The organism is Pyxidicoccus sp. M15 (genome assembly GCF_056858435.1).
The window spans coordinates 11732805-11790323 of sequence record NZ_CM166495.1 but is presented as its reverse complement, the minus strand read 5'-3'; the positions used below and the strand labels follow the sequence as shown (position 1 = coordinate 11790323).

Here is a 57519-nt window from a genome sequence, read left to right as displayed (position 1 = left end):
GGTGAGGAACGCGGGCGAGCTGGGGAACGGGTTGTCCTGGGGCACCTGGCCCTCGGGCGTCAGGCGCAGCAGCTTGCCGGCGGGGTCATTCACGTTCTGCGAGCGGTCCGGGTCGCGCGAGTCGCCCGTGCCCACGTAGAGCATGCCGTCCGGGCCGAAGTGGATGCGTCCGCCGTCATGGTAGGTGGCGGAGGCGATGCCGCCGAAGATGACCCGGTCGAAGGTGGCCGTGGCGTGGTCCTCGGAGAGCGTCCACCGCTCCACCCGGTTCTCGTCGCTGCCGCCGGCGTCGGTGGTGACGTACACGTAGAACTGGCGGTTGGAGGCGAAGTCCGGGTGCGCGGCGATGCCGAGCAGCCCGCCCTCGGCGGTGCGCGTCGTCCGGAGGGTGGCGACGGGGTTCGGCTGGAGGGCGCCGGCCTTGAGCAGGCGCACGCGGCCGGGGCGCTCGGTGACGAGCGCGTCGCCACCGGGGAGCCAGGCGATGCCCCAGGGCACCTCCAGTCCCTCCGCCACCACGTCCACGTCGAAGGGCACGGTGCCGTCGGCGCCCCAGCCGTCCTCCACCAGGATGCAGTCCTGCGGGGAGGCGGTGCCCTGGGCCTGGCTCTTCCGGCAGGCGGAGGCGAGGGAGGCGAGCACCACGAGGGAGGAGAGCAGCAGGCGGGAGGCGCGCATGGGGGATTGATGGCAGTCCGGGGACGGGGGCGCCAGCGTCACTTGAAGCCGGCGTCAGGAGCCTGACGGCCCCGTGCTCTAGCCGGGGAGGCATCGGTGCTGGAACCTTGGGCAAGGGAGCAAGCACCAGCCCCCGGTAGGGTGGGCCGACCACCCAGCGCGGGCCAGGACGCCCGGACGGTTTTCCAGGCCCTCTCGCTCGACTTTCTCCGTAGGCCGAGGCGCGGTGGAAGATGGCGATGGATGGCAGGGCCGACGCCAAGGACCTGCGCATCGCGGAGCTGGAAACGGCGAAGCGTGTGCCGCCGGTGCGCGTCGCCATGCAGACGAGACTCCGACGGGGCCGCGACCTGGCCCTCTTCTCGTGAAGCAGCAGCCGGTGGCCTGACGCCGACGGCAACCCTTCTCCCTCTCACTGCTGAGTCACCACCGGCCCGGCGCCGCCGAGCTGGACGTCAGACGTGTGTCGTTTCGTTCCCCGGCGGGCGGCATTCACAGGAGAGGTGTATGCGCGTGAAGCGAAGTTGGGCTGCTGCGTTGCTGCTGCTCTTGCCGGGCGCCGCTTGGACGCAGGAGAGCGACGAGCCTTCAGCCGAGCCAGACGCACGGCTCCCAACGCGTCAGTGGCACTCCCTGACGCGACTGGAGTCGACGACGTGGGCGTTGCTGCCTCAGGCGGGCGTAGGGCGTGACGAGGGGTTCGTGCAAATCGAGCCCACGCTCATCCTCGACGGAGGCCCGGAGCTTGGCGTCAACGTGGGGGCCCCGGTGCGGCTGAGGCTGTGGGGCGGCGCTGAGGGCGCGGGCCTCCTGCGGCGAGAGGACTGGGACACGCTCTCCGACTGGGGACAGCTCTTCCGTGGCCTGAAGTTCGGCTCGGACACCGCACCTCTGTCCGTGTGGTTCGGAGGGCTGGAGAACTACACCCTCCTGTCCGGCCATCTCGTCCGGCGCTACTCCAACCGGACGAACCCGGACTACCACCCGGCGGGAGGCTTCCTCCTCGGCACGCTGGGGCCCCTCTACATGGAAGCCTTCGCCTCGGATGTGCTGGGAGCGCGTCTCATGGGCGCGGAGCTCTCCCTGGACCTGGAGCATGTCTTCTTCGGCAAGCCTCGCGTCCCCGCCTGCTACACGCTGGCCCTGTCGGCGGTACATGACTGGGGGCGTGCCGGAGGACGTGCGCCATCGCTGACGCTTGCGCACCTCGACGCGATGGTCGCCTTCCTGGTGCGCCCGACGTACGAGGCATTCGTGTCCGCGGGTTTGGGAGGACGGCCCGGAGAAGGCGGCGCGTGGGGCGCGGTGGTGGGCTTTGGACTCGACGTGCTGACGTCCACGCTGGACATGAAGTTGCGGCTGGAGGGGCGTCGCCAGCACGGCGGCTTCCGGCAGGGCGTCTTCGGCCCCGAATATGAGCTGGCGCGCTTCCAGGCCGCGGGCGCGGACGGCATGCCGCTGGCGGATGCTCCCTTCCCGGACGGCCATTCCCTCTACGCCGAGGCGGACGTGGGTTGGGATGCCGTCAGCTACGGCGGGCGCCAGAAACACCTGAGCCTGTCGCTGGGAGTGGAGGCCTTCACCTGGGGCCGCCTCGACGTGGACGGGCGCGTCGCGGTGCAACTGTTCCGGCGCAACCTGGAGCTGGCCGCGAAGGGGCTGGGCGTGAGCCTGGGGAAGCCCGGGGCACGCTACCTGGGGGCAGCGGAAGTGAGGTGGCGATTCCTCGGTGGAAGGCTCTACGCCATGGGCACGGGCGGCACGCTCCTCTTCCCTGGTGCGGAAGGGACGCTGCGCCCGGCGGCCTTCGCCTCCGTGGGCCTGGGGGTGGACCATGCGCGCTGATGCCCTGGTGCTGAGCGTTGCGTTACTCACCACCGGATGCGCCTCGGTGTCGCTCGCACCGAGCCGAAGCGAGGAGCTGCGCTACATGCCGCGCGGTGCTTCGGGACCCGCGCTGACTCAACCGCCGCATGAGGAGCGCTCGAATCTCTGGGAGGCTTCGCCATCCTCCATCGCGGGAGATGCGCTCCAACGCAGGCTGACGCGTCGCAAAGCGACACAGGGCGGCGTGACGGAGGTGGCTTCGGGCGGAGTGGCGGGAGACGCTGCCGCGAGTGCCTCACAGGTACGGGACGCGGTGCTCGAAGCGGTAGTCGACGTGAAGGGCTCGATTGGCAGCGTCGCGAGCGCGCTCTCGAAGTTGGCCAGTAGCCCGCCCACGCGCCTGGGTAACCGAGGTCTGAGCGGCACCCATGGCGCCTTCACGCGCTACCTGGACCATGGCTCCAACCAACTGCCCTGGCTGCACAGCGCACTCGGTAGCACCAATGCGCTGGTAGCGGTTTCCGAGGAGGTTGGCGATCCGGGCATGGAGCTGGGCATCCTCCGGACGACGGGCCCTCGTCTCCAGTCGGCCATGTTCGGTTCCATGCTGCTCGCGGCGTGGCTCGACTTCCTCACCCTCGCCGACACCGTGCTCCGCGAGTGCTCCGCCTGCAGCGCCGAGCAACTCCTCATGGACCTGGAGCGCGTACAGAGGCGGATGGAGCCCACCCTGGCGGCGTTCTCCTTAGGAGACGCGAAGCAGGTGGAGGAAGCGGCCACTGCGATGCCCGAGTTGATGGGGCAACTCACCCGCGAGTTCGGTGCCATTCGCGACGGCGCACGCAGGGCCACCGAGCAGAACGGGAAGCTCATGGCGGCGGCGCAGGCGATGGAGATGCTCACCCTGGTTTCGACGCTGAAGATGTCGCTGCCTCGCCTGCCGCCCGCTGCTCCCGCGACGCTCGGCGTGGGCCTCATGATGGGCTCGGGTGGAGTGATGGCCGGCTCGCAGCTTGTCGTCTCCGCCGAGTGGGTGGAGCTGATTCGGCGGCTCGTGAAGGCGGGCGTTCTCTCCATTCCCGCCGCCAGCGCGGCCGTCCGCATTCACGGCGGGCAGGTGATGATGGCGCAGGCGAGCGGCGAGTTGCCGGAGGGCCTACGCGATGCGCTGGGCGACAGCCCTGAGGTGAGCGGCATGAAGGTGACGGGCAAAGCCGGGGCGGGCATGTCCGAGGCACCGAAGCATCACGTCCTGCCGGATGAGCACCGCACATGGTTCGAGGAGCGCGGGTTCAAGGGCGACATGGACATCGACACGTTCTGCGTTCGCTTGGAGCGGGCCCACCACGAGGCGATTCACGGAGGCGGCAACTGGCACCTGGGGCGTATGTGGCCCAACGAATGGAACCGGATGATCATGGATGCGCTACAGCAAGCCGAGCGCAGGGCTGGCCAGATGTTGACGCGAAACGAGATCCTCAACATCGTCGCATCTCGAATGAAGCGCTACGACATCCCGATGAAGTTCACTCAAGGGAGGAGGCGATGACCGACGGACGTTCCTGGCGGGGAGATTGGAAGGCACGCCTGTATGAGCGCGTCCGCGAACGCGGTTACGACTCGCTCACCGCATTTGCCGAGGCACGTCCTGCGGTCCCGCTGAACCAGCTCGCCGAGGAGCTTGGCAAGGACGACGTCGCTGGGGTGCAGGTGTTGGGCGGACTGCATGCTGAGGCAGAGCAGCGCAGGAAGGTCACACGTTTCGTGCGCGACGTGCTCGTGCGTGAGCTGTCGGAGGCCCTCCCAAATGGCTGGCCGGTCGTGCTGGACCGTGACGCCCGATTCGCGGTCGCCAAGGCGCTCGGCTGCTGGTACGCCGACACCCCTGATACTCACAAGGAGCGCGTCGACCGGGTTGGCGATGCGCTCTTCGCCAATCCGCCGCCCGCTGGCTGGCGCCCGCTCGGCCCCGACGACGAGCTCCTCCGGACGCTCTTGCCAGACGAAGAAGCCTGAGCGGCACCGGCAACCCCGCTCGCCGAAGAGCGGCGCTGCTCAGTGCCCCCATGGTAACCGTTCACCGGCTCGAGCAGCGCTCGCGGGCTGAAGCATTTCCGGAGTGGGCAAGAGCTGCCGCGGCAAGGGCCCGTGTCGGCTGTGCATCGCTGCCCCTGAATCGACTGGCTCGATGACGCCCCACGGCCCCGCGCTCGAAGCCCGGGGGGCCGGGGGGCGGGCAGGCGGGCGACCCTCCCGAGGCCGGCCCGCCCGTGGCCTCGTTGGTCCGCGCCGGGGCCGTGGGCACCTTGTGCGGACGGAGAAGCACCAACCACCACACACATTCCAGGGAGGCGACCCATGGCGCGCATCGCGTTCATCGTGGCCAATGACTTCGAGGACTCCGAGTTCCGCGTCCCCTATGAAGCCGTCAAGAAGGCGGGGCACGAGGCGGTCATCATCGGCGTGGAGGCGGGCAAGGAGCTCAAGGGCAAGAAGGGCAAGGAGACCCTCAAGGCCGAGAAGGCCGTGAAGCAGGTGTCCGCGAAGGACTTCGACGCGCTGGTGATTCCGGGCGGCTACTCGCCGGACCACCTGCGCATGGACATCGGCATGGTGGGCTTCGTGCGGGACTTCTTCCGCGCGGACAAGCCCATCGCGGCCGTGTGCCATGCGGGCTCGCTGCTGGTGGAGGCGGACGTCGTGGACGGGCGCACCGTCACCTCGTGGCCCTCCATCAAGACGGACCTGCTCAACGCGGGCGCGCGCTGGGTGGACCGCGAGGTGGTGGAGGACGGCGGCCTCATCACCTCCCGCAACCCCGGAGACCTGCCCGCCTTCAGCCAGGCGCTGCTGCGTCAGGTGTCCGGAGGCATCGCCCCGCGCCTGGAGTCGCCGCTCGCGCCCGAGGCCGTGTCGGACCAGCCGCCCACCGTGCACTGACGGACGGGGCGACTCTCCAGACATGAGACGGTGAGGCGCGCACGCGCGCTTCCGTTGTTGATGGACGTGGGGCCTGCCCCGGGGAACAGGGGGCCGGCCGTACGGGCCATGGACACCCATTCGCACTGCCGGCGCCCGGGCTCTTCCGGGCCGCCGGCTTTGTCGTTTCATGCGGGTGGGGAGGTAGCGGGATGCGGGCGAAGGCGTGGTGGGCGCTGGCGGTGGTGCTGGGCGGGTGTGGAGGGGCGCTGGAGCAGGACACGATTCCCCTGCATGCGGAGTCGCTGGGCACCGTGCGGCAGGCCGAGGTCTCCGGCGGCCCGGTGGCGTGGGTGCGCTTCGCCCGGGGCGAGGGACTGCAGCTCGGCTCGGCCGTCACGCAGGACCGGGACGGCCACGTGCTCACCACGGTGCTCTTCTCGGGAGGCGCGGACCTGGGGACGGGGCCGCTGGGCGTGGACGACCCGGAGGTGCCGGGCGTCGTGCTCGCGAAGCACGCTGTGGACGGGCGGCTGCTCTGGACGCGGGTGTTCCACGGGCGCAAGGGCGGGCTCTTGTCCGTGAATGCGCTGGGCACGGACCGGGAGCGGAACGTGCTGCTCGCGGGCTGGAGTGAAGCGGGCGCGGTGCTCAGCCCCGGTGAGCAAGCGGCGCCCGTGAGGGTGGAGGGTGCCTTCTTCATGAAGCTGGACCCCGCCGGGAGGACGCTCTGGACGAAGAGGCTGGCGGGGCATGGCGCCCTGCTGGCGAACGGGCTGGTGACGGACCGCGCGGGCAACGTGTTCATGTCCGGCTCGCTGTACGACGGGAGCCTGGACTTCGGCGGGCAGGTGCTGAGCGCCGTCGGGCTGCGGGCCTTCCTGGCGAAGTACGGGGCGGATGGGACGCTGAAGTGGCTGTACGCGGAAGGCGAGTCCTCGCAGGGCGGAGGCGTCGCGCTGGACGAGCAGGGTGATGCGTACTTCTGCGGCACGACGCCGGGGGAGTCCGCGGAGGACCCGAGCACGGGGACGCGGCCGGGGCTGCGGCGCCTGGGCTCGGAGACGGGGGCGGTGGTGTGGGCCCAGGTGCTGGAGGACGGGGACTGCTCGGGCATCGCGGTGCATGGCAACCGCGTGGTGATGACGGGGAGCTTCCTGGGGGCCTTCACGTTCGGTGGCAGGACGTATCGCGCGTCGGACACGCCGGGCGTGCTGGACGCGGATGCCTTCGTGGTGGCGTACACGCTGGCGGGTGAGGAGCGCTGGGCGCGCCACTTCGCGCGGGCGAGCACCGGCGTGGCGATGGACCTGGGGGACGGGGTGCTCGTCACCGGGCACTACGAGGGGGGTGACAGGGTGGGGAGCCGGGTGCTGCCGGGGTCGGCGGGCTCGCTGGACAACATCTTCGTGGCGAAGCTGGACCGCATCGACGGGGCGCTGCGGTGGGTGCGGGGCTTCCCCTCGACGGCGGCGCTGGCGCTGGACGTCTCCGTCACGCGCGAGGGCGAGGGCGTCCTCGTGGGCGCCTTCGGTGGGCCCACCGACTTCGGTGCGGGGCGGGTGGAGCCGGAGGGCGGCTATGACGCCTTCATCCTCCGGCTCGGGAAGTGAACCGACGCTCCCTCAGTGGTCCCCGTACCGCTTCTCACCCGCCTCCACGCGGGCGGCGAGCCGGTTGCCGCGCGGGGGCAGGGGGCACGTCGCGAAGCGGGTGAAGGCGCAGGGCGGGTTGTAGGCGCGGTTGAAGTCCAGCACCACGTGCCCGTCCTTCGGCGCGTCCGCGTAGAGGAAGCGGCCCGCGCCGTAGGTGGCGTCGCGGTTCGTCTCGTCCGCGAAGATGATGAAGAGCTTGTCGCCCTCCTCCACGGGCGTCAGCCGGTGCTCCTTGCCATTCACGGTGAAGACCAGCGTGCCCGGTACCTTCATCGCCTCCTCGGTGCCCAGCACGTTGGGCACCTGGATGGTGCGCGGCGTCTCCGAGGGCTCGAAGCGCGCGTCGATGCGCCACGCGGCACTCGCCGGGTACGTGGGGATGCCGTGGAACTGCTTGCGCGCGGGCGCCTCCTTGTCCTTCACGCGCACGCCCAGCTTGTCGCCACGCAGAATCACCTGGAGGCTCAGGCTGCCGAGCTTCAGCACGTCCGGAGCGCCCGTCTCGTCCGACTTGAGCGCGCCCCCGGTGAAGGGCTTCCCGCCGAGCGTGAACGAGACACCGGGCGCCGGCTGGAAGCTGGCGGTGTTCCCCTTGCGCGTGAAGGTGCCCAGCTTCGCGGGCGTGCCCTCCGGGAAGTCGAGGTCGCTCTCCGGCGCGGAGCCGGCGGTCTGCTCGCCCTCCTTCAGCCAGAACAGGCCCACCAGGGTGAGCCAGCCCTCCTCGGACTGGAGGCTCTTGAGGCGCCCCTCCTGCCAGGCGCGGGTGGACGCGGTGAGGTCGTCAGCGGCGGGCTTCGGGGAGGCGGTCATGGTCTTGTCGGCTGCGGGACGGGGCTGCGCGGGCGCGGCCTTCGTGGCCGGCGCGGCGTGGAGGGCGAGAGACAGGGCCAGGGCGAACGGCGTCATGTCGGGTGCCTCGGGAGGGGGAGCCTCACTGCGGCTCCGGTGGCCCCTGTCTAACAGGACGCCGGGCGCGGCGCAGGAGGTTGCGCGCGGGTGGGTCGCGCCACGCCCAGGCGGGTTTGCTGTTGCCACTCCGTTCTTTCCACTACAGTGCAAAGACTTTCTGACCGAGCACGAGTGGAGCGGGGGATGCGTCTCGAGGAACCGGAAGTCGATATCATTCTTGGAGGGCTGATCGCGGGTGCTCCCACCATCACAAACCTGCGGACGATTCTGTCCACGTATTGCCCGATGGCAATGATTGCCATGGTGCCCGAGGGGCCGTCGGTGTGGATGGATGCCCGGACGCTCGTGGTCTTCCTGGACCAGAAGCAGCCCAAGGTGCTCCTGCGCATTCTGCAAGACCTGGGTCGCACCAACGCGGACTTGAACGCCATCGCGCAGCGCTACGAGAAACAACTTGTCACGGCCCCTGCCGTGCAGATGCCCGAGCCATGGCAGGAACGTCTGCTCTGGCGGCGCAATGTCGTGCTGGACCGCGGACCGCTGCGTGACACCTTGAAGACGCTGTTGATGACCGACCGGCCGAACGTCCTGCTCGTCACGGGGCCTTCCCGCAGTGGCAAGACGCGAACGGCGGACCTGGTGCAGTACGTCGCCAGAGCCAAGAATCACCCGTATGTCTGTGTCCGCCAGACGAGCACCCTCGGTGTGGGGATGACCGTCGGGCAGATCCTCCTCCAGCTCGGCGCGGATGCGCCGGTGGCAGAGGACGTTGCCTCCCCCAACTCGCACTGGTTCCGGCAGCAGTGCAGCTACATCCTCCGGGCCGCGAAGGCGGCGATGCGGCAGCAGCAGGCCGAGCGTTGCTGGCTCGTGCTGGATGAAGTGGGCGCCGCGACGGAGCCCATCGTCGAGCTGTGCAATCACCTGATGCAGTTCGTGACGCCCACTGCCATGGGTATCCGGCTCGTGGTGCTCGGCTACCCGGATGCGACGGTACCGGCGGCCATCTCGGACGGCGCGGTCGAATGGGACCGGCTCCAGTACGGCATGGTCCGCGAGGCGGACATCCGTGACTACCTGCTCTGGATGCACCAGGATCTCGCGGGCAATCCCCTGACGAGCGAGGCCCTCGCGGAGCAACTCCAGTCGCTGCTCACGGGAGTCGACCAGCAGGGACAGGAATTCCTGTCCCGTGTCGGTCATTGGTTGGAGGAGCGCACGCGCGCGGCCCTGCGATGATTTCCAAACAGGCAGAGTACCTGAACAGGAAGAACCTCGCCGCGCTCCTCGCGGTGATGGACTCTGTGGCGCGCATCCGCATCGTCCAATCAGGGCGAGGAGCGGGACTCAGCTACTGGACCGGTGTCCTGCTCACTCCCACGCTCGCGCTGACGGCGGGCCACATACCGGAAGACCAGCGCGAGGTGACGCTGGACCTGTTCCCGGGGAGCGCACCGCCCGAGGCGATACATTCGTTCCGAGCCTGGCCCGAGGCGTTTGTCGGAGCGCCGGAGGCCCGGGAGAAGCTGGAGGAGATCAGCGATTCCTATCGGGACAGGGCCATGGTTCTCCTGCGGCTTGAGACTGCGGCGGAGGTGCGTCCCCCCCGGTTGGCAACGGCGAGTGCGGCGCGAAGTGCCCTTTCGGGCCGGGCCTTCGTCCTGTCGTGCCCCAGGGGGCGGCCGGAGGTGCTGCTGAGCCTGGGGGAAATCAAAGAGGTCAGCTCCAGCACCCTCTCCTACGATGCCAACACGGAGCCCGGCTCTAGCGGCGCTCCTGTGCTCAACGAACAGGGGGAGCTCATCGCGCTGCATTGGGCGGCCTTGGCGCGAGAGGGCATCAACATCGGCGTCTCGATTGATGTTCTGCTCCAGCAGCTCAGGCGTGCTCACCCCGGGCTCTGGAAGGAGGTGAGCGAGTACCACGGGCTCCAGACCGCCCAGGACGTCGAGGAGAAGGTCGCGAGGGTGAGGTCGGAGGAGCGAGAGGCCACCGACGCGCGCCAGTCCTACCGGCGTGCCGCTGCGGTCCTGTGGTCGTTCGAACCCCTTGTGCTCAGGCCCTTTCCCCCGACGATGCATGAACGCACGTCACGCTCGCTGCTCCTCGACGATGTCGACTCCGTCCGGCAGGAGGACGGCTCGTCAAGATGGGTGCTCAAGACCGCAGTGCGAAGCGAGGTACTGCGGGAGCTCGGTTCACGCGAGCAATTCCTCGAAGCGCGGCGGGCCAACGCGGATGTTCCTTCCAAAGGGCCTCAGGGGCTGCTCGACCGGATGCTGGAGAACCCCGCATCCATCAAGGTGGCGAAGCTGGGGACCCGGGAACTGGACTGGCTCCACACGCTCTCCGGGTGGTTCCAGCCCTTCATCACGGAGCTTCCCTCACCTGGACAGATCGAGCGGCTGCTGGCGGTGCGCAGGCTCCTGGACCCCTTCGAGGACCTGGGCGGCCGGTACTTCCGTGGGCGTGAGCGGGAGCTGCGACAGCTCCAGGAGCACCTCTTCGCGCCCCCTGGAGCACCCGCGGCGCTCGTCATCCATGGTCCGGGAGGCAGTGGCAAGTCCTCCCTCCTGGGGCGGTTCATCCTCGACGTGGCCGGACCCGGCAGGAAGCTTCCGGTTCCCTTCGCCTACCTCGACTTCGACCGCGCCATCCTCGAGTCGCGCAAGCCCGGCGGAATCTACACGGAGCTGATGCGCCAGCTCGCGCTCCAATCGCCGGGGCGCGCCCCGGCGGCCCCCAAGGCTTTCGGGGACCTCTCGTCCCCGGACGCGTTGCGCAAGGCCGCCGCACGGGTCGCCCGCGCCATCGACAGGGCCTGCCTGAAGGCGGGGGATACGCCCTTCCTCCTCGCCCTCGACTCCTTCGAGGAGGTGCAGTTCCGTACGGGAGAGGCGCACGGCACCGCGGCCCGGTGGCTCGATGCGCTGGTGGAGGCCAGCCCGCGCGTGCGTGTCTTCGTGCTCGGCCGCGCCCCGGCCGAGGGGCTCACTGTAGGGGGACAGCCCGCCGTTTCGCTCCACCTGGATCCGCTCGACGACAAGACGGCCCGGGCCATGCTCGAAGGCCTCGGGGTGGCGGATGAGAGGTGCGTCTCCCGACTCGTCGAGGCGGCGTCCGGCAACCCACTCACGCTTCGCGTGGGGGCGACGTTCCTCAAGCGCTATGGCGCCGAAGACTTGGAGAAGGCACTGGAGAAGCTGCCGTCGGAGCTCGTGCAGGCCGTGCTCTACGACCGCGTCCTGGAGCGCATCCACGTCAAGCAGGTCGCGGAGCTGGCGAAGCCGGGGCTCGTGCTCCGCCGTGTGACGCCCGGTCTGCTGCGCGAGGTGCTCGTCCCCATGGCCGGCCTCGAGCTGTCCGGGGAGACGCAGGTGCAACAGCTCTTCGAGCAGCTCCGGCAGGAGGTGTTCCTGGCCTACGTGGAGCGCGCCGATGTCCTCGTGCACCGGCCGGAGCTGCGGGTCATCACGCTCAGGCTCCTTGCCCACAACGCGCCAGACCTTGTGCGGGCGGTCGACGCGAAGGCCGCAGGTTATTACATGGAACAACCCGGTTTGGAGGCCCGCGCGGAGGAGCTGTACCACCGGCTGCGCCTCGACGCACCGGCCGAGGTTCTCGACGGGCTCGGTACTCCGGATGTCCTGGCTGCGCTGCGCCTCGACCCGGATGAGACCCTCCCGGATGGTGCCCGGCATTGGCTGGCGGGCCAGAGCCTGCTGGACGCGGCTCCGAGAGTCGCGTCGGTCCTCTCGGCGGAGGAGTCTCCTGTGCTGGGAATGCGGCGGGAGGTCTGGAGTTCCGTGGCGCTGAGGGGCCCCCCGGAGATGAAGTTGCTGGCCCTTTCGACCGAGGAGACACGGGCGCTCGCCGCGCTCCCTCCGGCGCAATGGAAGGTGGCCTCGGATTTCGCACATGAGGCCGCCATGCTTGCCATCGCACGCGGCGAGGCGGGTGAGGTCCTCCGAGCACGGTTGCTCCAGGCGGCGCTAAGCAAGCTCAGACAGGACCTGTCGGCCGAAGCCTCTCAGCTCAAGATGGCGGTCGACCTGCAGGTGCCTCTGGGCGAGCCCTTCGAAGCAGCACTCTTTGCCCGCTACTACGACGTGCGTTGGGGGCTCATGAGGGTTCCCGGAGAGCGGCCGCGCGCGGAACGTGTCCTTGACCGGCTCGATGAGAAGGTCTTGCGGCGCGACCTGGTTCTGGGCCGTTACATGGTCGCGGTCCTGCTGGGAGAGCAACCTCGGGCGTTCCTGAGCTGGCTCGAGCTACTCGGCCCGGGCATCGGGGAAGACGCGCGCGAGCGAGCTCAGGAGGCGGAGACGCTTGCCTCCGGGGACTGGGGCCTCAAACCCCTCCAGCTCGCGAGCCGCGTGCTGGGGGTGGATGTCTCGGGGCCATCCAGGGCGGCCTGGGAGGCCGTTCTTGAAGCGGTCCACCACCGCAGGGATGCGGGTGCGGTACTCGCCAAGCTCTTCATGTCCTCCGAGTTCGTGAATGCCATCGCGAACGTCTGGAAGGAGCGCGGTAGGGCGGTGCTCTATGAAGGCCTGTTCGGGGCTGTCAACTTCTGGCAAGCCGAGACGCTGGAGAAGGCCCAGGCCCTGCTCGGCGCCAGGCAGATCGAGGCGTTGGGCACAGCGCTGGATTCAATCGCCGCGACGCATCCGGAGCTCGCGGCGGAGCTCAAGCGAACCGGGCCCAGCCACATCCGTGTGAACCTGCCCGTGCTTCCCGGTGACAGGGGCCAGCTCCGAGCGGACCTCCAGTGCCTCGCGGCGCACTTCCCCCGGGCGCTCCGCGCATACCTCGAAGTGGCACTGTCCCTCACGAAGTCGGTGCTACCTGACATCGCCCCCACCTTCGAGCGTGCGCTCCGCACCTTGGGGCGCGGCGAATGATGCGATTCCATTGGAACGGAGGTCTCCATGGGCAAGCTCGATGAAGACGACATCACCGCGCTCTTCAATGCGGTCGTCGATTCGGGGAACTTCAACAACAGAGCCGCGCTCTTCGCGGGAGTCTTACCCCTCTACTGGATGCAGTTCCCGGCCGCGGGGAACGCCATTGCCCAGGTGCTGGTCGACCTGAACAGGCTCAACACCGATGCGCCGCTCAAGGATGGCAGCATTCCGTTCCGCACCTGGCTGCGCAACGGCCTGTCCCTGACGCAGGTCACCGTGGAAGGCGAGGTCTTCCAGCGCTGCCTGGTCAAGCTGGACCAGCGGCTCGCGGATGCGATGGGACCGGAGGCCGCCGGACTCGCGGGGGCGCTCGCTGCCCTCAAGGAAGGCGAGCTGCGCGCGCTGCTGAAGAACCGGCTCTCCGGTCATCAGGCCCAGCTCGGGGACAAGGCGAAGGATCCGCTGGGCGTCGTAACGGATGCGGCGGGAAGGGGCTGGCTGGCGCAGCTCCTGCTCGCGGCGCACGAGCAGTTCCTCGACGACAAGACGCTGGTGCGCCTGGCCGAGGTGCGCGGGCTGCTCCCGAAGCCGAGTGGAGTGAGCGCTGACCGGCTGCAGAAAATCGTCCGGGACAAGACGCCCTTCGTGGACGTGGAGGTGTGGCGGACGCGGCTCGCCGCCTGCGAGGGCGCCATCGCCCGGGTGGAGGTCCGGCGCAATGGCATGTGGCGGCCCGCCGGCACCGGATTCCTCGTGGGCCCGGACCTGCTGCTGACCAACCACCACGTCGTCCACGAGCTCGTGGGCCAGGAGGACGTCTCCGAGGACCTCCGCTTCCGCTTCGACTTCCGGCGGACCTCGGATGGCGCCACCCTCCGTGAGGGCAACTTCGTGAAGCCGGTGGGGACGAAGTGGCTGGTGACCTCGGCCCTGCCCAGCCCGCTGGACGAACTGCCCGACCCGGGTGACCAGGAGCCCGCCGAGGGCGAACTGGACTTCGCGCTCATCCGCCTCGCGTCCCCGGTGGGGAGGCTGCCCGTCGGCACGCTCGACGCCGCGGCGCCGGGCCGTCCTCGAGGGTGGCTGAAGCTGTCAGAAGACACCTCGCTGACCCTGCTGGGCCAGGGCCAGAGCGTCTTCATCCTCCAGCATCCGGACGGGGACGCCCTCCAGATTGCGTTCGGTGACTTCCTGCGCGTGGGTGCCCGGCGCGTGCGCTACGACGCCAACACCCTGCCGGGCTCGTCAGGCTCACCCTGCCTGGATGCGCGCCTGGACCTCGTTGCCCTCCATCATGGTGGGGACTCGAGTCATGGGGCGTTCAACAAGGCCGGGTACAACCAGGGCATCCCCATCCACCTCATCGCCACCGCGTGCAGGAAGGCAGGTGTGACCTTCGAGCCGCCGCCGGCCTGACGCCAGCGGACACTCGGAACCAGGTAGGGCCAGCGATGAACCTCCAACCCTGTGGAGCCGCACGGCGGTTCGCCGCGAGCTCCGCGTCCAGCACCAGCACCGGCCCGACACAGCAGCAGCGCAGTCAAAAAGGGAGGAGCGAAACATGGACACGGTAGAGAATGACGGCGGTTCCACGGGCAACGAGCGGCTGGGCAGTGTCAGCAACACGGACGTCAGGGCCACCGAGCTGGAGGCGGCTCCGGCGGTCCTGGATGCCCTGCCAGGGGGGGCGGGCAAGGACGTGGGCATCGGGCTGTCGGCGCGAGACCTGCTGGTGCGCGGCACCGAGCCCTTCAAGCGCCCCGCGCGCAGGCCCTCGGCGCTGGAGAGCATCATTGGCGTCGATGAGCGCGTCCGCATCCTCGACACCGACTCCGCGCCCTGGCGGATGATCTGCTCCCTCCTCATCCTCGGAAAGGGAGGCGCCGCCATCGGCACAGGATGGTTCGCCGGACCGAAGACGCTCATCACTGCGGGGCACTGCGTCTACGACAAGGCGATGCTGGGGGGCTGGGCGCAGGAGATCCACATCTACCCGGGCCGCAGCGGCGTGCGGGAGCCGTTCCCTCGGCTCTCGTCCAAGCGTTTCTCGGCGACCAGCCGTTGGTTCTCCTCTCAGGACCCGGACTTCGACTACGCGGCCATCCACCTCGGGGATGAGGCGAAGGTCGTGACGGATGTCACCGGCTGGTTCTCCACGTCGGTGCGCACGGATGTGGCGCTCCTGGGCCAGCGGGTGAATGTCTCCGGCTACCCGGGGGACAAGGGGTTCGGCGAGCTGCAGGGCAGCGAGCAGTGGTTCCACGCGAAGCAGGTCGTCCACGTCTCGCCGCTGCGGCTCTTCTACGACGTGGACACGATGGGTGGGCAGAGCGGAGCGCCTGTCTGGGTGCAGACGGATAGTGGTCCGCAGGCCGTGGGCATCCACGCCTATGGTGCCGGCGGGGCGGTCCATCTAGGGCTTGAGGCCAACTCCGCGCCGCGCATCACCCAGGAGGTGCTCGACGTCATCAAGGGCTGGCTGAAGAAGTAGGCCCGCCCGCGTTGGAACATGGCGCCCTGGAGGCAGACCGCGGTGTCACCGCCAGGGCGCCAGGTGCCGGCCACGGTTGCACGGCGCACATCCTCGTGCGAAGCCGGGGCTCCGCGTGGACCTCGACCTGAAGCCAGCGCCGCCGTCCGGTGCCTTCCGCAAGCTCGCGCTGGGCACGTGGCGCTCGCCGAGAGACCCCAGCGCGTACGCGGCGCTGGAGGTGCGCATGGAGCGGACGCTCGCATACCTCGAGGCGTACCGCGCGCGCACCGGTCGGCGCCTCACGGTGACGCACCTGGTGGCCAAGGCCGCCGCGGACGCGCTGCGCGTGTACCCCGAGGCCAACGTGCTGCTGCGGTGGAACCGGCCCTCGCTGCGCAGGGACGTGGGCGTCTGCGTGCTGGTGGTGCAGCCCGCGGAGGCAGGCCGCGCGGACCTGACCACGGCCACCGTGCACCGCGCGGACACGCTGTCGCTGGGCACCTTCGTGGAGGAGATGGAGTCGCGCATCTCCGACGTGCGCGCGCGCCGGGACGCCGTCATCGAGCGGGGCAAGCGCCGCTCCTACCGCATCCCCGGGCTGTTCATGGGGCTGGCGCTGCGGCTGTTGTCCTTCGTCTGGTACACGCTGAACGTGGACCTGCGGTGGGGGGGGATGCCGAGAGACCCGTTTGGCTCCGTGGCGGTGACGAGCCTGGGCTCGCTGGGGCTGGAGCGGGGCTACGTGGCCATGATTCCGTACACGCGGGTGCCGCTGCTGCTGGCCCCGGGCGCGGTGCGGCGCGTCCCCGTGGTGGAGGACGGCGTGCTGGTGCCGGGCATGCAACTGGCGCTCACCTGCACCTGGGACGCGCGCCTCCTCGACGTGGAGCTGATTGCCCGGGTGTTGCGCCACATCGGCGCCGCGCTGGAGGACCCGGAAGCCGTGTGGGGGGCGCCGGCAGCCGTTCCCGGTGGGGAACCCCCGGGGGCTGCCAGCGGGACGCCGGTGGGGTAGAAAGGGGCTCGTTGCTCCTGGAGGTACCGTCATGCCCGTGGATACGAACCGACGCATCAGCTCCGCCCGCCCCGTGGGCCGCGCGCTGGGTGGGCAGGACCGCTACGAGAAGGAAGCCCTCGAGGGCCCGGCCGAAGGCTCGCTCGCCATGACCCGCCGGCAGCGCCTGTCCGGGGGCCCCGTGAAGACGGGCGAGGAGAGCCCCTTCGCCGCGAAGCTGCGGCGGCTCGCGGGTGGGACTCCCTCGGACGACGGGGAGCGCTGAGCCCCTTGAGCCTCACGTGACGTGAGGGTGTACCCAGCTCGTTCCGCCGCACCGTCGCGGCGGAGGAGTGGACGGCGATGAAGGTCTACCTGGATGACGAGCGCCCCACGCCCGAGGGCTGGGTGCCGGTGCGGTGGCCCGAGGAGGCGATTTCCCTGCTCGAAGGCGGGCAGGTGACGGAGCTGAGCCTGGACCATGACCTTGGCGATGACGCGCACGGCACCGGGTACGACGTCCTGCTCTGGGTGGAGGAGGCCGTGGCGACGCGGAGCTTCGTGCCGCCGCGTCTTCGCGTGCACTCGGCGAACAGCTCCGCGCGCACGAAGATGGAGCTGGCCATCGAGCGCATCGAGCGCTTCGCCCGTGAGCGCGGGGGTGGGTGAGAAAGCCTCCGGGGCGCCAGGAGGGTCGACAGCTCCCTCCTGGCGGCCCGGAGTGGGACGCGCGTGGGGCGCGCTTCACTTCATCGAGTCCGGGGCCGGGTCTGCTGCCGGGGCTGGGCGCTCTGCTGCTTGGCCCGGGGGACGACCTGGATGCGGGTCGCGTAGCTGTCGCCGTCGGCGGCATGGTTGAACGAGGCCTGGACGGGAGTGCCCGCGGGGATGCTCTGCACGGAGATGCTCCGGCCGCGGTACGTGGCGCGCGTCTTGTCGCCGACGAAGAGCGTGTAGAGGTCGCCGGTCTCCGAGTCTCGCAGCTGGATGCGGTCCTTCGTCGTGGCGGCCACCTGTCCCTGCATGAGGACGCTCGCCACCACGGTGTTGTTCGGGTCCGCCGCGGGCGCCGAGCCCGCCGTGCCCGAGCCGCCCGTGCCCGTGGCGTCCGTACGCCGCAGCTCGGCCACTTCCCGCTGGAGCTCCTGGACCTGGGCGCGCAGCCGGGTCACCTCTTGCGAGTCGGTGGCCGTGCCGGCTGCCCCTGCACCCGCGGCGCTCGCGCTCCCACCGCCCGCTCCGCCGCCGCCAGTCCCGCCACCACCGGTCGCACCTCCGCTGGCGCCACCACCGGTTGCGCCGCCGGACGCGCCGCCACCCGTTGCCCCGCCGCTTGCGCCGCCACCCGTTGCACCGCCGCTTGCGCCGCCACCCGTTGCACCGCCACTCATTCCGCCGCCGGTCGCGCCACCACTGGTGCCGCCACCGGTGCCGCTCACATCCGAGTCGCTGGTGCCCGAGCCGCCCGTGCCTGTCGTGCCGGTACCGCTCACATCCGAGTCGCTGGTGCCCGAGCCGCCCGTGCCCGTGCCGCTCACATCCGTACCGCTGGTGCCCGAGCCCGTGGTGCCGGTGCCGCTCACATTCGGGTCGCTGGTGCCCGAGCCGCCTGTGCCCGTACCGCTCACATCCGTACCACTGGTGCCCGAGCCGCCCGAGCCCGTGGTGCCGGTGCCACTCACATCCGAGCCCGTCGTGCCGGTGCCTTGCGTCGTCCCCGAGCCACCCGTACCGACGGTTCCCGTCGTGCCCGTTCCTGTCGCGGTGCCTGCTTCCCCGGTGCCAACGCTCGTCCCCGTCGAGCCCGCGCCTGTCGTCGCGCCGGTATTCGTCCCGGCGCCACCCGTGCCTCCGGTCCCGCCCACGGTCGTCCCCGTTCCTCCTGCCGCGGTTCCGCTCTGACCGCTGCCGCCGGTTCCATCAACCGTGTCCGCCTGGGTTCCCGTGCCCGTGTTGGTTCCCGTCGTCGTGCCGCCCGTGGTGCCTGTCGTGCCCTGCGGCGCCGTCGTCTGGGATGTCCCCGTGCCACCCTGGGTGCCAGTGGCACCGCCGCTCGTGGCTCCACCTGCGGCCGCGCCTCCGCCTGAGCTGCCGCCTGCTGATTGGGCAAGCCCCACGCTCGAGAGCAAGAAGCTGAAGGCGAGGGCCGCAGTGGTAATCGCGCGTCGCATGGTCGGTTCCTTTCCCTTCCCACCGCAAAGGTGAGGTCCGAGAGCGGGGCGACAAGCGCGCATCAACCACGCCATGCGAAAGCACGGCTGCATGCCAGGACCCGGAGCGGGAGCCACCCGGCCTGCCCCGGGCAACCGTTCCGGGGCGCCTCGCGAACCTCAGAAGGTGTACCGCGCCCCGAAGCGCACCTGACGGGGGGCCTGGTAGCGCACGATGACGGGCGCCACACCCTCCGAGGTGTCACGCGCCTCCATCCTGGCCGGCTCCTGGGCGTTGAGGACGTTGAACACGTCGAGGCGGAACGTCACTTCGTGCTCCTTGCGGAGGGCGTACCGCACGCCGAGGTACACATCCAACGACTGCATCCACGGAGTGCGTTTCTCCGCGCCCTCCACCAGCGCGCCCGATGCGCCCAGGTACGAAGCACCAACGTTCGCCCACAGCTTGCGAGCGGTGCCGAGGCGAAACTCCCGGGCGCCGTAAGCGCGAATGACGTGAGGCCTGTCCAGCGGCAGCCGCTGTATCGGCGCGAGCCCGTCCCACACCGCGAACGGGCTCACGAAATTGCCGGTCAGCTTCGACCAGGTGTAGCTCGCCTGGGCCTGCCACCCAGCCAGGTAGAGGAGGCGCAGCGCCACGGTCACCGCGTCGTAGGTGCGCGCCGCGCGCGGCGAATCCGAAGCGAGCCCGGAGCCGGGGTTGGCGAGCACGACACCACTCCCGTCCGCCCGGGGCAGGAGTGCGAGCCCGTCCTCCAGCTCCCGGTGCGTATACGTCGCGCCGAGGAGGGTGCGCCACATGACCTCGTACTCGAACCCCGCGACGACCTCGTTGGAGGACATGGGGTCGAGGTCCGGGTCCAGCGCCACGTCCGTCACGGAGTCCGGCGTGGTGGCCGGTGCGTCCAGGAGTCCCAGCGGAATCAGTCCCTGGAACCTCCCGTAGTGCGCGAACACCTTCATCCGGCCGTTGGCCCGCGGGTCGACAATCAGGCCCACGCGGGGTGACAGCCGGGCGCTGCTGACGGGGGCCGAGCCTGCCGCGTCGCCTTCGAGGCGCTGCAGGTCGTACCGGGCGCCAACATTCAGGGTGAAGCGGTTGGCGAGGTTCCAGCTGTCCTGCACGAAGCCACCAAGGACCGTGCTGGGAGTCCGTGAACCCGCCCGCTCATAGACGAGCCATTCCGCGTCCACGCCTGCCTTCGCCACGTGCGTTCCCATCCCGTGGGCGAACCAGAGGGCCCTGGCATTGGCCTGGTAGCGCTCCAGCGAGGGGTCTCCCAGGCCGGTCACCCGCTGGGACAGCCAGCCCGCGTGGACATCGAGCAGCACCTTCTTGTCCGCGAACGCGCCGCTGTGGTGAAGCGCCGTCAGCGTCGTTTTCGCACTCCCTTCCTCCTGGGAGGAGGGCGCGGTGACGGCTGTCAGCGACACGTGGTGGTCAGGGTTGATGAGATACGTCAGCTTGCCCACGGCCTGGAGGCTGCGCGCGTCGTCGAACGTGCGGGAGGTGCTCCCCGCCGTGCCCGGAGCCTGGAGGATGCGCGTCCGCTCCATGCGGCTCAGTGCCGGCGTGACGCCCGCGAAGAACCACAGCGTGTCCTCGAGCACCGGGCCGCCCAGGGTGGCACCGAAGTCTCCCTGGTGCTCGAGCGCATCCTGGCTCACGAGTCCCGTGCTCGCGCGGCGCCCCTCCAGCAGGCCCGGCGTCCAGAAGGCGAAGATGGAGCCATGCAGCTCGTTGGATCCTGACCGGGTATGCGTCTCCAGGAGCCCTCCCGTGGCACGGCCGAACTCCGGCATGTACCCGCCCGAGACGAGGTTGCCAGCCTGGGTCAGCTCGGCGCTCAAGGAGAGCGTATTGAGTCCCAGCACCGCGTCGCGGATGGACAAACCGTCCAGCCGGTACTCGTTCTCGAAGACGGAGGCGCCGTTGATGGAGAGTCCCTCCGTTTCGTCCAATACGCCCGGGACGAGCGGAGCGGCGTCGTCGGCCGAGCGGACCGCGCCGAGCGGCCCGGAGAACCGGCCCACCACCCTGTAGAGGTCGAACTCGAGAAAGAGATCCTGACCCGTCGTCGTGCTGCCGACATCGATGCCCGGTGGGCTACAGCCCAACGTGAACTCTTCGAGTGTTTCAGGCGCGAGCGACGCGTCGAGGCGCGTGGAGTACCCCTCCCGCAGCGGCACCTCGGTGCGTGCGTAGGGGCGGAACAGCTCCTTCTCGAACCGCAAGGTGTAACTCCCCGGAGGCAGTCCCGGAATCCGGTACACGCCCTGCGCATCCGTCACCACGGTCTGCTCACCCTGAAGCGACGGAGAGGTCGCCGTGACGACGACATCGCCGACGGGAACCCACGTTTCGCCGTCCTTCACCGTGCCGAAGATGACCCCGTGCGCCTCGGCGCCGAGCGCCCCGGACGCCAGGAGCACCGCCAGGACCCACACGGCCCGAAACCACCCCTTCATGCCCATGCTCGAATCCCTTCCGCCGGACCGCGAGCTTGTCCCCCACGGGAGGCGCACATTCCTCACCGTTGCATCACGGTTGCCGCATGAATCGACGAGCAACCAGCCAGCCTCGGGCGTACGTGGAAAGCCTTCGCGCCCGTTCTGTGCTGTCCTGCATGGGCGCCGCGTGGACGCGACACAGGAGCCGCCGTGACGGGACGGGAGGGGCCGACGACCGGGAGCATGAAGGGAGGCCGCGCCTCCGCGAGGGCCGTGCGTCTGCTCAGCGCCCGCCCCTGGCCGCTCACCGTCGCCATCGCCGGCACGCTCGGGCTGCTCGTCTACACCGCCACCACCAGCCTGCCCTACCTCATCTCCTCACCCACCGCGGACCCGCACTTCGGCGCGCTCAACGACTGTCTCTCCCGCGCGCTGCCCGCGCCCCGGCTCGGCTGGGCCGTGTCTCCGGATGCCTCGCGCGCCGCCGTCTACGGCCCGCGCGCCGTGGCGGTCTGCGGCCCCGACGGTGTCCCCACGCGGCTGGAGGTGGCGGGAGCGCTCGCCGCCACCTTCGCCGGAGACAACCGGCTCTGGGTCTCCGCCGGAGGCCGCCTGCTGCGCGAGGAGCGTGGCGCCCTTCGTCCGGTAGGCGACTTCGCGCCCGTTTCACTCTCCGGCCACGCGGGCGGGGTGCTCGCCCTGGACGAGACCGGGCAGCTCGTCTCCGTCTCGTCCGAGGGGGGTGTGCTCGGGCAGGTGACCGTTCCCGGTGCCGGGGCCCGGCTGTCCGTGGGAGCCTCCGGCACCCTCGCCGCCGTGCTCGATCAGGGAATCCTCCGCATCTTCGACGCCCGCACGCTTGCCCCGCTGCCCGCCGAGCCCCCGTGCCCCGTGTCGGGCCTGTGGTGGCTGGATGCGCCGGATCGGCTGCTGATCGGCTGCTCGCCAGAAGGGACTCCGGCCTTCACGCTGGACCTGCGCGCCGGGACGCACGCCCTGGCGCCGGGCACCCCGGCAACGCCTGCACGTCGGCTCCTCGGCCGGGCTCTCTATGTCGAGGGTTGCGACGGTTTTCCGTGCACGGCCCCAGCCCCCTGAGATGTTGGTAGAAGGCTCTGGCGCCCCGTGTTTCACGGGGTGTCCGAGCGTGTGGGCCCTCAGGGTTCACTACTGGACGGACAGGCCCCCGCGGAACCGGCTTGGAATCGACAAGCCCGCGAACTCCCTGGAGATTCGCGCCGCCGGGCGCCGCTCAGAGCACTGCTGCAGCGTTCATCCCATCAGAGGTTTTCCAGCGTGGACGACACCAAGCTCCCCAATCCCAACGCCAACGGCCGCAAGCGCGCCTCGCGGAAGTCTCCCGCGAATGGGTCTCCCCATTCCGAGGCCTCCACCAGCGCCGGCGCCGAGCGAGAGAATGTCGCTGCCAACCGGCTGCGGGCCGAGCGTGCGCGCACGCGTGCCGCCGAGCCGAAGGCCGAGGAGCCCGTTATCAGCGGCGGTCGTGGCGGCGGTGCCCGCACGCCGGGCGCTGGGGCCCGCGTGCGCAATGGCCACCCCATGCAGCCGCTGCTCGCCGCGCTCCGGTCGGTCCAGGCCGGTGACTTCTCCGTGCGCCTGCCCGGGGGCTCCACCGACCCGGTGATGGAGGAGATTGCCCTCACCTTCAACGCAATGGTGACGCTCAACTCCGCGATGACGCACGAGATTGTCCGCGTCGAGCGCGTCGTCGGCCGCGAGGGCCGCATGGGCGAGCGCGTCTCGCTGGGTGACGTGCGCGGCGACTGGGCCACCGGCGTCAACTCCATCAACGCCCTCATCGGCGACCTGGTGCAGCCCACCACGGAAGTCGCGCGCGTGCTGGTGGCGGTGGCCGAAGGCGACCTCACCCAGAAGATGCCGCTGGAGATCGACGGCCAGCCGGTGAAGGGTGAGTTCCTCCGCATCGGCACCACCGTCAACGCGATGATGGACCAGCTCAACTCGTTCGCCGCCGAGGTGACGCGCGTCGCCAAGGAAGTGGGCAGCGACGGCAAGCTGGGGGGGCAGGCCGACGTGAAGGGCGTGTCCGGCGTGTGGAAGGACCTCACGGACAACGTGAACCTGATGGCCAACAACCTCACGGCCCAGGTGCGCAACATCGCCGAGGTGTCCACGGCCGTCGCCAACGGCGACCTGTCCAAGAAGATCACCGTCGACGCGCGCGGAGAGGTCTTCGAGCTGAAGAGCACCATCAACACGATGGTGGACCAGCTCAACGGCTTCGCCTCGGAAGTGACCCGCGTGGCCCGCGAGGTGGGCACCGAGGGGAAGCTGGGCGGTCAGGCCGCGGTGCCCGGTGTGTCCGGCACGTGGAAGGACCTCACGGACAACGTGAACTTCATGGCGTCCAACCTCACCACCCAGGTGCGCGGCATCGTCAAGGTGGTGACGGCCGTCGCCAACGGTGACCTCACCCAGAAGCTGATGGTGCCGTCGCAGGGTGAGATTGCCGCGCTGGGCGCGACGCTCAACAACATGACGGACACGCTCAACGTGTTCGCGCAGCAGGTGACCAGCGTCGCCCGCACGGTGGGCGTCGAGGGCAAGCTGGGCGCCCAGGCCCAGGTGCCCGGTGCCGCCGGCACGTGGAAGGACCTCACGGACAACGTGAACCTGATGGCCAACAACCTCACGGCCCAGGTGCGCAACATCGCCGAGGTGACGACGGCCGTCGCCAAGGGCGACCTGTCCAAGAAGATCACCGTGGACGTGAAGGGCGAGGTGCTCGAGCTGAAGGACACCATCAACACGATGGTGGACCAGCTCCGCGCCTTCGCCTCCGAGGTGACGCGCGTTGCTCGCGAGGTGGGCACCGACGGAAAGCTCGGTGGCCAGGCCGACGTGAAGGGCGTCGCCGGCGTGTGGAAGGACCTCACGGACAACGTGAACTACATGGCCTCCAACCTCACCACGCAGGTGCGGAACATCGCGCTGGTGACGACCTCGGTGGCCAATGGTGACCTGTCCAAGAAGATCACCGTCGACGCTCGCGGCGAGATTCTGGAGCTGAAGAACACCATCAACACGATGGTGGACCAGCTGAACTCGTTCGCCTCGGAAGTGACGCGCGTCGCTCGCGAGGTCGGTACGCACGGCAAGCTGGGCGGACAGGCCGAAGTGCGCGGCGTGTCCGGCACGTGGAAGGACCTCACGGACAACGTGAACGTGATGGCCGTCAACCTCACCACCCAGGTGCGAGGCATCGCCAAGGTGGTGACGGCCGTCGCGAATGGTGACCTCACCCAGCGCCTGAAGATGGAGGCCAAGGGTGAAGTCGCCGAGCTGGCCGACACCATCAACGCGATGACGCAGACGCTGTCCATCTTCGCCCAGCAGGTGACGGACGTCGCCCGCACGGTGGGCGTGGAAGGCAAGCTGGGCGCCCAGGCGGTGGTGCCCGGAGTGGCCGGCACGTGGAAGGACCTCACGAACAACGTGAACCTCCTCGCGAACAACCTCACCGACCAGGTCCGTAACATCGCCGAGGTGACCACGGCCGTCGCCCGGGGCGACCTGTCGCGCAAGATTACGGTCGACGCGAAGGGCGAGGTGCTGGAGCTCAAGAGCACCATCAACACGATGGTGGACCAGCTCCGCGCCTTCGCCTCCGAAGTGACGCGCGTCGCGAAGGAAGTGGGTACGGAAGGAAAGCTCGGCGGTCAGGCCGACGTGAAGGGCGTGTCCGGCGTCTGGAAGGACCTCACCGACAACGTGAACTTCATGGCGTCCAACCTCACCAGCCAGGTGCGCGGCATCGTGCGCGTGGTGACGGCGGTCGCCAACGGAGACCTCACCCAGAAGCTGATGATGGATGCCAAGGGCGAGATTGCCGCCCTCGCGGACACCATCAACGCGATGACGCAGACGCTGTCCATCTTCGCCCAGCAGGTGACGGACGTCGCCCGCACGGTGGGCGTGGAAGGCAAGCTGGGCGCCCAGGCGGAGGTGCCGGGCGTCGCGGGCACGTGGAAGGACCTCACGAACAACGTGAACCTGCTCGCGAACAACCTCACCGCGCAGGTGCGAAACATCGCCGAAGTCACCACCGCCGTCGCGAATGGTGACCTCTCCAAGAAGATCACGGTCGATGCGAAGGGCGAGGTGCTGGAGCTCAAGAGCACCATCAACACGATGGTGGACCAGCTCCGCGCGTTCGCCGCCGAAGTGACTCGCGTCGCCAAGGAAGTCGGCACGGAAGGCAAGCTGGGCGGTCAGGCCGACGTGAAGGGCGTGTCCGGCGTGTGGAAGGACCTCACCGACAACGTGAACGTCCTCGCCGGCAACCTCACCGACCAGGTGCGAAACATCGCCAAGGTGACGACGGCCGTCGCCAACGGCGACCTGTCGCAGAAGATCACCGTGTCCGTGAAGGGCGAGGTGCTCGAGCTGAAGAACACCATCAACACGATGGTGGACCAGCTCCGCGCGTTCGCCTCCGAGGTGACTCGCGTCGCCAAGGAAGTCGGCACGGAAGGCAAGCTGGGCGGTCAGGCCGCGGTGCCCGGAGTCGCGGGTGTGTGGAAGGACCTCACGGACAACGTGAACGTCCTCGCCGGCAACCTCACCGACCAGGTGCGAAACATCGCCAAGGTGACGACGGCCGTCGCGAACGGCGACCTGTCGCAGAAGATCTCCGTCGAGGCGCGCGGCGAAATCCTGGAGCTCAAGAGCACCATCAACACGATGGTGGACCAGCTCCGCGCCTTCGCCGCCGAGGTGACGCGCGTCGCGAAGGAAGTGGGTACGGACGGCAAGCTGGGAGGGCAAGCCGCGGTGCCGGGTGTCGCCGGTACGTGGAAGGACCTCACGGACAACGTGAACAGCATGGCCTCCAACCTCACCGCGCAGGTGCGAAACATCGCGCTGGTGACGACGGCCGTCGCCAATGGTGACCTGTCCAAGAAGATCACCGTCGATGCAAAGGGTGAGATTCTCGAGCTGAAGGACACCATCAACATCATGGTGGACCAGCTCAACAGCTTCGCCTCCGAAGTGACGCGCGTGGCCCGCGAAGTCGGTACGGAAGGAAAGCTGGGAGGGCAGGCGGAAGTGCGCGGCGTGTCCGGCGTCTGGAAGGACCTGACGGACAACGTGAACTTCATGGCCCGCAACCTCACCACGCAGGTGCGCGGCATCGTCAAGGTCGTGACGGCCGTCGCCAACGGCGACCTGAAGCAGAAGCTGGTCGTGGAAGCGAAGGGCGAGGTGGCCGCGCTCGCGGAGACCATCAACAACATGACGGACACGCTGGGCACCTTCGCCGAGCAGGTGTCCACGGTGGCCCGCGAGGTGGGTGTCGAAGGGAAGCTGGGTGGTCAGGCCCGTGTGCCCGGTGTGGCCGGCACGTGGAAGGACCTCACCGACAACGTGAACTTCATGGCGTCCAACCTCACCACGCAGGTGCGCGGCATCGTGCGCGTGGTGACGGCCGTCGCGAATGGCGACCTGACCCAGAAGCTCATCGTCGACGCGAAGGGCGAGGTCGCCGCGCTCGCGGACACCATCAACAACATGACGGACACGCTGGGCACCTTCGCCGAGCAGGTGTCCACGGTGGCCCGCGAGGTGGGTATCGAAGGAAAGCTGGGCGGCCAGGCCCGCGTGCCCGGTGCGCGCGGCACGTGGCGGCAGCTGACCGACAACGTGAACCAGCTCGCCGGCACCCTGACGAGCCAGCTGCGCGCCATCTCCGACGTCGCCACCGCGGTGACGAAGGGCGACCTGACTCGCAGCATCACCGTCGTCGCGGAAGGCGAAGTCGCCGCGCTGAAGGACAACATCAACCAGATGATCGTCAACCTGCGTGAGACCACGCAGAAGAACCAGGAGCAGGACTGGCTCAAGACGAACCTGGCGAAGTTCTCCGGCATGATGCAGGGCCAGAAGAGCCTGGACGCCGTCAGCCGCCTCATCATGAGCGAGCTGACGCCGCTGGTCTCCGCCCACCACGGCGCCTTCTTCCTCGTGGACGGCGAGTCCGGAACGCCGCTGCTCAAGCTCACCAGCACCTACGCGTACCGGGAGCGCAAGCACATCGCCAACCGGTTCCGGCTGGGCGAGGGGCTCGTCGGTCAGGCCGCGCTGGAGCGGAAGACGATTCTGCTCACCCGGGTGCCCTCGGACTACATCACCATCTCCTCGGGCCTGGGTGAGTCCGCGCCGCTCAACATCATCGTCCTGCCCGTCCTCTTCGAGGGCGAGGTCAAGGCGGTCATCGAGCTGGCGTCGTTCCACCCGTTCAGCGCGATTCACCAGATCTTCCTGGACCAGCTCACCGAGAGCATCGGCGTGGTCCTGAACATGATCATCGCCAACATGCGCACGGAGCAGCTGCTGCTCCAGTCGCAGGGCCTCACGCAGGAGCTGCAGAGCCAGTCCAAGGAGCTCACGCAGCAGCAGGACCAGCTCAAGCGCACCAACATCGAGCTGGAGGAGAAGGCGAAGCTGCTCGAGGAGCAGAACCGGCGCGTCGAGGAGAAGAACAACGAGGTGGAGCGCGCCCGCGTCAGCCTCGAGGAGAAGGCGGAGCAGCTCACCGTCATCTCCAAGTACAAGAGCGAGTTCCTGGCCAACATGAGCCACGAGCTGCGCACGCCGCTCAACTCGCTGCTCATCCTCGCCAAGCTCCTGGCGGACAACAAGGACGGCAACCTCAGCAACAAGCAGGTCGAGTACGCGAACACCATCTACGCGTCCGGTGGAGACCTGCTCAGCCTCATCAACGAGATTCTGGACCTCTCCAAGGTGGAGGCCGGGAAGATGCAGGTGGAGCCGCGGGACATCGTCCTGTCGGAGCTCAACCAGTTCATCGACCGTGGCTTCCGCCCGGTGGCGGAGCAGAAGGGGCTGTCCTTCACGGTGGAGGTGGCGCCGGGCTCGCCGCGGCACATCCGCACGGACCCGCAGCGCCTGCAGCAGGTGCTGAAGAACCTCTTGTCCAACGCCTTCAAGTTCACCGACGAGGGCAGCGTCAAGATGAGGGTGGCCCTGGCGGAGCGGACCGTGCGGTTCGACCACGAGGTGCTCAAGCGCTCGCGGCACGTCATCGCCTTCTCGGTGACGGACACGGGCATCGGCATCGCCAAGGACAAGCAGCGCCTCATCTTCGAGGCGTTCCAGCAGGCGGACGGCTCCACCGCGCGCAAGTACGGCGGCACCGGCCTGGGCCTGTCCATCAGCCGCGAAATCGCCAAGCTGCTGGGCGGCGAAATCCACGTGCAGAGCGAGCCGAAGAAGGGCAGCACCTTCACGCTCTACCTGCCGCCCGAGTACGTCAGCCCGGAGGACGACGGCCTGCCGCCGCTGTCCGGCACGGGCGACGGCATCCCCCGCGTGCCCGCGGCGCTCGAGCCCATGTCCTCGCTCCCGGCGTCGACTCCGGCCCTGGCTCCGGCCCACGTCCCGCCGGCCGTGGCGGAGAGCAGCCACGTGCTGGACGCGGCGCTGCCGCCGCAGGTGGAGTCCTCGCTCGCGCCCGTCTCGGTGGAGGATGACCGCGAGCACATCCGCGAGGGGGACCGCGTCCTGCTCGTCATCGAGGACGACGTGAAGTTCGCCCGCATCATGGTGCAGATGGCGCGGGAGAAGGGCTTCAAGGCGCTGGTGGCCACCCGCGGCGACACCGGCCTGTCCATGGCCAACGAGTACCAGCCGCACGCAATCACCCTGGACATCCAGCTGCCCGTGGTGGACGGCTGGAGCGTGCTGGACCGCCTCAAGCGCAACCCGCGCACGCGGCACATCCCGGTGCACGTCATCAGCGTCATGGACAAGCACCAGGGCAACGCGCAGGGCGCCTTCGGCTACCTCACCAAGCCCGTCAGCAAGGAGGGCCTGGAGCGCGTCTTCAACCAGCTCTCCAGCTTCCTGGAGCGCAAGGAGCGCAGGCTGCTGCTGGTGGAGGACGACGACGTCCAGCGCGACAGCCTGGTGAAGCTGCTCAGCGAGGGCGGCGACGTGGCCGTCACCGCCGTGGCCACCGGGGAAGAGGTCCTCAAGAAGCTGGAGGAGAACGAGTACGACTGCCTCGTCATCGACCTGCTGCTGCCCGACACGGACGGCACCAAGCTGGTGGAGGAGGTGAAGACGCAGCAGCGCTTCCGCGATTTGCCCATCGTCGTCTACACGGGCAAGGAGCTGACGCCCAAGGACGAGGCGCGGCTGCGCCGCTACACCGGCAGCGTCATCCTCAAGAGCGGCTCCAAGAGCCCGGAGCTGCTCCTGAGCGACACGGCGCTCTTCCTCCACCGGCTGGACCAGAACCTGCCGCCCCGCGCGCGGGCCGCGCTGTCCCAGCGCAACGAGAAGGACTCGGAGCTCACCGCCAAGAAGGTGCTCGTCGTCGACGACGACATGCGCAACATCTTCGCCCTCACCAGCGTGCTGGAGAACCACGGCATGCAGGTGGTCTTCGCGGAGAACGGGCGCGCGGCCATCGAGATGCTGGAGCAGCACCGCGACGTCGACATCGTCCTCATGGACGTGATGATGCCGGAGATGGACGGCTATGAGACCATGCGTGCGATTCGCAAGGACCTCAAGTACGCCAGCCTCCCCATCATCGCCGTCACGGCGAAGGCGCTGAAGGACGACCGCGAGAAGTGCATGGCCGCCGGGGCGAGCGACTACCTGCCCAAGCCGGTGGATACCGACAAGCTGCTGGAGCTCATCCGTCTGTGGGTGAGCGCCTGACAGCCTGAGTGATGGCTAGCACACGGCTGGCCACCGTCGGGCTTGGGCTCGACGGTGGCTGCGCCTAGCCTGTCCGCCATCCCTTCATCCCATCTCCATGACGCCTAGCGAACACATCCCGGCCGAACGCACCCAGGAAGGCGCCGCGCGCCCTCGGGCGAGCATCTTGATGGTGGACGACCACCCGTCCAACCTGCTGGCGCTCGAGGCCATCCTCGACCCGCTGGGGCAGGAGCTGGTGAAGGCCACCAGCGGTGAAGAGGCGCTCAAGTTCCTGCTCAAGCGCGACTTCGCCGTCATCCTGATGGACGTGCAGATGCCGGGGCTGGACGGCTTCCAGACGGCGACCATCATCAAGCAGCGCGAGCGCACGCGCACCATCCCCATCATCTTCCTCACCGCGCTCAGCCGCGACGCGGCCCACGTCTTCAAGGGCTACGCGCACGGCGCGGTGGACTACCTGCTCAAGCCGTTCGACCCGGAAATCCTCCGCTCCAAGGTCAGCGTCTTCGTGGACCTGTTCCTCAAGGAGCAGCAGATCCAACGGCAGGCGGCGCAGCTGCGCCAGCGCGAGCGCGAGGCGCTGGAGCGGCAGAGCGAGCTGCGCTACCGGCGGCTCACCGAGTCGCTGCCCGAGGTGATGTGGGCGGCGCGGCCGGACGGCTCGTTCACCTACGCCAACCGCGCCGGGCGCGACTACACCGGCATCCAGGAGGACGAGCCGCTGTCGCTCGCCACCTTCCTGGACTTCGTCCACCCGTTGGACCGCGAGGACATGCGCAACGTGTGGGAGCAGGCCATCCGCCTGGGCCAGCGCGTGGAGCGCGAGTTCCGCCTGCGCCGCTTCGACGGCGTCTACCGCTGGCACCTGGCGCGCGCGGTGCCCGAGCGCGACGAGACGGGCCAGCTGGTGGGCTGGATTGCCATCGCCACGGACATCGACGACAAGCGCCGGGCGGAAGAGGCGCTGGGGCGCTTCAAGACGACGCTGGACGCCACGCTGGACTGCGTCCTCATGTTCTCCCCCGACTCGCTGACGCTCACCTACGCCAACGCGGGCGCGGCCAAGCAGCTCGCCGGCACCGTGGACGAGTTGGTGGGGCTGTCCGTGCTGGAGGTGGAGGGCGCCTTCGACGACGAGGGCTACCGCAAGCTCCTGGCCCCGCTGCTCAGCGGCACGCTGCCGAGCCAGACGTACTCCACCACCCACCGCCGCCGCGACGGCAGCGAGGTGCCGGTGGAGGTGGTGCTCCAGTACGTGGGCGCCGACGAGGGCCCGGGCCGCTTCATCTCCGTGGCGCGCGACATCACCGAGCGGCAGCGCGCGGAGACGGCGCTGCGGCTGGCCAGCGAGGCCAAGGACGCCTTCCTCGCCGCGGCCAGCCACGAGCTGCGCACCCCGCTGGCGGCGGCCAAGGGCCACGCGCACCTGGCGCTGCTCAAGCTGGGCAACGAGACGGAGGCCGGCCCCGGCAAGTCGCTGAAAATCATCAACCGGCAGATAGACCGGATGGCCAAGCTGGTGGAGGACCTGCTGGACATCAGCCGCCTGCAGGCGGGCCGCCTGTCGCTGGAGCTGGAGCGCTTCGACATGAGCGACCTCGTGCGCGAGACGAGAGACCGCATGGCGGTGCTCTCGCAGGGCCACGAGCTGCACGTGGAGGCGCCGGAGCACCTGGAGGGCACGTGGGACCGCGGGCGCCTGGACCAGGTGCTCACCAACCTCCTGTCCAACGCCATGCGCTACTCCCCGGAGGGCGGGCCGGTGCTGGTGCGGCTCACCGGCGAGGACGAGGAGGGCGTGCACCTGGCCGTGAAGGACCGCGGCGTGGGCATCCCCAAGGAGAAGCAGGCGCTCATCTTCGAGCGCTTCGGCCGCGCGCACGGCAGCAAGTACGGCGGGCTGGGGCTGGGGCTCACCATCAGCCAGGGCATCGTCGAGCAGCACGGCGGCCGCATCTGGGTGGAGTCCGCGGGCCAGCCCGGCGAGGGCTCCACCTTCCACGTGTGGCTGCCGCGCGAGACGGTGCCGCAGCTGGCCACCGTGCACCAGGCGTCCAGCACGCGCTCCGCGAGCTGAGGGCGACCGCGCGCTACCGCACCCGGGGCGGGCCCCCGGGGCGCGGCGGCTTCACGCCCGTCACCCACAGCACCCGCGTGGAGGGCTCCAGCCGGTACGTCACCCCGTGGCCGGAGCCGCGCAGCTCGAACTCCTCCGCCGACTCCTCGTCGCTGACCCACTGGCGCAGGCCCACCGTCGCGGCGACGCCCGCCAGCAGCGAGTCCAGGAGCGCGCGCTCCCCGGGGGACAGCGCGGACCACGCGGCACGCGCCTCCCACGCGGTGTCGATGCGCCACGCCCCGCTTCTCTGCCTTCCCATGCTCATGGCTGATTCGTCGGGGGCCCTGGCCTGCGCCGCCCGCGGGCCCGCTACCGGGGGCCTGGCGGCGGCGGAAAGGTGGTCAGCCGGAGCGTGACTTCCGTCAGCCGGATGGCGGCCCGCACGGCGTCTACCTGGTAGAGCAGGACGAAGTCCCCCACGGTGAGCGACAGCGCCGTGTCCACCCCGGCCTCCGCGATGACGCCCGGGTCCGGCAGCCGCCCTTCGGAGGCGAGCGTCGCCAGCGCCGTCAGCCGCTGCTGCAGGACGCCATAGTCCTGATGGGAGAGGTGGCCGAGCTGCCGCCATGCGGACGGTGCGACCTCGACTGCGTACGAGGGGGAGGATGAGGGGGTGGGGGATTCCATGCGCACCCCGCCTCCAAGCAACCTCCGCACCACCGCGAGGGTGCCAGGAATCACACGTTTGGCTCAGGCCCCGGGGAAAGGGCCTGTAGAAATTCCGGAGCCCCTCACGAGCGGGTCTGTAACTTTTTCGATTCGCGTGTCTCCGGGACGCATTTCGGCCCCGCGGGGCTGTTGCCTCGCGGACAGGCAGAAGATTTTGGGGGGCGTCGCCGCTCCCGCCGCGCGGCGCCGACCCAATCATGCCCTCCCAAGCGCAGGTCCCACCGCCTCCGTATGCCGAGCATCGCCGACCTCATCGACACCCACCGTGAGCTGCTCGTGCGGCGCTTCCTGGAGGAGGCCAGCAAGCTGGAGAGCGCCAGGGATTTGAGGCCCGCCGAGGTCATCAACACCTTTCCGGAGTACCTCGCCCTGCTGGCCACCATCTCCCGCCAGGGACACCGGGGGGACGTGGTCCGGACGAAGCAGCGGCTGGAGGACACGCACATCAGCGGGCGCCTGCGGCTGGGCTACAACCAGGACGAGGTGACGAGCGAGTACGTCCTCATGGGCCGGCTCATCGCCGGGCTCTGGGAGGAGCTCCCGGCGGAGGCGCAGCCCACGCCGGAGGACTCGCAGCTGCTCTTCACGGAGCTGGACGCCGCCATGGACTCCACGGTGGCCGTCTTCACCGGCTACTCCGTGGAGACGCGGCAGCGCGAGAAGCGCACCTTGCGGCGGCTGGAGGCGCTGGCACCCAAGGCGCTGGGGCAGGACGAGGCGGTCGGCCCCCACGTGACGCCCATGGTGCGGCTCATCCAGGAGGCGCTGGAGGCGGACGGGGCGGAGCTGTTCCTCGTCAGCGCGCCGGGGACGCTGCGGCGCGTCGCCTCCACCGGCCGGTGTGAGGGGGCCTCCGTCCCGGAGCGGGGGGTGTCCCTCCAGGGGGACTCCTTCCTCGCCCGGGTGGGGCACTCGGAGGAGCCGCTCGTGCTGACGGGCACGTCCGAGTCCCCCGCCGCGCTGCGCGAGGGGCTGTGCGGCGGCGGGCTGTCCACGCTGATGGGGCTGCGGCTGTGGCCGCACGGCGAGCTGATGGGCGTCATCTACGTCGGCGTCGCCCGCGCCCGGCCCTTCCAGCCCCAGGCCAAGCGCTACCTGGAGACGCTGGTGGAGTACCTCTCCGGCATCCTCGACCGGGCCCTGCTCTTCGGGCAGCTCCGGGACGCGCACGCGCGCCTGGGCACCTCCGAGGAGCGCTACCGGCTGGCCAGCCGCGCCATCACCGACGCCATCTGGGACTGGGACCTCTCCACCAACACGCTCTTCTGGAACGAGGGCGCGGAGACGCTGCTCGGCTTCCTCGCGCACGAGGTGTCGCCCCACATCGACTGGTGGACGTCGCGCATCCACCCCGACGAGCGCGAGCGCGTGGTGAGGGAGCGCCACCGGGCCATCGACGGAGGCCTGCCGCGCTGGCGCAGCGAGTACCGCTTCCTGCACCGGGACGGCCACTACGTGCACGTCACCGACCACGGCGTCATCGCCCGGGACGCGTCGGGCCGGGCGCAGCGCATGGTGGGCGCGATGCAGGACATCAGCGTGCGCAAGCAGGCGGAGGAGGCGCGCTCCCGGCTGCTCAAACGCGAGAGCCAGCGCGCCGAGCAGCTGCGCGGGCTGGCGGCCGCGTCGGTGACCATCAGCGGCACGCCCACGCTGGACGCGCTGCTGCGGGTCATCACCGAGCGGGCGCGGGAGCTCATCGGCGCGCACCAGTCGGTGACCTCCATGACGATGAAGGGGCGCGCGGGGCCGCCCATGCAGGTCGTCTCGCTCTCCGACAAATACGCCGCCTGGCGGGAGGGCGCGGCGCCGGTGGATGACGGCGGTCTCTACACGTACGTGGCGCGCACGCTCCGGCCGGTGCGCCTGTCGCAGGCCCAGCTGGAGTCGCACCCGTACTGGAAGGGCGCGGGGCCGCGGGCCGAGGGCCGCCCGCCGATGCGCGGCTGGCTGGCCGCGCCGCTCATCGGCCGGGACGGGACACGCCTGGGGCTGGTCCAGCTCTCCGACAAGTACGAGGGGGAGTTCACCGAGGAGGACGAGGCCATCCTCATGCAGCTGGCGCAGCTGTCGAGCGTGGCCGTCGAGAACGTCCAGCTCTACACCGCGCTGAGCGAGAGCGAGGACCGGGTGCGCCTGGCGCTGATGGCGGCGCGGCTGGGCACGTGGGATCTGGACCCGGTGTCGGGGGTGCTGCGCTGGGACGAGCGCAGCAAGGCGCTCTTCGGCCTGCCGCCGGACGCGGAGGTGACGTGGGACACGTTCCTCTCCGGGGTCCACCCAGAGGACCGCGAGGCCACGGTGCTTGGCGTGCAGCGGGCGCTCGCGGGAGAGGCGGGCGGCGTCTTCAACCTCGAGTACCGCACGCTGGGCCGGGATGACGGCGCCGAGCGGTGGCTGTCGGCGCACGGCCAGGCCTTCATGGACGCAAGCGGCCAGGCGGTGCGCTTCATCGGCACGGTGCTGGACGTCACGGAGCGCAAGCGCCTGGACGCGCAGCTGCTCAAGCGCGAGGAGGAGCTGCAGCGGCGCGCGGACCTGGAGGAGAAGCTCATCGGCATCGTCAGCCACGACTTGCGCAACCCGCTCAACGCGATTGGCTTCTCCACCACGCTGCTGCTGCGCCGCACGGACCTGGACGAGGCCGCGAAGCGGGGCGTCGAGCGCATCCGCAACGCCAGCGGGCGCGCGGACCGGATGATTCGCGACCTGCTCGACTTCACCCAGGCGCGGCTCGGCGGGGGCATTCCCATCCACCGCAAGCCGGCGGACTTCAACGAGCTGGTGCGCACGGTGGTGGAGGAGGTGCGGCTCGCCAACCCGGGGCGTCGCATCGACGTCACGATGGAGGGCAGCGGCGCGGGCGAGTGGGACACGGACCGGCTGGCTCAGGTCGTCACCAACCTCTTGAGCAATGCGCTGCGCTACGGCGCCGAGGACGCGCCCGTGCAGGTGCGGACGCGGGCGGAGGACGGCGTGCTGGAGCTGTGCGTGCACAACGCGGGAGAGCCCATCCACCCGGAGGTGCTGCCCATCATCTTCCAGCCGATGAAGCGGGGGACGTGGCGCGAGCAGGCGACGAGCCGCGGGCTGGGGCTGGGGCTCTACATCGTGGACCGCATCGTCCACGCGCACGAGGGCACCGTCACCGTGAAGTCCACCGCGCAGGAGGGGACCACCTTCTCCGTGCGCCTGCCCCGGCAGGCGGGGCCGCGGGGCTGAAGTCCGGCTTTCAGTCCGGGCCGCAGCCGAGCCGCTGGCGGCCCACGGCCAGGTCGTCCAGCCACCAGTCGGTGGGCACCGTGAGGCCCTGGTAGAGGACGACGCCGGTCTCCAACACCGTGAAGTCGGTGGCCTTCTCGCGCACCGGCGGCGTGGCGGTGGGCGGGTCGGAGAAGACGAACTGCTCGGGCCAGGAGAGCTCCACGCCGTCGAGCCAGACGCGCGGCGTGGCGGCCTCCGCGTGGGCACCGTTGGCGCCGTCGAACTGCCACTCGAGGCAGGCCCAGGCGTCGAGCACGAGCGGCGTGCCGGAGACCTGCACCCACTCCGGGAAGCCCGGCGGCTCGGGAGGGTGCCAGATGGCCATGTACTTCCGCTGGTAGGTGGCGACCTCGTACCAGTCGAGCGTGTCGAAGGCGCCGCCCGCCTGGCCCGGCCGGGGATAACGCGCGCTGAAGAGGCCCGCGTGCGACACGGGGCGCTCGGGCGTCGTGTACACCCAGACGCGGCCCCAGAGCACCGGCCCGAAGCGGGCGGGCAGCTCGAAGCGGAGCGTCTTCTTGGGCCCGCCCTGCGTGCCTTCCTTGCCCCCGGACAGCGCCTTCGCGTGCAGCGCGTACCGGCCCCGGTGCGGCCGGGTGTCGTCCACGAGCAGCTGGCCGCTGAACTCGTCGCGATGCGGCGTCCAGCCCGCAGGCAGCGTGCCCTCCTCGAAGTCCCAGCACAGCGCCCCCGGCGCCGCGCAGCCGGTGGCGGGGCCCGGGGCTTTGCTGCTGGCGCCATGCGTCGACGGGCCATGGGCACAGGCGGCCGTGAAGATGAGGAGGAGCAGCGCGCTCGATGAGGCGATGGAGGTGTGCAATCGGGCTGCTTCTTACCGCTTGCGCGTGAGCAGCACCACCGCGCCGAGGATGGCGCCCATGGCGACCCAGGCCGTGGGCTTCATCGTCTCGCCGGCGAGCACGCCGCCGAGGAACACCGCCACCACCGGGTTGACGTACGCATAGCTGGTGGCGAGCGCCGGGCGCGCGTTGCGCAGGAGGTAGCCGTAGGCGCTGTAGCCCACCAGCGAGCCGAAGGTGACGAGGTAGAAGTACGCGAAGAGGGCGCGAGAGCCCGGCATCGTCGCCGGCAGGTGCTCGCCCGTCACCAGGCCGAAGCCGAGCATGAGCACGCCGCCGCACAGCATCTGCGCCGCGGTGGACATCAGCCCCTGCGGCATGGGCAGGCGGCGGCTCCAGATGGAGCCGAACGCCCAGCTCAGCGGCGACAGCAGCATGGCCACCGTGGGCAGCCAGTGGCCGCCCAGGTTGCCGCCGAGGTTGAGCACGACGATTCCGCCGAAGCCCAGCGCCAGCCCCCAGCGCTCCGCGCGTCCCGGCCACTGGCCGAAGAGGCCGCCGAAGAGCGCCGTCCACATGGGCAGGCTGCCCACCACCAGCGCCGCCACGCCTGACGGCACCCACTGCTGCGCGAAGACGAGGCCCCCGTTGCCAATGCCCAGCAGCAGGAAGCCCACCACCGCGCTGGACGCCCACTGGCGCGCCGTGGGCACCGGCGCGCCGCGCAACCACAGCACCGCGAACAGGATGCTGCCCGCCAGGACGAAGCGGCTGCCCGACATCAGGAACGGCGGCAGGCCGCCCTCCAGGCCGAAGCGGATGGCCAGGTAGGTGGAGCCCCAGATGAGGTACAGCGTCAGCAGGCTGGTGATGAGCCAGCCCCGGGAGGCCCCCGAGGCGCCGCCAACGTCCCCCACCACGGGCAGGACGGCGGGAGTGGACGGCGCGGACACCAGGGGCTGTGCAGGCGAAGAAACGGACACGGTGCCGCCGCTTGTAGCGCCCGCGTCAGAGCGGGGCCATGTGCGCATTGCCGTACCCCACAGTCGCGGAGCCCGCAGTGCGGTACAGTGCGCGAAGGGCATGCTCCCGGGCGCGGCGGCGCCTGCCTGCCCTCCTGCTGCCCTGGCATCGGGAATGTCTCCGCCACCTGGACGTACGGACGAGGGGAACGCGGATTGAACGGCTGGGCCCGCTTTCTTAAACTTCCAGTGGAGTCACGGCGGGCATCATGCCGGGCCGCTGGCTCTGGAGTGTGAGCAGGGATGCCGTCCGAAGAGCTGGGAGAACGTGAGAAGGAAGTCCTCCGCGCGGTGGTGCAGGAGTACATCACCACGGGCGGACCGGTGGGCAGTCAACAGCTCACCCGCCGGCCCGGGTTCGAGGTCTCCTCGGCCACCATGCGCAATGTGCTCGCCGACCTGGAGGAGCTCGGCTTCCTGGAGAAGCCGCACACCTCGGCCGGCCGGGTGCCCACGGACCAGGGCTACCGGTTCTACGTCGACACGCTCGTCAAGCTGAAGGACCCGACGCCCCGCGACAGGGAGCTCATCCACGCGGGCCTCATCCAGGAGACCAACCTGGAAGAGGTGCTGGGCGAGGCCAGCCGCATCCTGCATTCGCTCACGCGGCACGCGGGCGTCGTCGTCACGCCGCGCCCCGACGCGTCCGTGTTCCACCGCATCGAGTTCGTCCGCCTGCGCGAGGACCGGGTGCTCGCCATCCTGGTGGGGCAGAGCGGCCAGGTGCACAACAAGGCGATTACCGTCGAGTTCCCCATCACCTCGGACGAGCTGCTCAAGGCGAGCAACTACCTGTCCGAGCTGTTGCGCGAAGTGCCGCTGGAGGAGGCGCGCGAGCGCATCCGCGCGGAGATGGACCAGGAGCAGGCGCTCTACAACGCGCTGACGGCCAAGGCGCTGAAGCTGGGCGCGGCGGCCACGGATTTGCCCACCACGGAGCGGGTGCTCATCCAGGGCACGGGCTCGTTCCTGGAGGCGCCGGAGTTCGCGGACGTGGAGCGCATGCGCGCGCTCTTCAAGGCGCTGGACGAGAAGCACAAGCTGCTGTCGCTGCTGGACCGCGTCCAGCGCGCCAACGAGATGCAGATATTCATCGGCGCGGAGAGCGACTTCTCCGCGGCCGGCGACGTCTCCGTCATCGCCAGCCCGTATGGGAACCAGGAGCAGGTGCTGGGCACGGTGGGCGTCATCGGCCCCACGCGCATGGACTACCGGCGCGTGATTCCGCTGGTGAACTTCACCGCGCAGGTGCTCTCGCGCGTGCTGGAGAAGGTGTAGCGCTTCCTACTCCGCGCGGGTGACGAGCAGCTCCTGCTCGCCGCCCGGGCGCCGCAGCTGGAGGCGCACGGCAGAGCCGGGCACGCCCTTGGTGCGGGACTCGGCCTCCGTCCTGTCGCGCACCACCAGCCCGTCCACCGCCAGCAGCCGGTCTCCCACGGAGACGCCCGCGCGCGCGGCGGGCCCGTCCGGCGTCAGCCAGGCGAACGTCACCAGGCCCCGGTCCTCGCTGAAGCCCGCGCCCAGGGTGCCGGGCGCGGCGCGGCGCGGGGACACGGTGATGTCGCCCAGCTCCCGGGCCTCCGCCTCCACCACCTTCACCGTGCGCGTCTCGGTGCGTCCCTCGGGGGGCATCAGCCGCACGGTGTGCGCGCCGGGGCGCACGTCGTCGAGGCGGAAGCGGCCGTCCGCGCCGGTGCGCGCGTCCGGCTGCGCCGTCACCGTCCGGTCCAGGAACACCGCCACGCCCGGGGCCGGCCCGCCGCCACGGCTCCACACCGCGCGCCCGGAGATGGAGGCCGCGCCGCCGGTGATGGGCACCTCCACCTCCGCGGAGCCGCCCGGCGTCAGCGCCACCTGGGCCTCGCCCGTGCGTCCGTCCGCGGTGCGCACGGACAGCTGGAGGCGCTGACCGGGCGCGTCCGGCAGGAAGAAGGTGTCACCGGGGAAGCGCCGCGCGCCAGGCGCCGCGCCGGCCCACGGCAGCGCCTCTCCGTCCGGCTCCCGCAGCTCCAGGACGAAGCCGTCCGGCGGCGCGCCCCCGGCGGACACCACGCGCCCGCGCAGCGTGGCCGCGGGCTGGAGGCGCAGGCTCTGGGGGCCCTGGCCCTCCTTCACACCGGTGAGGCGGCCCACGCGTCCGCCGTTGTGCGCCACCAGCGTCAGGGGCACGGAGCCCTGGGGACGCGCGAGCAGCTGGAAGTGCCCGGACTCGTCCGCGCGCATCGTCAGGTTGATGGCGAACTCGCCGGGCTGGACGGCCACCACCTCCGCGAGCGGGCTGGGCGCGCCGGAGGGCTCCAGCACGGTGCCGGAGATGGCGTCATGCTCCTTCAGCGTGAGGTCCAGCCGCAGGTTGCTTCCCGCGGTCACCGTCACCGCCGGGTCGTTCTCCACGTGGAAGTAGACGGTGGGCTCCGTGCGCGCCTGCGTGGAGAACTGGTACACGCCCTCGGGCAGCTCCACCTGGTACTGGCCCCGGGCATCCGTCTCCACCGTGGCCGCGCCCATGCTGCCCCGGGGAATCGCGTGCACCAGGATGCTCCCGTCCAGGGGGGCGCCCGACGCCCGCGTCACCTGGCCATGGACGATTCCGGACTCCGGCAGGGTGAAGTCCACGCGCGTCGTGACGGAGGCCTGGAGCGTCTCCAGCCGGAAGGTCCACCGCGAGGAGCCCTCGCGCCGGACCTTCACCGTGGACAGCCCCGCCTCCAGTCCCTCCAGCCGGTACGCGCCCTGGGCGTCCGTCAGCGTGGTGCGCGTGCCGCCCTCGCGCTGGCGGAGCGACACGGCCACCTGGGCACCCGGGACGGGCCGGTCCTCCCCGTCCACCACCGTGCCCTCCACCACCGCCGTCGCGGGCACCAGCTTCACGTCCAGCCGCGTGTAGCGCTCCGGGATGACGACCACCGCGTCCGCCACCTGGCCCGTCATCCCGGAGGCGCGCGCGGCCACGTCGTACTCGCCCGGTGGCAGGTCCATCCGCCACGTCCCGTCCGTGGCCGACGTGGCGCGGCCCAGCTCGCCCGAGCCGCCCCGGGGCGAGGCCACCAGCACCGCGTCCCGCACCGGCGCGCCGTCCGCCGACACGGTGCCTTCGATTCCACCGGCGCCGCCCAGCGTCACCGTGAGGCCGCGCAGCGTCTCGCCCGGCGCCACGGACAGGGGCGTGGGGATGTGGCCCACCGCGTTGCCCCGCCTGGCGGACACGCGCCAGGTGCCCGTGTCCACCTCCAGCGCGAAGCCGCCGCTGTCGCCGGTGGTGGTGCGCACCGGCTCGGCGCCGCCGGCGGCCGTCACCTCCGCGCCCGCGACGGGCTGGCCGCGCGCGTCCACGACGAAGCCCTCCAGCGTGCCCGCGCTCCACAGCCCCACCACCAGCGTGCCGGCATGCGGCACCTCGAGCAGGCGCAGCGTGCGGCGGCTGAAGCCCGGCGCCTCCGCGGTGAGCGCGTAGTGGCCGGGCGCCAGGTCGGAGAAGGCGAAGCGGCCGTCCGCGCCGCTGCGCGCCACCGCCGTCTCCTCCGGCAGGTGGGCGGGGTCCGTCCAGGCGACGGCCGTGCCGGGGTAGGGCCACAGCATCACCTCCGCGAGCGGCACCGGCTCGTCGCGGCCCTCCACCACCGTGCGCCCCTCCAGGGACACGCCCGCGGGCAGGGCCAGTTCCACCGCCGTCTCCGCTTCACCCGAGGGACGCGTTGCCGTGCGTCGGGCGGGCGCATGGCCCGGCGCGTGCGCCGCGAGCAGGTAGTCCCCCGGGCCCGCGGGCAGCCGCAGCGTGCCGTCCGCGGCGGTGGTGCCCTCGCCCGCGCGGCGCCAGGGGGGCGTCCCGGTGCCGTCGTCCACCCCGCGCAGGTATGCCCGCACGCGCGCGCCCGCCACCGGGCCGGCGGCGCCCACCACGCGCACCACGAAGGCCCCATCCTCCGGCGCAGCGGTCTCTTCCAGCAGCGGCGTGGGCGGCTCGCTCTCGCGAGGCGGGGCCTCGGGTGCGGCGCCCTGCGCGGTGGCGATGGCGCGGCCCTCCGGAGCCGGGAGCGGGTGGCCGCCCGGCGCCGGCATGCGGAACCACAGCAGCAGCACGGCCGCGATGGCGAGGCAGGAGGCGAAGAGGATGGGGAGTCGGGAACGCTGGCGCACGGGCTCGGCCTCCCCACGACGGAGGGGGAGGCCGCCGCGGACGGCTCCAGCGTAGGCCAGACGGGACCTGAATCGAAATTCAGGACGGGGCGGGCGCGTAGACGCGCAGCGCCGCCGGGGCCACCTCGAAGCGCATGGGCGTGTGGCCGATGAGCTCTCCGTCCGCATTCACCTCCTGGACGGGGTCGGCCTCCACGTAGAGCCGGGCCGCGCGCAGCGACGTGACGGCCGGGTGGTCCTCGTGGTCGCCGGAGCGCAGCGACAGCGCCACACGCGCCAGCGTGGCGACGTCCTGCAACTGCCCCAGGCCGGTGCCCTCGCGGCCATTGGCGGCGGACGGCGCGGTGATGGCGTACACGTGGAGGCGCCTGTCATCCAGCTGCGCATCGGGAGACACCACGTTGCCCGCCCCGTGGTAGCGGCCATTGCCCACCACGAGCTGCAGCGCGTCCAGCTCCACCTCTTCGTTGTCGGCCTGGATGCGCACGTGGAAGTGCTGGAGGTCCTTCACCTCCGCGGCGGCGGCCACCGGGTAGGCCAGCTTCCCCACGCGCTGCTTGAGGCGCTTCGTCAGCCGCTTCGCAATCGCGGTGGCCAGGCCCAGGCTGGCGGCGTTGAGGAAGGGCCGCCCGTTGGCCAGCCCCACGTCCACGCGCGCCGTGTAGCCGTTGGCGATGACGTCGCACGCGGCCTCCACGTCCGCGGGAATCCCCAGCGAGCGCGCGAAGTCGTTGCCGGTGCCCAGCGGCAGCACACCCAGCGTCACGTCCCGGCCCAGCAGCTTCGCCACCACGCAGCTGAGCGTGCCGTCGCCGCCGCCCACGAGGATGCGGCGCGCGCCCAGCTGCGTCATCCGCTCCAGCACGTGCTCCAGGCGCTCGGTCCGGGACAGCGCGTAGCACTCCACCAGCGGGACGCCCCGGTCCGCGAGGGTGGCGCGCGCCCTGTCGAAGGCCTCGCGGCCCGAGCGTGAGCGGGTGTTCACCACCAGCACCGCCGGCCCGTCGTCCAGGGCTCGGCGACGTGGGGGCTCGATGAGGGCGGGTTCCAGTGCAGCCTCGCTTTCCATGACCCTTTCAAGCTGTGCACGACGGGGCAGGCAGGCCAGCGGCCCGGGCGTGCAGTGCGGCATCGGAAGTGTACGAAAGGGAAAACCCCAGGACGCCGGGAGGGCGACCTGGGGGGCGGGGGCACGGCACGAGGGGGAATCCACACGGGAGGCCGCGCCCTGCGCGGCCGGACGGGGACTACTCCTCCGCGTCGCGGCCTTCGATGATGCGGCGCTGGATTTCCTCGCGCAGCGGCAGGGCCTCCTCGGTGCTCAGCGTGCCGTCACCGTTGGTGTCATACGTGGACATCAGCGTGGCGCGGCGCGCCTGGGCTGCGGCCACCCGGTCCTGGCGCAGCGTGACGCGCTCACCGTCGTCCAGCACGCCGTTGCCGTTGGTGTCGTATTGGGCGAGCAGTGCCTGACGCTGCTGCTGCCAGTGGGCGCGCACGGCCTGCCGCGCCGCGAGGCGCTCCGCCTCATCCAGCCTGCCGTCGTCATTGGCGTCGAACTTCTCCAGGCGCTCGTCGCGCAGCCGCTCGCAGCGGGCCTCCATGGCGTCCACCAGCGCGGTGCGCTCGTCGGTGGACAGCGAGCCGCTGCCGTCCTCGTCGAAGGCCCAGCGCACCCGCCAGAAGGCCCAGTTGCGGGCGCGCTGGCGCAGCTGGGCGAGCCGCGGGCGGACGCTGTCGCGCCGCTCGCCCAGGTCCGCCCTCAGCTCGGCCAGCTCCGCGCGGCCCAGCGTGCCGTCCCCGTCCGCGTCGTACTTCTCCAGCACCTCCTGGCGGCGGGCGCTGAAGTCGCACAGGTTGCCCTCGTCCGTGGGCTCCTGGTTGACGGTGTCCACGTCCTCGGTGGCCATGGACTGCAGGGTGGTGGTGTCCGCGTCGGCCACCGCGTCCCCGCCGATGTCTCCTCCCTCCTCGGAGGCGGTGAGGAAGGCTGCGGCCTCGCCGACGGCGAGGTCCTCTTCACCCGCGTCCTTCCCACAGGCGACGAGGCCCAGGGGCAGGGTGAAGCACAGTGCGGCGGTGAGCAGACGGCGGTGGGAAGCGATGAAGCGCATGGGATTCCTCCAGAAGGTTTGCAGGTGCGGCGTGTTCCGGCCTCGCTCCTCCTGAACCCGGCCTCCGCGGGGAAGTTGCGGGGGGAATTTCCGCGCGCGCCCTGGGGCCTGCGCTGTGCGGTGGCAAGGGCCGTTGTGGGGCTTGACGTTCCCGGGTGGACATATGTGGACCGGGGGCCGCTTCCATGACGGCAGGTGGCTGCCCACCTTGCAGGTGACGCTGGCTCCACACCGGCGCCGACATCTGCCAGGAGGCAACGCATGGCACGTGGAAGCAAGGCGAAGTATTCGTCGAAGCAGAAGCGGATGGCCGAACACATCGAGGAGGGCTACGAGAAGAAGGGCGTGTCCGAGAAGACGGCGGAGTCCCGCGCCTGGGCCACCGTCAACAAGCTCACCGGTGGTGGGATGAAGGGTGGCTCCGGCAGCAAGGCCAAGGCCGCGCGCCGCCGTCCCGCCGCGCGGAAGAATGCGCGCAAGGCCGGTGCGAAGGGGGGCAAGGCGCGTGCCGCCTCCACCCGGAAGGCCACGCGCTCCACGCGCTCGGGCAGCAAGACCACGGCGCGCGGCACCGCGGCGCGCCGGGCCACCGCGAAGCGGGGCTCCACCAGCCGCGCCAAGAGCACGGCGAAGCGCGGCGGCGCTCGCAAGAGCACCAGCCGGAGCCGGAGCGGCGGCCGCAAGAGCGGCAGCCGGAGCACGCGCAAGTAGGGCACCCACCCCGTCCCCATCTCCCGCATGGGGAGATGGGCGCGGGGCCCCGGCGCGCATGCAGCCGGCCGTGTTTCACGCATGAGACCGACGATGGGGCCGCGCACGAGGCCCTCGGCAGGCGCCGTGCGCAGTGCCCGACGGCGTGTTTCGCGCGCGGCAGTCGGCCGCGTGCGACTCGCTACTCGTCCTTGGCCGTCTGCGCGGCGCTGGCCTCATTCCACGGCCAGGCGCGCGGCGAGGCCTCCAGGCGTGCGAGCAGCTCCGCCGGGTCCTTCACCAGCGTGCGGCAGCCCGCGGAGCGCAGGTCATCCGGAGGGAAGCCGCCGGCCAGCACGCCCACCGTGGGCAGGCCCAGCTTGTTGGCGGCGAGCGCGTCATAGGGCGTGTCGCCCACCACCACCGTGGTGCGCACGTCCGGCTTTCCCAGCTGCCCCAGCGCGGCCTCGAAGATGTCCGGGTGGGGCTTGCTCTTGTCCACCTCGTCCTTGCTCGTCTTCGCCTCGAACAGGCCGTCGATGCCGCACAGCTTCACGTACTGCTTCAGCTCGTCCTCCTTGGCGCTGGAGGCCAGTGCGAGGCGGATGCCGCGGGCGCGCAGCCGCTGGAACAGCTCGCGCACGCGCGGGAAGGGGCGCACCTTGGGCAGGAACTCCTTCACGAAGAGCTGGCCGCGGTACTCCTCCAGGTCCTTCCCGAAGCGCTCCAGCTCCTCGTCATTGAAGAAGACGGGGATGAGCTGGTCTGCGCCCTTTCCAATCTGGCTGCGCACGTGTGAGAACGGAATGTCCCTCCCGAAGTGCAGGAAGGCGCGGCGCCACGCCTCGGCGTGCTCGTCCACCGAGTCCACCAGCGTGCCGTCCACATCGAAGATGACGTTTTCAACCATGAGTGCCGTTGCTCCCGGCACCGAAGGTGGGGACGACGCGAGAGCCGGTCAACCGCCCGTGGGCGGCGCGGCGGGCGTGGACTCCACCAGTGTCCGCGACTGCACCGCGTATCCTTCCGGCGCGGTGAGGGTGAAGGCGTCATTGGGCAGGGGAGCGTTCAGCTCCACGCGGCCCAGCACCGTCTCTCCCACCTGCTTGCCGCCCAGCCACCGGGTGATGCGCTTCGGTACACACAGCTCGAGCGCCTTGTCGCAGTGCTCGTCCTCCACGCGCTCCTCGGCCTGCGTGCCGTCCGGAGCGCGGGTGCGCTTGCCCAGGAAGTCCAGCCGGGGCCAGCGCAGCACGTAGACCATCTGCGTGCCCAGGGCCTCGCCCTCCAGCGTCTGCACCAGCTCCACCGCCTCCGGGGCGCGCGGGTGGGTGGCGCGGCGGGCGGTGGCGCTGCGCAGCAGCAGCGGCGTGCGGAAGCCCTCCGGCGTGAAGGGGCTGAACGTCTGGTTCAGGAAGCCGGCCAGCTTCGCCGGGGGCAGCTCCGACTTGAAGGTGCTGAAGGACTTCTCCCCGTCCACCTGCTGGAACAGGTGCGTGCCGTCCCAAGAGAAGGTGCGCGAGGCGGGCGGGCCCAGCGAGCCGCGCATGCGCTGCGGGGCGCGGTAGTCGAAGGTGAAGGACATCGCCTCCTGGCCCTCGTCCTTCACCGTGCCGGCGAGGCGGTAGCTGGTGAGCTTCGCGTCCCGCTCGGCCAGCTTCGTGCGCACCTCGGTGGCGAGGTTGTCGTCCGCGCCCTTCCGGGAGCAGCCGGCGAGGGCCAGGAGGACACAGGGCAGCAGGAGGCGGGCGCGCATGGGAGGGCCAGGGAGGGGAGGGGGTGTCAGAAAAGCAAGGAGGCCCGCCTGTTGCCAGGGGGCCTCCCGCGTACCTCTCGCTTTCGCGGAAGGTGTGGACTACTTGACCGCCACGCCGATGGCGCTGGAGGAGGTCACGCCGATGATGGTGCCGGCCAGGGCGTAGATGCCGTGGCGGGGCGTGGTGCCGGCGGTCATCAGCTCCACCTTGGAGGCGCCCATGGCCTTGGCCTCGGCGATGAGGAGCTTGTTGATGACGGTGTCCAGGTCGCTCTGGACGATGTCGATGATGTGGAAGATGGCGGTCAGGCCCAGGGCGTTCGCCTGAACGACGGCGACGGCCTCTCCGTTGGAGGCAATCTCGGTGCCGGAGACGACGGCGCTCTCAACGCTGGTGCAGGCAACCAGGCTGCTGGCGGCAACGGCGGACACGATGAACTTCTTCATGGTCTTCCCCTCTCTCAAGGACGCTTGTGCGGTGGCGGAGCGACCTTGGAGAGCGCCCTGCCGTTCGAATGGGACCTCAAGCGGGCGGGGTCGTACCAGATGTCGACTCCATGTCAAGGTCCGTCCGGAACACAGTGTCCCGCCGGGACTGGCCAGGGGCGCGTTGCAATGCACACCTCCCCTTGCTAGCCCAACCCCGAGGCTCTTCCCGCATGGACACCGTCCCCGTCGCCCGTCCCGCTCCCCGGTACTGGGTCCACCTGTTGCTCCTGCTGCTGACGGTGGGGACCACCTTCACGTCGTACCTCCTCTACTTCCACTTCCAGCGGCCCTATACGCCGTCCGAGGTGTCGCCCGACGCGGCCCTGCGCGCGCTGGCCTTCAGCCTGTCGCTGTTGGCCATCCTCGGCTCGCACGAGATGGGGCACTACCTGCTGGCTCGCATCCACGGGGTGGACACGTCGCTGCCGTACTTCATCCCGCTGCCGGTGCTGGGCGTGGGCACGCTGGGCGCCGTCATCCGCATCCGCGACAGGATTCCGAACCGCAACGCGCTGGTGGACATTGGCGCGGCGGGGCCGCTGGCGGGGCTGGTGGTGGCGCTGCCCATCCTCTTCTGGGGGCTGGCGCACTCCACGGTGGTGGACGCGCCGAGCCTGCCCCAGGCCTTCCCCGGGGACGACTCGCTGTGGGCGTACGGGAAGGAGCTGTTCGCCTGGGTGATGGAGAAAGTCACCCACGCCCCGCCCGCGCCGGAGGAGGCCATCCGCGGCGTGCACACCGTCTTCGGTGACAGCCTGCTGATGCAGGGGCTGACCCGGCTGGCGGTGGGCCCGGTGCCTGAGGGCAAGGACGTGCTGGTGCACCCGGTGGTGATTGCCGGCTGGTTCGGCCTGCTCGTCACGCTGCTCAACCTGATGCCGGTGGGGCAGCTGGACGGCGGGCACCTGGCCTATGCCGTCCTGGGGAGCCGGGCGCGGTGGGTGGGGCGCGGGGTGGCGCTGGTGCTGCTGTTCCTCACCGTCTTCGTCACCGCGTCCTGGGGGCTGTGGCTGTTGGTGACGAGCAAGCTGGTCGGCTTCGGGCACCCGGAGGTGGTGGAGCCGCACGAGCCGCTCAGCCTCTCGCGTAGAGTCATCTGCGCGCTGTGCCTGCTGGCCCTCATCGGTTGTGCCATGCCCATCCCCTTGAGACAGGTGGTGTCATGAAGTTCCAGTGCGAGGCGTGCGAGCGGCTCGTCCCCCTGGAGGTGTTCCGGGTGGAGGCGGGCGAGCTGGTGGTGAAGTGCGACCGCTGCGGCGCGGAGAGCCGCGCTCGCGCCACCACGTCCTCGTCCTTCGCGCTGGGCGCCTCGTCGCTGGCGGCGGAGGGCCAGGCCGCCTCCCCGAAGCCGGAGCCCGCGCCCGCCGTGAGCGCGCCGCTGCCCGCGCGCGCCAGCTCGCCGGCGCTGCGTGTGGTGCGGGGGCAGGCGGCGGACGTGCCGCTGACCGGCGAGGCGCTCTTCGAGGCGCCCCCGGGCTTCTGCCCCAAGTGCGTGGCGCCGCGGCGCGAGGACACGGAGTCCTGCGCGCAGTGCGGGCTCGTGTATGTGAACTTCAACCCGGACGAGCACCGCCCCTCGGGGGTGCTGGCGGACGCGTGGCAGTCCCTGGCGGCGGAGCACTGGACCGACTGGGAGGCGCACGACCGGCTGATGACGGTGGCCATGGGGCGCGGCGAGCTGGCCATGCTGGGGCGGCTGTACCGGCTGCGGCTGGCGCGGGCGCCGGATGACGCCATGGCCCAGCGCGGCCGGGACGAGCTGGTGCGGCGGGCCACCCTGGTGGTGCCCGCGACGGCCGAGGTGTCCTCCGGGCCATCCGACCTCCAGAAGCGCGTGAAGACCTTCGGCCTGGCGGTGCTGTTCCTGGTGGTGCTGGTGATGGCCGTGCTCGTGTTCCGGACCCTGCGCGAGCTGATGGCGGGGGGCTGAAGCCTTCGGCGGCGGTGGCGCCCTGTTACCCGCTGTAGCGGGTGCTTCCCCGGGGGGCGGCCGGCCATGCGGTGGAACGGAGCGGCGCGTGGACGGAAACGCGCCTGAAACGGGGCTCGCTGCTATCTTGTCCGGCCGCCTCTGTCCTCCCTTCGGTGCCATGTCGCTCCCCAGGTCCACGTCCCACTCCGTCGACAGCCTCCTCGGTCCTGGAGGGGCGCTCGAACTGGCGCTGCCCGCGTACGAGCACCGCCCCGAGCAGCTCCAGATGGCGCGCGCCGTGGAGCGCGCCTTCCACGAGCGCAGCTACCTCTTGGCCGAGGCCGGGACGGGCACGGGCAAGACGCTCGCCTACCTGGTCCCCGCGCTGCTGTCGGGGCGCAAGGTGGTGGTGTCCACCGCGACGAAGACGCTGCAGGACCAGATCTTCTTCAAGGACTTGCCGCTGATGCGGGAGAAGATGGGGCTGCACTTCGAGGCCGCGTACCTCAAGGGCCGCGGCAACTACCTCTGCCTGCACCGGTACGACGCCTTCGCCAAGGACCCGCAGTTCTCCTCGCGCGAGGAGTCCCGCCTCTGGCCGAAGCTGAAGAAGTGGGCGGACGCGACGGACACGGGAGACCGCGCGGAGCTGGACCTGCCCGAGTCCTTCAGCGCCTGGTCCCGCCTGTCCACCACGTCCGAGACGTGCATGGGCACGAAGTGCCCGCTGTATGAGAACTGCCACGTCACGCGCATGCGCAAGCGCGCGGAGGGCGCGGACCTGCTGGTGGTGAACCACCACCTCTTCTTCGCGGACCTGTCGCTGCGCAGCTCCGGCAAGCGCAACGAGGGCGTGCTGCCCTGGTACGACGCCGTCATCTTCGACGAGGCGCACGCGCTGGAGGACGCGGCCAGCGGCCACTTCGGCGTCAGCGTGTCCAGCTACCGGCTGGAGGAGCTGGCGCGGGACGCCGTCGCGGCGCTGAAGGAGGACGACTCGCGCCACGCCATGCTGCGCGCGCTGTCGGCGCGGCTGCGCAGCAGCGCGGAGGCCCTCTTCGCGCAGGCGCCCCGGGCGCTGGGCCTGTCCGGGCTGGAGTCCTCCGTGGCGCTCAAGCCGGAGACGATGGGCAAGCTGTCCACCGCGGTGGAGGGCGTGCGCGAGTCGCTGGGCGCGTTGTCCTCCTTCACCGTGGGCGAGCGCGAGCCGGAGCTGGCGGCGCTCACCCGCCGGGCCGACGAGCTGGACGAGCAGCTGGGCTTTCTGGCGAAGGCGGAGTCGGCGGACCACGTGTACTGGGCGGAGCAGCGCGGCAAGGGCATCTTCCTGCGCGCCAGCCCCATCGACGTGGCGAAGGAGCTGCGCGAGCGGATGTACGGCGCGCTCGACACGGTGGTGTACACGTCCGCGACGCTGGCGGCTGACAGCCGCTTCGACTTCTTCGCCAGGCGCATGGGGCTGTACGACGAGGACGGGCAGCCGGTGACGCAGGTGCGCACGCTGGCGGTGCCCAGCCCGTTCGACTTCCCCACGCAGGCGGCGCTGTACACGCCCACGCACCTGCCGGACCCGGCGGCCCCCGGCTTCATCGAGGAGGCGGCGGAGGAAATCCTCAAGCTGTGCGAGGTGACGGGAGGCCGGGCCTTCGTGCTCTTCACGTCGCTGCGCAACATGGTGCGCGCGTACGAGCTGACGGCGGGGCGGCTGCCCTACCAGGCGCTGCTCCAGGGCGAGCGGCCCAAGCAGCAGCTGTTGGAGTCCTTCCGCGAGACGCCGAGCGTGCTGTTCGCGGCGCACAGCTTCTGGGAGGGCGTGGACGTGCCGGGCGACGCGCTGAGCCTGGTCATCATCGACCGGCTGCCCTTCGCGTCACCGGGAGACCCGCTGGTGGCGGCGCGCATCAACCAGATTCAGCAGCGGGGCGAGGAGCCCTTCGAGCAATACCAGTTGCCGCAGGCGGCGCTCGCGCTGCGGCAGGGCTTCGGGCGGCTCATCCGCACGCAGGCGGACCGGGGCATCGTCGCCATGCTGGACCGGCGCATCGTGACGAAGGCCTACGGCCGCGTCTTCCTCTCCAGCTTGCCGCCCGCACGCCGCGTGGACGACGTGGTGGAGCTGAGCCGCTGGTTCAACGGCCCGGTGCGGCCGGTGCGCACGATTCGCTGAGGCGGCCTCGGTCTCGCCAGGGCGTGGGGTCTGGCGGAGGACACCCTGTAGTTCTGCCACAGGTCCGTGGCAGACCTCGTGCTCGCGCTCCAGCCGGAGGGGCTGCGCTTCATCCCCGCGGACCGCTGGAACGACTCGGCGGGCTTCAGGCCGTAGCGCTCCTCCAGCGGCGGGCGCGAGCAACGGACTCCTCTTCTCACGGGAAGTCCGTGCCACCCTGTGGATGGGGTCCGGAACTCCGGACCCACCGCGTCGACCCGCCCCCTGGAGCCTCATGTCTCCCTCGACCTCGGAATCCACCGAAACCTCGTCCGCCGTCCTCTTCGTCGCGGACGGTGTCACCTACGAGTACGTCCGCGAGCTGGGCCGGCGCGGCAGTGGCGAGCTGGTGCTGGCGCGCCGCCGGCTGCCGGCCGCGGGCATCTCCAGCCTGGTCACCGTCAAGCGGATGGCCCCACCCGGCGGAGCCTCCGAGCGCCGGAGGCTGCTGGAGGAGGTGAAGCTGGCCCTGCGGCTCTCCCATCCTTCCATCTCCCGGCTGTTGCACGTGGTGTCCTGGCGGGAAGAACCCTACGGAGTCTGGGAGTACGTGGAGGGCTGCTCGCTGGCGACGGCCACCGCGCTGGCGGGCCTGCGCAGGCGCCGGTTGTCGGAGGCCTTCGCCACCCATGTGGGGATGGAGCTGGCGGATGCGCTGCACCACGCGCACATGCTCACCAGCGACACCGGGCGCGGGCTGGCCCTCGTGCACCGCGACGTCAGCCCCCGCAACATCCGGCTGGGCCGCCAGGGCGAGGTGAAGGTGACGGACTTCGGGGCCGCCCGCTCGCGCCTGCCGGGACGGCCTCGGACCCGGGGCTCCGTCATCCGGGGCGACTGCGCCTATTCCGCCCCCGAAACGCTGCTCGGGCGGAGTGTGGACCCGCGCGCGGACGTGTTCTCGCTGGGGCTGGTCCTGCTGGAGGTGCTCACGGGCACCCACCTGTACGACGACGCGCACGCGCCGCCGGAGCATGCCTCCCCGCTCCACCACCGAGGCCGGGCGCCGCGCTGCGAGGAGCCCTCCTTCCTCTCCTCCGACGAGCTGGCGGCGCGCGCCGCGCGGTTGACTCCCGAGTCCGTGACACGCGCGGCCCGGGCCCTGTCCGCTCCCATGCGGCAGGTGTTGCAGCAAGCGCTCCAGCCCCACCCCGGGGCGCGCTTCTCCTCCGCGGCCCACCTGCGTGACGCCCTGCGTGCCCTGTCCGCCACGCGCGCCTCGGGGTATGGGCGGCTGGAGCTGCTGGATGAGTTGCGCGCGCTGGTCATCGAGGCCGCGCCCCACCGAGAGGAGATGGAGCTGAGCAGCTCGGACGCGGTGTTTGGCGGTGCCTTTCGTCTCCAGTCCTGACGCGGGCTCCGCTCCCGCCCATCACCGCCGTCGCTTGCGTTCCGAAGAAGGCGGGAGGGCCCCGGCCAGCACGTTCATCAACTTCAAGTTCGCGCGAGACAGGCCCCGCAGCTTCTTGCGCAGCTCACACAGGCTTGCCGGCTCTGTTTCCCTCGGCGCGGGGCTCGGCTCGCCCGAGGAGGGCTCGAAGTCCGCGTCCAACGCCAGCAGCTCGTGGGGCGGCACTCGCAGCATCGTGCACAGCCTGCGCAGCGTGTTGAGGCTGGGCAGCATGTTGCCGCGCTCCAGTCGTGCGTACACCTCCCGGGCGAGGCCCACCTGCTCGGCCGCGTCCGCCTGGGTCAATCCCAGGCGCTTGCGGGCGGTGCGCGCACGCGTGCCCAGGTGAACGCCCAGCTCGGTTTTCATGGGGAGCCCTTCGAGGAAGGTGCCGCTACGTCACGGAAGGGCCCTCTATGTACCGACTGACCGGAGCAAAGGGAAACGGAACGGGATGGACCGCTGCCTGACGCCGTCTCAGGGGCCGGTATGGGCGGTGATGGCCCCGGCGATGGTGGGCCAGTCCGCCTCGTGCAGTTCGTGCCCCGCGTCCTCGAGCGTCACCAGCCGCGCGCCCGGCACCGCCCGGCTCAGGGCGACGCCGTGCGCGTAGGCGACGACGGGGTCCAGCGCGCCGTGGATGACGAGCAGGGGGGCTCGAAGCTCATGCGTCCGGCCGTACCACTGCTCGCCGCCGGTGAGGGCCGCGTGGTTCATCATGCTCTGGATGCGAGACGAGCGACGGAACTCTCCGGCCGCCACGCGGCGCGCGAGGGCCGCGTCGTAGGGCCTTCGCCCGCTGGCATTCAGCCGCCCTGCCTCCACCATGAAGTCGAGCACGGCGGCCTCGTCGCTCCAGTCCAGCGTGGCCGCGGTCGAGAAGTGCGCGAGCAGCGCCGGGGAGAGGGGCGGGGGCGTGAAGCCCAGGTCGCCGAGGAACTCCGCGCTGATGAGGGTGAGGGAGAAGACCCGCTCTGGAGCCTTCAGCGCCACGATTTGCGAGAGCATCCCCCCGAGCGACATCCCCACGAGGTGTGCTCGCGCGAGGCCATGGCCGTCCATCACCGCGAGGACGTCATCCGCGAGGTCGTCGACGGTATAGCCCGGCGCTCCCGGGGGATACGTCGTGGAGCCGCCCGTGTCGCGATGGTCATGGCGGATGACGTACCGCCCCGCCGCGACGAGCCTGGCGACCAGCGGGTCGGGCCACCACTTCATCGACGACACCGCGCCCATCACCAGGAGGATGGGCGGGTCGTCCGGTGAGCCGAAGCTCTCCGTGCAGAGGCGGATGCCCCGGGTCTCAATCACGCGCTCAGCCATGAGAGTCATAATAACCGACGCGACGGTTATAAACAAGTCGCGGCGGAGGGATGCCTGCCTCCCGTGAGGGGCTCAGGACCTCGGAAGCGGGAAGGTCTCCGTGGGAAACAGCAGGCGGAGCACCCTGCGCAGGCGCTCCAGCACGTAGCGGGTGAGCGAGGGCTTGCGCTCCACCATCCACTGCATCGTCGCCCCGGCGATGATGTCCTGGAGCACGGCGGCCACCTCATCCCGCTCGGCGCTCTCGGGGAGCCGGGCGGCGATGGCCTCGCGGACCATGAGGTTGCGCTCGAGGGCCATGCGCCTCAGGGTGGTGTCCCGCAGGTCCTTCCAGGCGAGGAGCAGGTAGCTGTCGAGTCCCTCGCCCGTGCCCATCCCCGAGACGATTTCCGTCAGGAAGCGCCAGAGCCCCCGCGCTCCGACCTCCACGGGCATGCTCGCGAGGTAGTCACGCCGCTGCACGCCGGAGCGCTCCATGGCCCGCAGGTACAGCGTGTCCTTGTTCTTGAAGCGCTGGATGAGCGCGGCGCGGGACATGCCCAGCTCGACGGCCACGTCATTCAGGGTGAAGTCGGCCGGCCCGCGACGCAGCAGCACCTCCATGGTGGCGTCGAGGATGGCTTCATCGCTGTGCAGCTTGGGGCGGGGCACGGCCCCGGTACCTATCACGTCGCGGAGGCGGGGAATGCTTTCCGGGGCGCGCGGGACTCAGGGCACGCCGCGCAGCCGCAGGCCCACGCGCGCCGTCAGCGGCGGGCCGAGCGTGTCCACGCCGGCGCGGCCCGCGAGGTACTCGCGGTCGAAGAGGTTCTCCACCGCGGCGAAGAGGTCCAGCTTCCAGAAGAGGTGCCGGCTGGCGGCCACGTCCACCAGGGCATAGCCGCCCATGCCGCGCTCGTTGAGGTCGTCCTCGTACTGGGGGCCGGTGACGCGCAGCTGCACCGTGGCGGTGAAGAGGCCCGGGTCGTCGAAGGTGACGATGGCCGTGCCCCGGTGCCGCGGGTCCTGCGCGAGCTGCTTGCCCACCAGCTCCGGCTGCCCCGGCGCTTCGGTGACGGTGGGGTCCACGAAGGTGTACGCGAGGAGCGCCGTCCACCGGCGTGACAGCCGCCAGTCCAGGCCCGCCTCCACGCCACGCACGCGCGCGCGGCCGAGGTTCTCCCGGCGGCGCGTGGCACCGTCCGGCAGCGGCTCGGCGAGGGTGACGTTGGTGATGGCGTCGTCGAGCACGTTCCAGAAGCCGGTGACGCGCGCGGTGAGGCCACGGGTGGACTCGGCTTCGACGCCGGCCTCGGCGCCCCACAGGCGCTCCGCGCGCAGGTCCGCGTTGGCGGCGGTGAGCACGGTGCCCACCTGGAAGGGGCGGTACAGCTCGTTGAGGGTGGGGGCGCGGAAGGCGCGGTAACCGGAGGCGCGCAGGGTGAGCCACTCCAGGGGCCGCAGCCGCAGGCCCAGGCGCGGGCTGAGCTGCTGCTCGGTGCGGTCCTCGAAGGAGGTGGTCTCCACGGCGCCGCTGGCGCGCTCCACGCGCTGCTCGCCCTGCGTGTTGCGCCAGAGGTCCAGGCGGAGCGCGGCGGACAGCTCCAGCGCGGGGGAGAGGGTGTAGAGGTCCTGGAGGAAGACGCCGCCGGAGAGCTGGGTGCCGCCCGCGGCGCGGAGCAGCGTGGAGGCGGGCGTGGGCTGGGGCGGGAAGAGGCGCTCCTCGGAGGTCCCGGCCATTCTCCGCGCGTCGAGGCCGGCGGTGAGCACGTGCGTGCCGCCCCCTGTCACCGTCGGGGCCGTCCAGACGAGTGAGAGGCCCTGGTCGTCGGCTGGCACGTCCTGCGAGGCGGCGGTCGACTCGCTGGAGCGGTCCTGGGCCACTCGTGCGCGTTGTTGCTCGAAGCGCTGGATTCGGCCGTAGAGGTCCAGGGCGAAGACGCCGCGTCCCTCCGTGCGCAGCCGCGCGCCCGCGCCGAAGTGCGCCAGCTCCACGCGGGCGGTGGTGAAGCGGGTGCCGCCGTTCTGGTTCTCCCGGAAGAGGCCGGCACGGGCGGAGAGGGAGAGCGCTTCGGAGACGTCCGAGTCCACGCGGCCATTGAGCACGGCGTGGTTGCTGGGCGTGGTCGTGTCGATGGCGCCTCGCTGCGGGGCGACGACGAGGGGATAGCCGTCGCTGGTGAGCAGCTCCGTCTCCAGCGCGGCCCGGACGGGGCCCCAGGTGTCCGCGCCCCGCGCGGCGAAGAAGCCGGTGTCGAGGTTGCCGTAGGCGAGGTCCGCCACGAGGTCGGGGCCGGCGATGGGACGGGAGACGAGCTGCACGACGCCACCGAGCGCGGCGCTGCCGTAGAGGGCAGAGCCGCCGCTGGGGACGACCTCGATGCGGTCGAGGCCAAGGCGGGGCAGCGAGCGCCAGAAGACCCAGCCGCCGAAGGGGTCATTCACGGGGATGCCGTCCAGGAGGACGAGCGTGCGCGCGACACCCGAGGGCGCGAGACCGCGGAGATTGAGCCCCTGCGCGGTGGGGTCGGAGACGAGGCTGGGCGTGCGGCGGAAGGTGGCGGCGGAGGGCAGGGTGCGGATGAGCGCGTCCTGCGTGAGCGTGGGACTGCGTTCGATTTCCGCGCGGGGGATGACCACCGTGGTGGCGGGCACGTCGCGGATGGGGCGGGGAAGGCGGGTGCCGGTGATGACCGTGGCGGCGGCGGGAGGTTCTTCGTCGGGAGTGGAGGTGCTCACTTCCGCATCGGCGTCCTCGGCGGCCTGGACTCCACCGTCCGTGGGCTGTGCCTCGGCTCCCAGCGATAGCATCAGCGCGAGCAGCGTGGCCCACGGACCGGGCTTCCAGGCGGCGACAGGACGTCTGCTGCAATCCTCGGGCTGTGGCGGAACGCGCGGTGCACGCATTCCGACTGCTCTAGTGGACGGCCCGCCATGGGGGCACGTGATGAGTCATCACGAGGGAGGCGCCAGCTGCCACACCGTCAGGTGATGAACGGCGCCAATCGCCCTGGCTCAGCCGCCGGTGTTGTTCCCCGCGACGCCCCGCACCGTGTGCACCGCCGCGTCGACCTCCGAGAGGATGCGGCGGGCATGCACCAGGAACGCCTCGCCCGCGGGGAGCAGGCGCATGCCACGGCCCGTCCGCTCGAACAGGGGGGCGCCGAGCTCGTCCTCGAGCGCGAGGATGTGGCGGCTGAGCGGAGGCTGCGTCAGGTGCAGCCGCCGCGCGGCTCGGCCCACGTGGCACTCCTCGGCCACGGCGACGAAGGACTGGATGTGCGTGAGGCTCACGACGCGAAGTCTACCGCGCTCCATGGGGTCGGTACACCCGCGGCCGCTGTCATGCCGAAACAGCATTGGACGCCGTGCCGGAGTGAACGCCACCTTGTCCGCCATGACGATTCCCCTGTTCAAGGGCTCGGACGTGGAGCGCCTGCGCCGAGCGAGCCAGGCGGCCGCCGGCACGCTGGCCCATGTCGCGTCCCGCCTCACCCCCGGCATCTCGACGGCGGACATCGACGCGTGGGTTCGCGAGGACACGGCGCGCCGGGGCGGCAAGCCGAGCCAGCTGGGCTTCCATGGCTTCCCCGCCACCGTCTGCACCAGCCGCAACCAGGTGGTGTGCCACGGCATCCCCCGCCCGGACGAGCACCTCGCCCCGGGTGACATCATCAACGTGGACGTGACGACGTTCCTCGACGGCTTCCACGGTGACACCTCGGCCACGTTCCTCATCGGCGAGGTGTCGGCGGAGGCCCGGCACGTCGTGGACGTCGCGCGTCGGTGCCGGGACGCGGGCATCGCGGTGGTGCGTCATGGCGCGAAGATGGGCGACATCGGCGCGGCCATCGAGGAGCTCGCTCGCAAGGAGGGCTGCAGCGTGGTGGAGGAGTTCGGCGGCCACGGCATCGGCCACCAGATGCATG

Annotated in this window: 43 protein-coding genes (2 of these 43 running past the window's edge); 24 read left to right on the top strand and 19 right to left on the bottom strand. The window is 70.7% G+C overall.

The annotated features are described in order from the left end of the window. On the bottom strand, positions 1-678 hold the 5' portion of the coding sequence (locus tag ACX9TP_RS43670; RefSeq protein ID WP_482976623.1) for a PQQ-dependent sugar dehydrogenase. 489 nt of this gene lie to the left of the window's left edge; only the first 678 of its 1167 coding nucleotides appear in the window; the start codon lies at positions 676-678; the stop codon falls past the left edge of the window. Positions 679-917: 239 nt separating this feature from the next. On the opposite strand from ACX9TP_RS43670, the gene ACX9TP_RS43665 reads away from it, so the two are divergent. From ACX9TP_RS43665 to ACX9TP_RS43640, 6 genes are all read left to right on the top strand, one after another. Continuing rightward, positions 918-1046 (top strand): hypothetical protein, encoded by a 129-nt coding sequence (locus ACX9TP_RS43665; protein ID WP_482976622.1) that lies wholly within the window; start codon positions 918-920, stop codon positions 1044-1046. Positions 1047-1185: 139 nt separating this feature from the next. Further along, a complete protein-coding gene (locus ACX9TP_RS43660; protein ID WP_482976621.1) occupies positions 1186-2523 on the top strand; it encodes a hypothetical protein in 1338 nt (445 codons plus the stop codon). After that, positions 2513-4054 carry a DUF2380 domain-containing protein gene (locus tag ACX9TP_RS43655; protein ID WP_482976620.1) on the top strand — a complete coding sequence of 514 codons (1542 nt, stop codon included), beginning with the start codon at positions 2513-2515 and terminating at the stop codon, positions 4052-4054. Before ACX9TP_RS43660 ends, ACX9TP_RS43655 begins: the two co-directional genes overlap by 11 nt. Beyond that, positions 4051-4521, top strand: a complete 471-nt coding sequence (locus ACX9TP_RS43650; RefSeq protein ID WP_482976619.1) for an NUDIX hydrolase — start codon at positions 4051-4053, stop codon at positions 4519-4521. Before ACX9TP_RS43655 ends, ACX9TP_RS43650 begins: the two co-directional genes overlap by 4 nt. Before the next feature lie 342 nt (positions 4522-4863). Then, on the top strand, positions 4864-5445 hold the full coding sequence (locus tag ACX9TP_RS43645) for a type 1 glutamine amidotransferase domain-containing protein (RefSeq protein ID WP_482976618.1): 582 nt from the start codon (positions 4864-4866) through the stop codon (positions 5443-5445). Between the two features lie 191 nt (positions 5446-5636). Beyond that, a complete protein-coding gene (locus tag ACX9TP_RS43640; RefSeq protein WP_482976617.1) occupies positions 5637-7037 on the top strand; it encodes a hypothetical protein in 1401 nt (466 codons plus the stop codon). A 12-nt stretch (positions 7038-7049) separates the two neighbouring features. Here the strand turns inward: ACX9TP_RS43640 and ACX9TP_RS43635 are convergent, their stop codons facing one another. Continuing rightward, a complete protein-coding gene (locus ACX9TP_RS43635; protein WP_482976616.1) occupies positions 7050-7985 on the bottom strand; it encodes a DUF1684 domain-containing protein in 936 nt (311 codons plus the stop codon). 186 nt (positions 7986-8171) lie between these two features. On the opposite strand from ACX9TP_RS43635, the gene ACX9TP_RS43630 reads away from it, so the two are divergent. From ACX9TP_RS43630 to ACX9TP_RS43600, 7 genes are all read left to right on the top strand, one after another. Then, positions 8172-9227 (top strand): AAA family ATPase, encoded by a 1056-nt coding sequence (locus tag ACX9TP_RS43630; RefSeq protein WP_482976615.1) that lies wholly within the window; start codon positions 8172-8174, stop codon positions 9225-9227. Next, positions 9224-12892, top strand: coding sequence for a trypsin-like peptidase domain-containing protein (locus ACX9TP_RS43625; RefSeq protein WP_482976614.1), 3669 nt, complete (start codon positions 9224-9226; stop codon positions 12890-12892). Before ACX9TP_RS43630 ends, ACX9TP_RS43625 begins: the two co-directional genes overlap by 4 nt. A 27-nt stretch (positions 12893-12919) precedes the next feature. Next, complete coding sequence (locus tag ACX9TP_RS43620; protein ID WP_482976613.1) at positions 12920-14311, top strand: trypsin-like peptidase domain-containing protein; 1392 nt, start codon at positions 12920-12922, stop codon at positions 14309-14311. A 145-nt stretch (positions 14312-14456) separates the two neighbouring features. Then, positions 14457-15386, top strand: a complete 930-nt coding sequence (locus tag ACX9TP_RS43615; RefSeq protein WP_482976612.1) for a trypsin-like serine peptidase — start codon at positions 14457-14459, stop codon at positions 15384-15386. 115 nt (positions 15387-15501) lie between these two features. After that, positions 15502-16383 (top strand): 2-oxo acid dehydrogenase subunit E2, encoded by an 882-nt coding sequence (locus tag ACX9TP_RS43610; protein ID WP_482976611.1) that lies wholly within the window; start codon positions 15502-15504, stop codon positions 16381-16383. A 31-nt stretch (positions 16384-16414) separates the two neighbouring features. Continuing rightward, on the top strand, positions 16415-16648 hold the full coding sequence (locus ACX9TP_RS43605) for a hypothetical protein (protein ID WP_482976610.1): 234 nt from the start codon (positions 16415-16417) through the stop codon (positions 16646-16648). 77 nt (positions 16649-16725) lie between these two features. Then, complete coding sequence (locus tag ACX9TP_RS43600) at positions 16726-17031, top strand: cyclic-phosphate processing receiver domain-containing protein (RefSeq protein WP_482976609.1); 306 nt, start codon at positions 16726-16728, stop codon at positions 17029-17031. Positions 17032-17111: 80 nt separating this feature from the next. Here the strand turns inward: ACX9TP_RS43600 and ACX9TP_RS43595 are convergent, their stop codons facing one another. Both ACX9TP_RS43595 and ACX9TP_RS43590 read right to left on the bottom strand, forming a co-directional pair. After that, positions 17112-18227, bottom strand: coding sequence for a hypothetical protein (locus tag ACX9TP_RS43595; RefSeq protein WP_482976608.1), 1116 nt, complete (start codon positions 18225-18227; stop codon positions 17112-17114). Between the two features lie 465 nt (positions 18228-18692). Continuing rightward, positions 18693-21002: a TonB-dependent receptor gene (locus ACX9TP_RS43590; protein WP_482976607.1), complete on the bottom strand. Its 2310-nt coding sequence runs from the start codon at positions 21000-21002 to the stop codon at positions 18693-18695. A 225-nt stretch (positions 21003-21227) separates the two neighbouring features. Between ACX9TP_RS43590 and ACX9TP_RS43585 the strand changes: the two genes are divergently transcribed. The 3 genes from ACX9TP_RS43585 to ACX9TP_RS43575 all read left to right on the top strand — a co-directional run bounded on the left by ACX9TP_RS43585 (position 21228) and on the right by ACX9TP_RS43575 (position 31797). Beyond that, on the top strand, positions 21228-22082 hold the full coding sequence (locus ACX9TP_RS43585; RefSeq protein ID WP_482976606.1) for a hypothetical protein: 855 nt from the start codon (positions 21228-21230) through the stop codon (positions 22080-22082). 462 nt (positions 22083-22544) lie between these two features. Next, the gene (locus ACX9TP_RS43580; protein ID WP_482982320.1) at positions 22545-29717 is read left to right on the top strand and encodes a HAMP domain-containing protein; all 7173 of its coding nucleotides are present in this window, start codon (positions 22545-22547) and stop codon (positions 29715-29717) included. 97 nt (positions 29718-29814) lie between these two features. Then, positions 29815-31797: a hybrid sensor histidine kinase/response regulator gene (locus ACX9TP_RS43575; RefSeq protein ID WP_482976605.1), complete on the top strand. Its 1983-nt coding sequence runs from the start codon at positions 29815-29817 to the stop codon at positions 31795-31797. A gap of 13 nt (positions 31798-31810) precedes the next feature. Here the strand turns inward: ACX9TP_RS43575 and ACX9TP_RS43570 are convergent, their stop codons facing one another. Continuing rightward, positions 31811-32098 (bottom strand): hypothetical protein, encoded by a 288-nt coding sequence (locus tag ACX9TP_RS43570; protein ID WP_482976604.1) that lies wholly within the window; start codon positions 32096-32098, stop codon positions 31811-31813. A 50-nt stretch (positions 32099-32148) separates the two neighbouring features. Beyond that, a complete protein-coding gene (locus ACX9TP_RS43565; RefSeq protein WP_482976603.1) occupies positions 32149-32466 on the bottom strand; it encodes a type II toxin-antitoxin system RelE family toxin in 318 nt (105 codons plus the stop codon). Positions 32467-32739: 273 nt separating this feature from the next. Here ACX9TP_RS43565 and ACX9TP_RS43560 point away from each other — a divergent pair, with 273 nt between their 5' ends. Further along, positions 32740-35730, top strand: a complete 2991-nt coding sequence (locus tag ACX9TP_RS43560) for a PAS domain-containing protein (RefSeq protein WP_482976602.1) — start codon at positions 32740-32742, stop codon at positions 35728-35730. A 10-nt stretch (positions 35731-35740) separates the two neighbouring features. On the opposite strand, the gene ACX9TP_RS43555 is transcribed toward ACX9TP_RS43560, so the two are convergent. Further along, positions 35741-36592, bottom strand: a complete 852-nt coding sequence (locus ACX9TP_RS43555) for a hypothetical protein (RefSeq protein ID WP_482976601.1) — start codon at positions 36590-36592, stop codon at positions 35741-35743. A gap of 12 nt (positions 36593-36604) precedes the next feature. Then, entirely contained in the window at positions 36605-37603 is a 999-nt protein-coding gene (gene yedA, locus ACX9TP_RS43550) for a drug/metabolite exporter YedA (RefSeq protein WP_482976600.1), read from the bottom strand. Between the two features lie 234 nt (positions 37604-37837). Here yedA and hrcA point away from each other — a divergent pair, with 234 nt between their 5' ends. Then, on the top strand, positions 37838-38872 hold the full coding sequence (gene hrcA / locus ACX9TP_RS43545) for a heat-inducible transcriptional repressor HrcA (RefSeq protein WP_267859032.1): 1035 nt from the start codon (positions 37838-37840) through the stop codon (positions 38870-38872). A 6-nt stretch (positions 38873-38878) separates the two neighbouring features. Here the strand turns inward: hrcA and ACX9TP_RS43540 are convergent, their stop codons facing one another. The 3 genes from ACX9TP_RS43540 to ACX9TP_RS43530 form a co-directional block, all read right to left on the bottom strand. Next, on the bottom strand, positions 38879-41731 hold the full coding sequence (locus ACX9TP_RS43540; RefSeq protein ID WP_482976599.1) for a carboxypeptidase regulatory-like domain-containing protein: 2853 nt from the start codon (positions 41729-41731) through the stop codon (positions 38879-38881). 79 nt (positions 41732-41810) lie between these two features. Further along, positions 41811-42800 (bottom strand): lipid kinase, encoded by a 990-nt coding sequence (locus tag ACX9TP_RS43535; protein ID WP_482976598.1) that lies wholly within the window; start codon positions 42798-42800, stop codon positions 41811-41813. A 178-nt stretch (positions 42801-42978) separates the two neighbouring features. After that, complete coding sequence (locus tag ACX9TP_RS43530) at positions 42979-43845, bottom strand: calcium-binding protein (RefSeq protein ID WP_482976597.1); 867 nt, start codon at positions 43843-43845, stop codon at positions 42979-42981. Between the two features lie 261 nt (positions 43846-44106). On the opposite strand from ACX9TP_RS43530, the gene ACX9TP_RS43525 reads away from it, so the two are divergent. Beyond that, the gene (locus ACX9TP_RS43525; RefSeq protein ID WP_482976596.1) at positions 44107-44556 is read left to right on the top strand and encodes a transcriptional regulator; all 450 of its coding nucleotides are present in this window, start codon (positions 44107-44109) and stop codon (positions 44554-44556) included. A 181-nt stretch (positions 44557-44737) separates the two neighbouring features. Here ACX9TP_RS43525 and ACX9TP_RS43520 read toward each other — a convergent pair whose 3' ends face one another. From ACX9TP_RS43520 to ACX9TP_RS43510, 3 genes are all read right to left on the bottom strand, one after another. Next, positions 44738-45445: an HAD family hydrolase gene (locus ACX9TP_RS43520; protein ID WP_482976595.1), complete on the bottom strand. Its 708-nt coding sequence runs from the start codon at positions 45443-45445 to the stop codon at positions 44738-44740. Positions 45446-45493: 48 nt separating this feature from the next. After that, positions 45494-46291: a hypothetical protein gene (locus tag ACX9TP_RS43515; RefSeq protein ID WP_482976594.1), complete on the bottom strand. Its 798-nt coding sequence runs from the start codon at positions 46289-46291 to the stop codon at positions 45494-45496. Positions 46292-46390: 99 nt separating this feature from the next. Further along, on the bottom strand, positions 46391-46738 hold the full coding sequence (locus ACX9TP_RS43510) for a hypothetical protein (RefSeq protein WP_482976593.1): 348 nt from the start codon (positions 46736-46738) through the stop codon (positions 46391-46393). Between the two features lie 212 nt (positions 46739-46950). On the opposite strand from ACX9TP_RS43510, the gene ACX9TP_RS43505 reads away from it, so the two are divergent. From ACX9TP_RS43505 to ACX9TP_RS43490, 4 genes are all read left to right on the top strand, one after another. Beyond that, positions 46951-47946: a site-2 protease family protein gene (locus ACX9TP_RS43505; RefSeq protein ID WP_482976592.1), complete on the top strand. Its 996-nt coding sequence runs from the start codon at positions 46951-46953 to the stop codon at positions 47944-47946. Next, a complete protein-coding gene (locus ACX9TP_RS43500) occupies positions 47943-48710 on the top strand; it encodes a hypothetical protein (protein WP_482976591.1) in 768 nt (255 codons plus the stop codon). Before ACX9TP_RS43505 ends, ACX9TP_RS43500 begins: the two co-directional genes overlap by 4 nt. Positions 48711-48870: 160 nt before the next feature. Further along, a complete protein-coding gene (gene yoaA / locus ACX9TP_RS43495) occupies positions 48871-50859 on the top strand; it encodes a DNA repair helicase YoaA (protein ID WP_482976590.1) in 1989 nt (662 codons plus the stop codon). A gap of 274 nt (positions 50860-51133) precedes the next feature. Further along, positions 51134-52249, top strand: coding sequence for a serine/threonine-protein kinase (locus ACX9TP_RS43490; protein ID WP_482976589.1), 1116 nt, complete (start codon positions 51134-51136; stop codon positions 52247-52249). 21 nt (positions 52250-52270) lie between these two features. Here the strand turns inward: ACX9TP_RS43490 and ACX9TP_RS43485 are convergent, their stop codons facing one another. The 5 genes from ACX9TP_RS43485 to ACX9TP_RS43465 form a co-directional block, all read right to left on the bottom strand. Continuing rightward, positions 52271-52657 carry a helix-turn-helix transcriptional regulator gene (locus ACX9TP_RS43485; protein WP_482976588.1) on the bottom strand — a complete coding sequence of 129 codons (387 nt, stop codon included), beginning with the start codon at positions 52655-52657 and terminating at the stop codon, positions 52271-52273. Between the two features lie 108 nt (positions 52658-52765). Next, positions 52766-53611, bottom strand: a complete 846-nt coding sequence (locus ACX9TP_RS43480) for an alpha/beta fold hydrolase (RefSeq protein ID WP_482976587.1) — start codon at positions 53609-53611, stop codon at positions 52766-52768. A 72-nt stretch (positions 53612-53683) separates the two neighbouring features. Further along, on the bottom strand, positions 53684-54262 hold the full coding sequence (locus ACX9TP_RS43475; protein ID WP_482976586.1) for a TetR/AcrR family transcriptional regulator: 579 nt from the start codon (positions 54260-54262) through the stop codon (positions 53684-53686). Positions 54263-54319: 57 nt separating this feature from the next. Further along, positions 54320-56497: a TonB-dependent receptor gene (locus tag ACX9TP_RS43470; protein ID WP_482976585.1), complete on the bottom strand. Its 2178-nt coding sequence runs from the start codon at positions 56495-56497 to the stop codon at positions 54320-54322. A 108-nt stretch (positions 56498-56605) separates the two neighbouring features. Continuing rightward, positions 56606-56884, bottom strand: coding sequence for a LysR family transcriptional regulator (locus ACX9TP_RS43465; RefSeq protein WP_482976584.1), 279 nt, complete (start codon positions 56882-56884; stop codon positions 56606-56608). 103 nt (positions 56885-56987) lie between these two features. Here ACX9TP_RS43465 and map point away from each other — a divergent pair, with 103 nt between their 5' ends. Then, positions 56988-57519, top strand: the 5' portion of a protein-coding gene (gene map, locus ACX9TP_RS43460; protein ID WP_482976583.1) for a type I methionyl aminopeptidase. Its footprint extends 299 nt past the window's final position; 532 of the gene's 831 nt are visible here — the first part of the coding sequence; its start codon is at positions 56988-56990; the stop codon falls past the right edge of the window.

What these genes read in the sequence shown, in the direction of transcription:
- ACX9TP_RS43515 (WP_482976594.1), bottom strand. Translation starts at nt 46,291, where the DNA reads ATGCGCGCCCGCCTCCTGCTGCCCTGTGTCCTCCTGGCCCTCGCCGGC.
- ACX9TP_RS43615 (WP_482976612.1), top strand. Translation starts at nt 14,457, where the DNA reads ATGGACACGGTAGAGAATGACGGCGGTTCCACGGGCAACGAGCGGCTG.
- ACX9TP_RS43645 (WP_482976618.1), top strand. Translation starts at nt 4,864, where the DNA reads ATGGCGCGCATCGCGTTCATCGTGGCCAATGACTTCGAGGACTCCGAG.
- ACX9TP_RS43620 (WP_482976613.1), top strand. Translation starts at nt 12,920, where the DNA reads ATGGGCAAGCTCGATGAAGACGACATCACCGCGCTCTTCAATGCGGTC.
- ACX9TP_RS43575 (WP_482976605.1), top strand. Translation starts at nt 29,815, where the DNA reads ATGACGCCTAGCGAACACATCCCGGCCGAACGCACCCAGGAAGGCGCC.
- ACX9TP_RS43505 (WP_482976592.1), top strand. Translation starts at nt 46,951, where the DNA reads ATGGACACCGTCCCCGTCGCCCGTCCCGCTCCCCGGTACTGGGTCCAC.
- ACX9TP_RS43635 (WP_482976616.1), bottom strand. Translation starts at nt 7,985, where the DNA reads ATGACGCCGTTCGCCCTGGCCCTGTCTCTCGCCCTCCACGCCGCGCCG.
- ACX9TP_RS43650 (WP_482976619.1), top strand. Translation starts at nt 4,051, where the DNA reads ATGACCGACGGACGTTCCTGGCGGGGAGATTGGAAGGCACGCCTGTAT.
- ACX9TP_RS43530 (WP_482976597.1), bottom strand. Translation starts at nt 43,845, where the DNA reads ATGCGCTTCATCGCTTCCCACCGCCGTCTGCTCACCGCCGCACTGTGC.
- hrcA (WP_267859032.1), top strand. Translation starts at nt 37,838, where the DNA reads ATGCCGTCCGAAGAGCTGGGAGAACGTGAGAAGGAAGTCCTCCGCGCG.
- yedA (WP_482976600.1), bottom strand. Translation starts at nt 37,603, where the DNA reads ATGCGCACATGGCCCCGCTCTGACGCGGGCGCTACAAGCGGCGGCACC.
- ACX9TP_RS43580 (WP_482982320.1), top strand. Translation starts at nt 22,545, where the DNA reads ATGCAGCCGCTGCTCGCCGCGCTCCGGTCGGTCCAGGCCGGTGACTTC.
- ACX9TP_RS43605 (WP_482976610.1), top strand. Translation starts at nt 16,415, where the DNA reads ATGCCCGTGGATACGAACCGACGCATCAGCTCCGCCCGCCCCGTGGGC.
- ACX9TP_RS43640 (WP_482976617.1), top strand. Translation starts at nt 5,637, where the DNA reads ATGCGGGCGAAGGCGTGGTGGGCGCTGGCGGTGGTGCTGGGCGGGTGT.
- ACX9TP_RS43655 (WP_482976620.1), top strand. Translation starts at nt 2,513, where the DNA reads ATGCGCGCTGATGCCCTGGTGCTGAGCGTTGCGTTACTCACCACCGGA.
- ACX9TP_RS43560 (WP_482976602.1), top strand. Translation starts at nt 32,740, where the DNA reads ATGCCGAGCATCGCCGACCTCATCGACACCCACCGTGAGCTGCTCGTG.
- yoaA (WP_482976590.1), top strand. Translation starts at nt 48,871, where the DNA reads ATGTCGCTCCCCAGGTCCACGTCCCACTCCGTCGACAGCCTCCTCGGT.
- ACX9TP_RS43500 (WP_482976591.1), top strand. Translation starts at nt 47,943, where the DNA reads ATGAAGTTCCAGTGCGAGGCGTGCGAGCGGCTCGTCCCCCTGGAGGTG.
- ACX9TP_RS43600 (WP_482976609.1), top strand. Translation starts at nt 16,726, where the DNA reads ATGAAGGTCTACCTGGATGACGAGCGCCCCACGCCCGAGGGCTGGGTG.
- ACX9TP_RS43525 (WP_482976596.1), top strand. Translation starts at nt 44,107, where the DNA reads ATGGCACGTGGAAGCAAGGCGAAGTATTCGTCGAAGCAGAAGCGGATG.
- ACX9TP_RS43520 (WP_482976595.1), bottom strand. Translation starts at nt 45,445, where the DNA reads ATGGTTGAAAACGTCATCTTCGATGTGGACGGCACGCTGGTGGACTCG.
- ACX9TP_RS43470 (WP_482976585.1), bottom strand. Translation starts at nt 56,497, where the DNA reads ATGCGTGCACCGCGCGTTCCGCCACAGCCCGAGGATTGCAGCAGACGT.
- ACX9TP_RS43485 (WP_482976588.1), bottom strand. Translation starts at nt 52,657, where the DNA reads ATGAAAACCGAGCTGGGCGTTCACCTGGGCACGCGTGCGCGCACCGCC.
- ACX9TP_RS43480 (WP_482976587.1), bottom strand. Translation starts at nt 53,611, where the DNA reads ATGGCTGAGCGCGTGATTGAGACCCGGGGCATCCGCCTCTGCACGGAG.
- ACX9TP_RS43535 (WP_482976598.1), bottom strand. Translation starts at nt 42,800, where the DNA reads ATGGAAAGCGAGGCTGCACTGGAACCCGCCCTCATCGAGCCCCCACGT.
- ACX9TP_RS43590 (WP_482976607.1), bottom strand. Translation starts at nt 21,002, where the DNA reads ATGAAGGGGTGGTTTCGGGCCGTGTGGGTCCTGGCGGTGCTCCTGGCG.
- ACX9TP_RS43625 (WP_482976614.1), top strand. Translation starts at nt 9,224, where the DNA reads ATGATTTCCAAACAGGCAGAGTACCTGAACAGGAAGAACCTCGCCGCG.
- ACX9TP_RS43565 (WP_482976603.1), bottom strand. Translation starts at nt 32,466, where the DNA reads ATGGAATCCCCCACCCCCTCATCCTCCCCCTCGTACGCAGTCGAGGTC.
- ACX9TP_RS43585 (WP_482976606.1), top strand. Translation starts at nt 21,228, where the DNA reads ATGAAGGGAGGCCGCGCCTCCGCGAGGGCCGTGCGTCTGCTCAGCGCC.
- ACX9TP_RS43490 (WP_482976589.1), top strand. Translation starts at nt 51,134, where the DNA reads ATGTCTCCCTCGACCTCGGAATCCACCGAAACCTCGTCCGCCGTCCTC.
- ACX9TP_RS43630 (WP_482976615.1), top strand. Translation starts at nt 8,172, where the DNA reads ATGCGTCTCGAGGAACCGGAAGTCGATATCATTCTTGGAGGGCTGATC.
- ACX9TP_RS43570 (WP_482976604.1), bottom strand. Translation starts at nt 32,098, where the DNA reads ATGGGAAGGCAGAGAAGCGGGGCGTGGCGCATCGACACCGCGTGGGAG.
- ACX9TP_RS43665 (WP_482976622.1), top strand. Translation starts at nt 918, where the DNA reads ATGGATGGCAGGGCCGACGCCAAGGACCTGCGCATCGCGGAGCTGGAA.
- ACX9TP_RS43660 (WP_482976621.1), top strand. Translation starts at nt 1,186, where the DNA reads ATGCGCGTGAAGCGAAGTTGGGCTGCTGCGTTGCTGCTGCTCTTGCCG.
- ACX9TP_RS43510 (WP_482976593.1), bottom strand. Translation starts at nt 46,738, where the DNA reads ATGAAGAAGTTCATCGTGTCCGCCGTTGCCGCCAGCAGCCTGGTTGCC.